This is a genomic window from Streptomyces sp. NBC_01515 (assembly GCF_045040345.1).
Taxonomy (GTDB): Bacteria; Actinomycetota; Actinomycetes; order Streptomycetales; family Streptomycetaceae; genus Streptomyces.
On the sequence record NZ_CP109416.1, the window covers coordinates 1,198,683 to 1,256,353 of the forward strand.

A 57,671-nucleotide genomic window follows, 5' to 3' on the forward strand; every position below is an offset into this window, starting at 1 on the left:
AACTCAACGATCTCGACGAACACTTGGCCCAACTGCGGGACGGCCCGCCGCCCGTGCCGACGACCGTGGAAGCGGCGCCGACCCCGACTGCCGTACCGGAAGCGCCTCGTGACGACTCGCTGCTCAGCCGGGTCGGCAGCGCGGAGTGGAATCTGCTGACGGACGAGGCGAGTTGGTCCGGGGAGCTGTACCAGATCCTCGGCCGTGACCCGTCCGCTCCCCCGCTCACTCTGGACGAACTGCCGTCCCTGATCCTCGACGAGGACCGGCCCGCGCTGACCGCGATGGTCACGGACTGCCTGATCGACGCCAAGCCCATCGACGGCGAGTTCCGCATCGTACGGCCCGACGGTTCCGTACGGACCGTGCACATGATGGGCGAGCCCGTGCTCGACGCCGACGGCGGCACCGCCTCGATGTGGGCCGTGCTGCGGGACGTCAGCGAACTGCGCCGCAGCCAGCGGACGGTGAGCGAGACCCGTGACTCGCTGCAGCTCCACCGGCACCACGCGCAGACCGAGCGCCGGCTCGCGGTCGAGCTGCAGGAGGCCGTGCTGCCGCCGTGGCGCGGCTCCCTGCGGCTCCCGCACCAGGGGCCGGAGACCCTGGACCTGGCCGCCCGCTATCTGCCCTCCTCCACGAGCGCGCTGATCGGCGGCGACTGGTACGACGCGCTCCAACTGTCCGACGGAGCAACGCTGTTGAGCGTCGGCGACCTCACCGGACACGGTGTCGCCGTCACCTCGGGCATGGCGATGCTGCTCGGCGCCCTGCGCGGCATGGCGATGGCGGGCACCGAGCCCGGTCAACTGATGTCCTGGCTCAACCAGTTACTCGACGCCACCGTCCAACCGGCCCTGGGCAGCGCGGTGTGCTGCCGCTACCGGCCCGAGACCCGCACCCTGGCCTGGGCGCAGGCGGGACACCCCGCCCCGCTGCTGTTCCGCGGCGGGACGGGGCGCGTGCTGAGCGCACCGGACGGCGTCCTCCTCGGCGCCACCTCGGGGGCGGCCTACGGACAGGCCGAGGAAACCCTCGAAGCAGGCGACGTGCTCCTGCTGCACACCGACGGACTGGTGCCGGGGCACAGCGGAGAGGCCGCCGTGCGCCAGCTCCTCGACCTGGCCCCGCGGTTCGGCGAGGCGCGCACCGCACAGGACTGCGTGCGGATGGTCGTGGAGGAGTTCGGCGACACCGAGCGCGCGGACGACGCGTGCGTGCTCGTCGCCAGGACGACCTGAGAAAGACAGCACGACCTGGGAAAGAAGCGGCTGTACGAACTCCTTGTGCGGAAGGAGTCGCACAAATCCCCTACGCCTGTGCGCTGTTGCCGCCCTTGGCCCTCGGGCTCCTCGACTGGATCTTCGGCAGGGCGAGTGCGATCTCCTCCCGCAGTTCGTGGATCCTCGGATAGCCGGCGTACTGGGCGGTGAGCCGGTACATCTCGCGCAGCCGGTCCCAGGTGCGGTGGGAGGAGTTCGATCCCATCGACGCCAGGGCCAACCGCGCGTACCTGTCCGCCTGTTCGGGGTCGTCGGCGATGAAACAGGCCGAGGCCATCGACAGGAAGTCGAAGATCTTCGACCGCTGCCGTCCGTCGACCCGCAGCGCCAGGGCCTTCGCCGCGAAGTACTGGGCGTGCACGGCCGCTCCGGGCTCGTGCTCGGCCAGGGTGCGGTAGGCCAGGGCCTGCATGCCGTAGAGATCCTCCTCCTTGAACGTCTGCATCCAGCTCGGGGGCGGTACGTCGCCGCGGTCGGAGACGAAGAGGTCCTCCGCCTGGCCGAGGGTGCGGCGCATGGCCTGTCCCTTGCCCATCGACGCCTGTGCCCAGGCCTCGATGGTGCAGAGCATCGCCTGGGTGCGCGGCAGCACCTCGTCGCCGGAGCCGGTCTTGGCGAGTTTCATGAGATCGAGTGCGTCGTCGGGCCGGCCCAGGTGCACCATCTGGCGAGCCGCCCGTGAGAGCGCCTCCCCGGCGCGGGGCCGGTCGCCGCCCTCACGGGCCGCGTGGGCGGCGATGACGAAGTACTTCTGGGCCGTGGGCTCCAGGCCGACGTCGTGCGACATCCAGCCCGCGAGTACGGCGAGATTGGCGGCGACGCCCCACAGGCGCCGCTGCAGATCGGCGGGGTGCCGGTAGGCGAGCATGCCGCCCACCTCGTTGAGCTGTCCCACCACGGCCTTGCGTTGCAGCCCGCCGCCGCGGGCCGCGTCCCAGGCGCGGAACACCTTGACGGACTCCTCCAGTTCCTCGATCTCCTGCGACCCGATGGGGGCGGCCTCGTAGCGGTCGAACCCAGCGGGGTCGGCGTGCAGGGGATCGTCGAACCGGGGAGCGTCGGTGGAAAGAGTCGGATCGGAGTGCAGCCATGCGTACATGGCGCTGCTGAGTGCGGAGCCTGCGGCGAGCGCGGCGCCCGCGCCCACCAAGCCGCGTCGGTTGAGCATGAGGTCCATTCCCGTGAATTCGGTGAGGACCGCAGCTGTCCGTTCGGGCGCCCACGGCACACCGTCGGGATGTTCCACACTCCCGTCGTCGGGCCGTTTTCCCGTACGCCCGTGCCGGACCAGACCGAGGTCCTCAATGGTCACGACACGGCCGAGACGCTCGGTGAACAGAGCCGCCAGCACCCTCGGCACCGGATCGCGCGGGATCTCTCCCGTGTCGATCCAACGCCGTACCCGCGAGGTGTCGGTCGACAGCTGGGGGTGGCCCATGGCCGCCGCCTGCCGGTTGACCCGCCGCGCGAGCTCGCCCTTGGACCAGCCGGCCAGGCCGAACAGGTCCGAGAGACGGGAGTTGGGTTGTCCGTTCACGTCAAGCCCCCAGGTTCTCGGCTGACTTGAACATAGCCCGGCGCGGGTTGCCGGGCGACTATTCGCCAGGGTTCGCCAGGGTCCGCCAGATGGTGTGCCACTGCGCATCTGGTGTCAGGTAGGAACGCGCCACCCCGACCCGGTCACCGAGGGACATTCCCCAGGGTGATCCCGTGGGACCGGGCCGGGCAGCGCGCTTGTTTGGACAGGCACTGCAGGCACACGAAGGGATCTGTATCTCCCATGTACACAGCATCGTCCTCCGTGTCCGCCCCGCCCCGGTCGCTGCACCCCCGCCCGGGCGCCGGCGGCCCCTACCTCGACCCGGCGCGGCCGGCGGCCGCCCCCGTGCTCGGTGCGGGCAGGCCGCGGCGCGTTCCCGGGCTCGGCCCCCAACCCCTCAGCGGGAGACTCGACTTGTCCGGCCCTCAGGGCGCCCAGCTGCGTACGGCGATCGCGTCGGTGCACCGGATCTGCCCGGAGTTCGCTCCGGTGCAGGTGCTACGCCGCAACGGGCGCTCGGTGCTTCTGGTCGGAACGACCGGACGCAGCACGGCTGTTGCGAAGTGTTTACTGGACCACTCCCCCGCGTGGGCCGAGCGGATCCGGCACGAGATAGCGGCGTACCGCTCGTTCGTCCGGCACCGCCCGCCGGTGCGGGTGCCGCGGCTGATCGCGGCGGACCCGGACAACTGCACGCTGGTCATCGAGCGGATGCCGGGCCGGGTGGCGGCGCTGCACCGGCACCCGGCGGAGGCCCCGCCGCGGGCGGACATCCGGGCGGCGCTCGGCTCCATCTGCCGGCTGAACGCCTGGCGGCCGCCGGCGGGCACGTTCGACGCCCCGCTGGACTACGCGGCCCGTATCTCCCGCTTCCACGAGCTGGGGCTGCTCACCGACCGGGACATGGGAGATCTGCAGAAGCTGCTGCACGGCATCGCGCACTCGGCGGGCCGGGGCGGGATGGGCCAGTTCTGTCACGGTGACGCCCTGCTGTCCAACATCCTTCTCTCACCGGCCGGTCCGGTGCTGGTGGACTGGGAGCACGCCGGCTGGTACCTGCCGGGCTACGACCTGGCCACGCTGTGGGCGGTCCTCGGGGACGCGCCGGTGGCCCGGCGGCAGATCAGTCAGATCGCGCAGTCGGCGGGACCGGCCTCGCGTGACGCCTTCCTGGTGAACCTGATGCTGGTGCTGACCCGCGAGATCCGTACCTACGAGATGGCCGTGCAGCGTTCGATGCACGACTCGACCCCGGCGGCACCGGGAGTGGTGGCCCACCCGGGTGCTGCGCCGTCCGGCGAGGAACAACGGCTGCTGCTGAGGCGGCTGCACGACGACTGCCAGATGGCCCGACGGGCCGTGCGTGCGGCGGTCGGCACTCGCTGACGGGGACGAGGGTCCGGGGTGCGCCCTGCAGCGGCGCACCCCGGACCTTCGTGTGTCCGGCCGACATATGGCCGGCCCCTATGTGTCCGGCCTACACATATCTGCCCGGGCCCCACACTCCCCCATTGGTGTACTCCACTGACGCCCCGCAGGCCCGGGAGTCGCCGCCACGAAACTCCTCGCATCCCCCGTTGACATGGGAAATCGCCTTCCTCTGGGCATGATTGACGGATCGTCGGCCAGCCGGTACCACTGACGCACGCCCGGCCCCGCACGGTTCATGACAATCCCACCGTCCCAGGAGGCTGCATTGCGAGGATCCTCGACCGACCCCACCCGCTCTCCCGGGCACAGACGCGCGCGCCGGTCCGCCGGCGCGCTCGCCACCGCCGCCCTGCTGCTGCCCCTGCTGGGCGCGGCTCCCTCGGCGAGCCCCGCCGACTCCTCCGCCGCCACCCTCCAGCGGGCGTTCGCGTCGGCGTCCGCCGAGTACCACGTGCCGCAGACGGTGCTGCTGGCCGTGTCCTATCTCCAGTCCCGCTGGGACACGCACGGCGGAGCGCCGAGCGTGACCGGCGGCTACGGTCCGATGCACCTCACGGACGCCCGCACCGCCCTCGCCGCGACGGAGCACCTGAGCGAGGGCTCCGAGGACCCCCGCGGCGACAGCGCCCGCACTGCCCTGCACCCGACCGCGCAGATCCCGGCGGACTCCCAACTCCCGGCCCGGCTCAGGACGTTGACGAAGGCTGCCGAGCTGACCGGTCTTCCGGCGACCGACCTCCGTACCGACGAGACCGCCAACGTGGCCGGCGGCGCCGCACTGCTGGCCGACGCCCAGAAGGGCCTCGGCGAGTCGCTGAGCGCGGACCCGGCCGACTGGTACGGCGCGATCGCGCGCTTCTCCGGCGCCGACGACACGGCGACGGCCGCCGCGTATGCCAACGATGTCTACGACGTGATCCACACCGGCGAGGCGCGCACCACGGACGCCGGGCAGCAGGTCGCCCTGGCCGCCCAGCCGGACCTGGCGCCCGACACCGCGCAGCTGAGGGAGACCGGCCTGCGCACCGTCTCCGCCGACGGCACCGAGTGCCCGAAGAAGGTGTCCTGCGAGTGGATCCCGGCGCCGTACTCCCAGTTCGGGAACGACGACTACGGCAACCACGACCTGGGCGACCGGCCCGCGTCGCAGAGCATCAAGTACATCGTCATCCATGACACGGAAGGCCAGTGGGCCGGTGTCCTGAACCTGGTCCAGGACCCCACCTATGTGTCCTGGAACTACACGATCCGCTCCACCGACGGTCTCATCGCCCAGCATGTGAAGGCCAAGGACGTGGCCTGGCACGCGGGCAACTGGTACATCAACGCCAAGTCGATCGGCATCGAGCACGAGGGCTTCCTCGCCTCGCCGGACGCCTGGTACACGGAGGCGATGTACCGCTCGTCGGCACGCCTGGTGACGTACCTGACCAGGAAGTACGGCATCCCGCTGGACCGGCAGCACATCCTCGGCCACGACAACGTGCCGGGGCCGACCACGTCCACGGTCCCCGGGATGCACACGGACCCGGGCCCGTACTGGGACTGGGCGCACTACTTCGACCTGCTGGGCCACCCGGTCAAGCAGACCGCGAAGAAGGGCGGCGGCCTGGTGACCATCCGCCCCGACTACGCCCGCAACCAGCCGGTGTACACGGGCTGCGTCACCGCCGGCCAGCCGTGCGCGGTGCACGGGTCGAGCGAGGTCCGGCTGTACTCCGGACCCGGCGAGACCTACCCCCTGATCAAGGACATCGGCCTCGGAACGACCCCGACCACCGGGGTCAACGACCTCTCCTCACGCGTGTCCACCGGGCAGCAGTACGCGGTGGCCGACCGCTCCGGGGACTGGACCGCGATCTGGTACCTGGGTCAGGAGGCCTGGTTCAAGAACCCGCAGAAGCACCCCACCGCGGTGAAGGCCGCGGGCTTGGTGGTGACGCCGAAGGAGGGTGTGGACAGCGTCCCGGTGTACGGCCGCGCCTACCCGGAGGCCTCGGCCTATCCGGCGGGAGTGCCCGCCCAGGCGATCTCCCCGCTGCCGTACAAGCTGCTCAAGGGCCAGAAGTACGTGGTCGGTGACAAGGTGCCCGGCGAGTACTACTACGCGGTCACCTTCACCACCGACTCGCACAAGGTCGTCGTAGGAAAGGATCTCTACTACGAGATCCAGTACGGCCACCGGGTGGAGTTCGTGCGCGCCGCCGACGTGACGGTGGAGCGGTCCAGCCGGTAGCGGCCGCCTCAGCCCTGCTGGAACAGTTCCGCCGGGAGCGGTTTCAGCAGGGCGTAGAGGTCGTCCGTGATGGGGCGGTCCCAGGCGGCGATGGTCACCAGGACGTTGTCGCTGCGGTCGAACTGGACGCAGGAGATCCGGCTCTCGGAGAGCTTGAGGCGCCGCACGATCAGCAGGTTGTCGCCCTGCATCACCGGCATGTCCTCGACGCCGACGACGGTCACCTCCTCGTCGTTCTCCAGCGCGAGGAGCAGTTGCGCGACCTCGAAGGGGATCTCGTCCTCGGCGACGTCACGGGCCGGGGAGCCCTCCGGCAGATTGCCGATGACCATCGCGGGGCCGCGGCCGCCGAAGAGGTCGTACCGCAGGAACACGCCCTGGCAGGTGCCGTCGGGGGCGGGCAGCAGACCGGCACCGAGGTTGCCGGGCCAGTCGCCCGGGTCCATGGCCAGCACATCGAATTCGGGGCCGGCGGGGGTGGCGCTGCGGCGGCGGAGGAACGACATGAAGCCATGGTACGGGGTGCCGTTCGGCGATGTGGCCGTGGCCGAGTGCGGGTGCGTGGTCGAGTGCGGGCGCATAGGGGCTGAGCGCGCAGTTCCCCGCGCCCCTAGGGGGTTCGGGCCTACGTTGGCTTGAATAGTGCCGTTTCCAGGCCTGTGTGGTCCGTGCCCAGTTTTCGGTAGGCCGCTGACAGGAGGCGTACTGCCGTCTGCTCGTCCGTGTGGAGTTCTACAGCTATCTCGTGGTCGGTGCCGCCTTGGGCCGCCAGGGTTGCGGCGGCGCGTTCCTGGGTCGTGAGGGTGTCGGTCTCGGTGCTGTGGAGGCGGCGGGGGCGTAAGCCTGCTGCCGCCAGTTCGGCGCGGGCCGTGTCCGCGAGGCCGTCGGCGCCGCATTGGATGGCTGCGTCGAGGCCTCGGTAGAGGTGGTCGCCGGCTTCCTTGGACCGGCCTACGCGGCGGAGTTCGGCGCCCAGGCCGACGAGGGCGCAGGCCAACTCGTAGGCGGCCGGGGAGCGTTCGAGGTGGGTGACGGACTCTTCCAGGAGTTTGGCGCGGGCCGAGCCGGTGGCGACCTCGGCGGCGATGCGCAGGGCCTGGCCGATGGCGGACGGGGTGCCGAACTGGCGGGCGCGGGCGACCGCTTCGTGGGCGGTGGCGACGGCGCGCTCGGGGGTGTCGTGGCGTTCGGCGCGGGCAAGGTGGAGCTGCCAGGGGCACCACGCGGGGTTGCGGATACCGCGCGGGTCCAATCGGCGGCCGGCGGCGGCCAGTTCGGCGGCTGCCTCCTTGGCTAGGCCGCGGGCCAGGAGCAGTTCGCCGTACACGGTCTGGGCGTCCGGGAAGACGACGGCGGCCGGGAAGGGTTCCGCGAAGGCGTGGTCCTCGGCGAGTTGTACGGCTTCCTCGACCCGGCCGCGGGCCAGCAGGACCTCGATGAGGATGCCGGTGCCGTACCAGTAGACGGGGGTGCCGGGTCCGACGCGTTCGGCGAGGCGCAGGCCCGCGCGGGCGAAGTCCTCGGCCTCGGCGAGGCGGCCACGCCGGTAGCGGAGGTAGCCGAGGAAGGTGTACCCGAAGGACAGGTGGGCGCCGCGCCAGCCCTGTTGTTCGAAGTCGGCGATGCCGGTGGCGAAGAGTTCCTCCGCGCGGCCCGGCCGGTCGCAGTACATGAAGGTGAGGGCGACCAGCACCGGCACCTCGAAGCCACGGTCGGCCTCGGCCCAGCCGAGACCACCACTCAACGCGCGTTCGGCATGGTGCAGGGCCACATGTGCGGGTTCACCACGGAGCACGGCGTCCCAGGTGCGCAGGCCGATGATGTACCGCTCGGTGAGGTCGCGGCCCTTGAGACGGTCGGCGAGTTTGGTGAGGCGGCGGGAGCGCGAGGGGTGGTCGGGTTCGTCGGCGCGGAAGGCGTCCCACATGAACTGCTCGGAGAGCATGCGGAGTTTGACCCGGGCGTCCTCGGTGACGCGGATCTCGCGGGCGAGGGTGTCGGAGGCCTCGGCGAGGCGGTCGCTGTGGGCGAGGACCTGGGAGAGCCGGTAGACGATGTTCTGCCGCAGGCCGGCGTCGCTGATCGGCTCTTCGAGGGCGGCCCGAAAGTGGTTGACGGTGGTCGCCGGTTCGGTGAGCAGGGAGGCGCTACCCAGTTCGTACAGGACGGCGGCCCGGTCGTCGAAGGGCGGGGGTTCGCGCAGGGCGCGGGCCAGGTAGCTGCGGGCGGTGTCGGGGGCGCCCGCGCGCAGGGTCTCGCCGGCTGCCGCGCGGAGTTGCTGCACCACCCAGTTGTCGCCGTCGGGGTGGGTCTCCATGAGGTGGCGGGCGGCGGCGGAGGGGCCCTGGCCCTCGTTGATGACGCACCAGGCGGCCTGGCCGTGCAGGGCCACGCGGACGCCTGCCGGGATGGCCCGGTAGACGGCGGTGGCGATGAGCGGGTGCACGAATTCGAGGGCGCCCGCGGCGGTCAACGTGCCGGTGAGGATGCGGGCGCCGCGCAGTGCGTCGACGGCGTCGGCGGCCTCCTCGTGGCCGAGTCCGGCGACGGCGGCGGCGAGCATCGGATGGGGCTCGGTGCCGAGGACCGAGCAGGCCCAGGCGAAGCGGACGGTCGAGGTGCCGAGGCGTTCGAGGCGGGTGGTGAGACCGCTGCCCTTGACGGCGGCGGCGAGGTCGCGCAGTTGGTAGGCCCCGGCCTCGGTGGGGTTCAGGCCGCGGTCGTGGATCTTGGCGGTGAGTTCGACGGTCTCGAAGGGGTTCCCGGCGGTGACGGCCCAGCACTCGTGGCAGAACGCGTCGTCCGCGTGCTCGCCGAGCGTCTCCCGCACCAGGTCGGCTACGGCGGCGACGCTGAGCGGTTCGAGGTCGAGGGGGCGTCCGCCGGCCCGGCCGGGCAGTCCCCTGAACGACTCGGCGTGGTCGGGGAGTTCGTCCGGGCGGTACGCGACGACGACCAGCAAAGGGAGTTGCTCGGCCCGAGGCGCGAACGCGGCCAGCCAGCCCAGGGATTCGGGATCGGCCCAGTGCGCGTCGTCGAGGACGAGGACCATCGGGGCGCGCTGCACCGCGAGGTGGGTGACCACCCAGTCGAGACCGTCGCGCAGACCCTGCTGGTCGGGCGGTGAGCCTTCCGTGGGTGCGCACAGGCCGAGGGCGGGGCCGACGATGTCGTACCAACTCCCCAGCGAGGAGCGGAGATCGGCGTCGGCCGAGCCGGCGAACTGCGGTTGCAGTAACTGTCGGGCGACGTGGAAGGCGACGCGCTGTTCCTGGTCGCCGCCTCGCGCGGAGAGCACGGTGCAGCCCTGGGCGGCGGCGCGACGGCGCACTTCGGTGAGGAGGGTCGTCTTGCCGATACCGGCCCGCCCCGCGAAGGCGAGCAGCGCACCGCGCGGCCGGTCACCCGGTTCGCCGCCGTCCGTGCGCAGACCGGTGAGTTCCCCCAACGCCTCGTCCACGGCGGCGAGTTCACTCTCCCGTTCGAAGAGTGTCCTCCTGCTGCGCGCACTCCGCTGCCCCATGCCATACCCCCTGCCACGGTGGTGCGCCCGCGCGGGGAGCGAACGCGCACCGTGAGCTACAGGGACCTCAGCGTACGCTTCCCGAGGGTCGCGCGACCCGGTAGTCGGCGAAGGCGTACCGGCCGGTTTTCCTGTGCCACCAGGGACGGCGGAGGCACGGTCCCCGCTTGATCAAGTCCCGTCCGAGACGGACGATGGGATCATTGATCTCCCCCTCAGGCTCGGAGGCGAACGTCAATGGACGATCTACGTCAACTCCTGCGCGAACTGGAGGTCTTCGGGGGCGAACTGCCCACCTTCGATCCCTTGGCCGCGCCGGACACCCCGTCCGAGTTGTTCACGGAGTGGCTGCTGGGAGCGCTGGAGGCCGGCGTGCGCGAGCCGCACGCGATGACGGTCTCGACAGCCGGCGCCGACGGGAACCCGACGGCAAGGACCTTGATCCTCAAGGGCGTTGGCCCCGACGGCTGGCGTTTCGCGTCGGACGGCGGCAGCGTCAAGGCCCGCGATCTCGCCCAACGTCCTTTCGCCGCCCTGACGTTCTACTGGTCACCGCTCGCCCGCCAGATCCGCGTACGCGGTCCCGTCGTGGCGGCGGGCAAGGCGGACAGTGCGGCGGACTTCCTGGCCCGCAGCACCGGCGCCCGCGCGGAAGCACTGGTCGGCCGCCAGTCGCAGCCACTGGCGGACCTCGCGGAACGGGACGCGGCGGTCAAGGAGTCCCTGGAACACCTTGAGGACGAGCCCGACCTCGTGGCCCCTGGCTGGACGTTGCACACCGTGCGCCCGGAGTCGGTCGAGTTCTGGCAGGGCGACAAGGAGCGTCGGCATACGCGGCTTGTGTATGTCCGCGAAGGCGAGGGGTGGCGCAGGCAGTTGCTGTGGCCGTGACCGCCGACCTGCCTGCCTGCCTGCCTGCCTGCCTGTGCGGCATACACGACGTGACACTGTCGAGCAAGTCGCCGTACACACAAGGAACTTGCTCACTCCTCCAACGCCGTCGGCGGCACCACCGCCACCGGACTCGCCGCGTGCAGCAGCACCGCCTGGGTGACCGAGCCGAGCAACCGGGCCGGGGACAGCAGGCGGCGGCGATGGCGGCCCACGACGACGAGGTCGGCGTCCTTGGAGGCGGCGACGAGGTGGCCGGCCGCGTCGCCCGGGGCGACGTACGGCTCGGTGGGGACGTCCGGGTGGTGTTCGCGGTGCGGGGCGAGGAGGGCCTCGGTGAGGGTGCGGGTCTCGTTCTCGATGGCGTCCTGGTCGATGACCGGCGGGAGGAGTTCGCCGGGGGACGCCCAGGCCTGCGGCGGCCACGCGTACGCGGCGACGACCTGGAGGCGGGCTCCGCGCAGGGCGGCCTCGGCGAAGGCGAAGGAGAGGGTGGCCTCGTCGGGGCTGTCCACATGCAGCCCGACGACCACGCGGGGTCCGGGTCCGGCCGGAATCGCGCCGTGCACCTCGCGTCCCGGCCTGGGCACCACGACGACGGGGCAGTCCGCGTCGCGGGCGGCGGCCATGCCGTTGGAGCCGAGCAGCAGGCTGGCGAAGCCGCCGCGGCCACGCGAGCCGAGCACCAACAGCTGTGCGGCGGAACCGAGTTCGGGCAGTACGGCGCCCGGTGCGCCCTGCAACCGGAGGTACTCCATGACCGGCCGGTCGGCACGCCCTTCGACGTATGTACGCACCTGGTCGAGCACCTCGTCCTCGTCCGGGTCCGGCGGCCCGGCGACCAGGACGCCGGGCGGTGTCCAGGCGGCGGCGTACTGCCAGACATGGACGACCCGCAACGGCGCCCCGCGTCCACGGGCCGTGTCGAGGGCCCAGTCCAGGGCGCGCAGGCTGTCGTCCGAACCGTCGACCGCCGCGATGACCGGCAGGGTGCTCATGGGTTCCTCTCCTCCGGAGTAACGGGACCTTCCCCCTCCGGGGCCAGCCTGGCTCAGGCACCGGCTCCAGAAGGGTTCTCAAGGTCGCGTGTCCGGAAAATCAGGTCCGACACCCCCATGTACTCACTGCGTGCCGATCACGCGTCGACGGTGACGGCGATGGCGACGAGTCGGCGTTCGCGGCCCAGGACTCGGTCGAGGAGGTGCACCAGGCGGTACACGAAGAAGCGTCGCCTCATCATCTCCTGGACGCGGCTGGTCTCCGCGGGATCCAGGAGCCGGGCGGTCGCCCGCACAGCGGGTGCCTCGGCGGGGACCGTGCCTCTCATGTTGCAGGGGGCGATGGTCACTTGGGGGTTGTTGCGGATCCGCTTGACCTTCCCGGTCTCCGGCGGTGTCAGGACGTAGAGGGTGCCGTCCTGCACGAGGCCGCCGACGGGGGTGGGGACGGCCTGGCCGCTGCGGCGGAAGGTGGTCAGGCTGACGTGGCTGCCCTTGCCTATGCGGTCGAGAGCCTGGTCGAAGTCGCTGCGCGGGGTGGTCATGCGGGTCTCCAGGACTAGCGGGTGTGACGGGGGCGGCTAGCCGGTTTTCCGGCCGGCGAGGGCGCGGGCCGTGCGGGCGGCCTGCTGCTCGACGGAGGACCAGGTGTTCCAGGGGCCGGGCAGCATGTCCTGCTGCTGGAACAGGGCCAGACCGTGGGCTGCCGCGGCGACCTGGACGAGCAGTTCGAACGCCTCGTCCGGGTCGGGGGCGACGCGGCTGGTGACGGGCATCAGGTCGTCGTGCAGGGCACCGCCCGCCGCGGCCAGCTCGGGGTGCCGGTTCTTGTCGAGGCCGGCCAGGAAGGTGATGTCGAAGAGGGCGCGCTCCTCGGCGGCGAACCGTACATAGGCGGTCGCGAAGGCCGCCAGCTGCTCGACCGGATCCGAGTGCGCGGCCAGCGCGGTGCGGTAGCGGCGACGCTGCTCCTCGTAGCCCTTCAGAGCCAGCGAGGCCAGCAGTGCCTCCCGGTCGCTGAAGTGCTTGTAGGGGGCCGACACGCTCACCCCGGCCCTCCGGCACGCCTCGGCGAGGGTGAACCCGTGCGGGCCACGCTCGCCGACCAGCGCGAGGGCCGCCTCCTCCAGCGCGTTGCGCAGATCTCCGTGGTGGGTGCCGGTGGGGCGCCGTTTGACTGCCATGCCTCCGAGGTTAACACTATTAACCATAGGTGAATGGCATTCACCTTCGACGAGCGAGCGAGCGAGCAAACGAACGGGCAGGCAGGCAGGCAGGCAGGCAGGCAGGCAGGCCACGGTTGCCCCCTCGTGACCGCCTAGTCCCCGTACGACTTCTGGAGGAACCCGTGACCGGATCGAAGCCCGCGCACTGGACAGCCCGGGACATCCCCGACCAGCACGGCCGCACCGCCGTGATCACAGGTGCCAACACCGGCATCGGCTTCGAGACGGCCAAGGCCCTCGCCCTGCGCGGAGCGGAAGTGGTCCTGGCGGTACGGGACACCGACAAGGGCAAGCATGCGGCGGCGGAGATCGCTCTCGTCGCGCCGACGGCACGGGTGCACGTCCAGCGGCTCGACCTGAGTTCGCTCGCCTCGGTCCGCGACGCGGCCGGGGAGCTGAGAGACACCTACGCCCGGATCGACCTGCTGATCAACAACGCGGGCGTGATGTACACCCCGTACCGGACGACCTCGGACGGCTACGAGCTCCAGTTCGGAACCAACCACCTGGGTCACTTCGCCCTGACCGGGCTGCTGTTGGACCTGCTGCCGCCCTCGCCCGCCTCCCGCGTCGTCACGGTCGGCAGCGCGGGCCACCGCATGGGCGGCCCGATCGATCTCGACGACCTCGACTGGCGCGGACGCCCCTACGACCGGACGGCCGCGTACGGGCACTCCAAGCTGGCCAACCTGCTGTTCACCTACGAGCTCGACCGCAGACTGCCCGCCGATGGGCCGCTGGCCGTCGCCGCGCATCCCGGCGGCGCCGACACCACCGGTTCCCGGAGCGCGATGTCGCACTCCTCCGCCCTCACCCGCACGGCCTTCGCGGCGATCCGGCCGCTGCTCCTGCAGTCCCCCGAGAGGGGAGCACTGCCCGTGCTGCGTGCCGCGACCGCCCCGGACGTACGGGGCGGTGAGTACTACGGCCCCCGCGGATTCCAGCAGAGCAAGGGGTTCCCCAAGGTGGTCCGCTCCAGCCCGCAGTCGTACGACACGTCGCTGCAACGCCGCCTGTGGGCACTCTCGGAGGACATGACCAACATCGAGTTTCCGTCAGGCGCCCAGCCCGGCCGCCACCTTCATGAGTGAGGGCCGGGCTGACGATGCCTGTGCGCACTTCCCCCGAGGCTTCGCCGGGGAACCGTCACCTTCAGGTGAGGTCGAACTCCCCTTCCCGCGCCCCCGACACGAACGCGCCCCATTCCGCGGGCGTGAAGATCAAGGAAGGGCTTTCCGGGCGGCCGCTGTTGCGCATCGCGATGAATCCCTCGACAAAAGCGATCTGGACATCCCCCAGTCCACGGCTGCCTGAGTGCCAATCGGCGTCACTGAGGTCCAGCTCCGGCTTGTCCCAGCCCGCAAGCGGGTGCTGCTGGATGGTGCTCTCGGCCACGTCCGTGCTCCTCCCGATTCGTCGTCCGCGGCCAGCCTAGCGATCGGCTTCAGATGCCAACAGGCCACGTGAGGGGGACCTTTCAGGAGGCGGGGGGTTCGCTGCCCACGAGCCACATGGAGAAGAACTGGGATCCGCCGCCGTAGGCGTGCCCGAGAACCCGTCGAGCGCCCTCCACCTGGTGTTCTCCGGCCTGGCCCCGCACCTGAAGGGCGGCCTCCGCGAAGCGGATCATGCCCGAGGCGCCGATCGGATTGGTGGAAAGCACCCCCCCTGACATGTTCACGGGAAGGTCGCCGTCCAGCTCGGTCACGCCCGATTCGGTGAGCTTCCAGCCCTCCCCCTCCTCGGCGAATCCGAGGTTCTCCAGCCACATGGGCTCGTACCAGGAGAACGGCACGTACATCTCCACGGCGTCGATGTCCCGGCGCGGGTCGGCGATCCCGGCCTGCTGGTACACGTCGGCGGCGCAGTCCTTGCCGGCCTGTGGCGACACACAGTCCTTTCCGGCGAACAGTGTGGGTTCGCTCCGCATGGCGCCCCCATGCATCCAGGCCGCCGGACGTGGTGCGCGAGCCGCGCCCGCCCGGTCGGTGAGCACCATCGCGCAGGCACCGTCCGAGGACGGGCAGGTCTCCGAGTACCGGATCGGGTCCCACAGCATCGGCGAGGCCTGCACCTTCTCCAGCGTGATGTCGTGCTCGTGGAGATGCGCGTACGGGTTCTTCAGCGCGTTACGCCGGTCCTTGTACGCCACCAGGGAGCCGACCGTGTCGGGCGCCCCGGTACGCCGCATATAGGCGCGCACGTGCGGCGCGAAGAACCCGCCCGCGCCGGCAAGCAGCGGCTGCTGAAAGGGAATTGGCAGAGACAGCCCCCACATGGCGTTCGACTCGGACTGCTTCTCGAAGGCCAGCGTGAGGACAGTGCCGTGCACGCGGGCGGCGACGAGATTCGCGGCGACGAGCGCGGTGGACCCGCCCACCGACCCGGCGGTGTGCACCCGCAGCATGGGCTTTCCCACGGCGCCCAGCGCGTCGGCGAGATACAGCTCGGGCATCATGACGCCCTCGAAGAAGTCGGGCGCCTTCCCGATGACCACGGCGTCGATGTCGGCCCACGTCAACTCGGCGTCGTCCAGCGCCCGTTGGGCCGCCTCCCGCACCAGCCCCGCGATCGACACGTCCCGCCGCGCGGCGACATGCTTGGTCTGGCCGATCCCTACGACGGCCACGGGCTCCTTGCTCATCGCGGATCCCCTTCGAGTACGGCGACCAGGTTCTGTTGCAGACAGGGGCCGGAGGTCGCGTGAGCGAGGGCCCGGTCGGACTCGCCCCGGTGGATACGGGCGGCGGCCTCGCCGATGCGGATGAGCCCCGCGGCCATGACGGGGTTGGCGGCGAGGGCGCCCCCGGACGGGTTGACGCGCACGTCGTCACCGAGGCGCAGCGCCTTGCGCAGGACGACCTCCTGCGCGGTGAACGGCGCGTGCAACTCGGCCGTGTCGACGGGCCGTTCGAAGACACCGGCCTTCTCGGCGGCGAGCCGCGTCGACGGCGAGTCGGTCAACTCCCGTACGCCCAGCCCGTGCGCCTCGATGCGATGGTCGATCCCCCTGATCCAGGCGGGCCGCTCGCACAGCTCGCGGGCCCGGTCTCCGGCCGCGAGGATCACGGCGGCGGCACCGTCACCGACCGGCGGACAGTCGCCGGTGCGCAGCGGTCGTACGACATAGTCGCCCTGCGGCACCGAACCCCGCACCTGCGCATGGGAGTTGGCGCTCGCGTCGGTCCGGCTGCGGGCCGCGACGGCGGCGAGTGCGGGCTCGTCGGTGTCGCCCGCGTCGATGAGGGCCTGGGCCTGGAGGGCGGCCAGGGCGACGGAGTCCGGCCACAACGGGGCGACGTAGTACGGGTCGAGCTGTCGGGTCAGGACGTCGCGTACCGAGCCCGGGGACGACTTGCCGTACGAGTAGACGAGCGCGGTGTCCGCGTCGCCGGTGAGCAGCTTGGTCCATGCCTCGTAGAGGGCCCAGGCGCCGTCCATCTCGACGTGTGACTCGGAGATCGGTGGCCAGGCGCCGACGCCGTCGAGGGCGAGGGTGAAGGAGAAGGCGCGGCCGGCGAGGTAGTCGCTGGAGCCGGAGCAGGTGAAGTCGATGTCGGCGGTCTTGAGTCCGGTCTGTTCGAGGACGCCGTGCAGGACCGGCATCAGCATCTCCACCTCGGAGAGCTCGTCGGTGGTGCGCCGGTGGTCGGTCTGCGCGAAGGCGACGACGGCGATCTCCCGCATCGCTGCAGCTCCTTGCATCACAGCAGCTCCTTGTAGACGTCGTAGTCCGCGTCGGGCTCGCCGGTCGGCCGGTAGTGGTCCGGATAACGGCCGCCCTCGCTCCACACCGCCTCGACGCGCAGCCCCATGCGCACCTGGTCGTACGGAATCCCGCCGATGCGCCCGTGCAACGCGAGGTCGGCACCGTCCAGGGCGATGTGCGCGTAGACGTACGGCACCTCGATGTCGAGGTTCCTCGCCTTGATGTTGACGATGCAGAACGTGGTTACTGTGCCGCGCGGCCCCACTTCGACATGTTCCGATGTGGCCACACCACATGTGGGACACGCTCCCCTGGGCGGGACGTACACCTTCCGGCAGGAGGGGCAGCGTTCGCCGACGGTCCGCTGCTCGGAGAGCCCGCGGATGTAGTCGGTCTGGGCACGGCCGGGCGAGTAGACGTAGTCGAGCCGAGCCGGGGCCACGATGCCGGTGACCATGTCCTCGAACTCGCCGCTGTGGGCGGCGGGTTGGCGTCCCTCGTCGCCATCGCTCTCGCCTTCGTACGGCTCGAAGCAGGCGATGTCCGTGATGGTGCCGGTGCGTTCCTCGGCCCAGCGGACGCGCACGCGCATGCCGGTGCGAACGGCGTCGGGGCCGGGCGCGTCCAGGGCATGCAGGAGGGCGGTGTCGGCTCCGTCGAGCCGGACGAGAACCCAGGCGAAGGGCGTGTCGAGCGGCTGACCGCGCCGGGGTTCGTGGTTCCAGGCCCAGGTGGTGACCGTGCCGGTCGCGGCGACTTCGACGAGATCGCGGATCTCCTCGGCGGTGACGGGGTCGTACTCGACGGGAGGGACAAGGGTCCGCCCGTCACCGGTCTTCACCCCGAGGACGACACGTTCGCGGAGGCCAGTGAGGAACGCGCTCTGGACGGGCCCAAGGGAGCGGGTAAAGGGAAATTCGAGGACGAGGGGAGCTTTGAGCACTTCGGGCACGGCATTCTCCTAACTGAACAGTTGGGGCCGAGCACTCCCGCCCAGGGGCGCGGGGAACTGCGCGACCAGCCACAACGAACCCGCGGACAAAAACGGACCGACCAGCACAGCACCTAGGCCCGCTTATAAACAGGCGCCCGCTTCTCCGCAAAGGCACGAGCCCCTTCCTTCGCATCAGCGGTGTCGAAGATCGGCCAGCCGCGCTTGAGTTCGGCCGCAAGCCCCTCCGCCTCGGTCAGCTCCGCCGTCTCATACACGGACGCCTTCACCGCCTCAACCGCCAACGGCCCACACCCATTGACGAGTTCGGCAATCTCCAACGCCTTGGCAAGCGCCGATCCGTCCGCCACGACATGCCCGACGAGACCGACGCTCGCCGCCTCCCGCGCGCTGTACGGCCGCCCGGTCAGCAACATCTCCAGCGCATGCGTACGCGGAATCTGCCGCTGGAGCCGGACAGTTGAGCCCCCGATCGGGAACAACCCACGCTTGACCTCGAACAACCCGAAGGTCGCAGACTCCCCCGCGACCCGGATATCCGTGCCCTGAAGAATCTCCGTACCGCCGGCCACGCAGTACCCCTCGACGGCGGCGATCACCGGCTTGCGGGGCCGGTGGTGGCGCAGCATCGCCTTCCAGTGCAGATCCGGGTCGGCCGTGAGCCGATCCCGGTACTGCTGCCCCTCCATGCCTTTGCCGGCCAGGGCCTTGAGATCCATCCCCGCGCAGAACGCACCCCCCGCCCCGGTCAGCACGATCGACCGGATCGCGTCGTCCGCGTCGGCCTCGACCCAGCCGTCGTACAGCCCGACCAGCATCGGCAACGAGAGCGCGTTCTTGGCCTCGGGCCTGTTGAGCGTGAGCACCAGTGTGGCGCCCTCGCGCCGCACGGTCAGGTGTTCCGTACCGCTCATGGTCGTCCTCCCGTCGCCGTACCGCCTCCGGAACGAGAACAGGTTGCAGGAGGCGCCCTGCCAGTACAAGGGGTTTCTGACACTCAGTCAGATTTCTTCTGCGCGGACCCTTCACAGTTGCCGCGCCCTTTGCTCTGATGACCGGCGAACCGATGTCAGGAGGAGTGGTGGAGTACAACATTGCCGACCTGTTCGAGTCGGTCGTCGACGTGGTCCCGGACCGCGAGGCGCTCGTGTACATCGACCACCCGGGCACAGGCGCGGAACGCCGCCTGACCTACGCGGAGTTGGATGCTGCCGCGAACCGGATCGCCCATCACCTGATCGACACCGGGATACGCCCGGGTGAGCATCTCGGGCTCCATCTCTACAACGGCGTCGAGTACTTGCAGACGGTGCTGGGCTGCCTCAAGGCGCGGGTCGTGCCGGTCAACGTCAACTACCGGTACGTAGAAGAGGAGTTGGTGTACCTCTACCGGGACGCCGACCTCGTGGCGCTGGTCTTCGACACGGAGTTCACCGAGCGGGTGGCGGCCGCGCTGCCGCGTGCGGAGCAACTGCGGCACCTGGTACGGGTGGGGGCTCCTCAGGCGGACGGACCGGACGTGCCCGCCGTGGCCTTCACGGACGCGGAGGCCACCGGGTCTCCCGGGCGCGGGTTCCCGGCGCGGTCTGCGGACGACCAGTTCATCATCTACACCGGCGGTACGACCGGGATGCCCAAGGGCGTGATGTGGCGCCAGGAGGACCTGTTCTTCTCGGGGCTCGGCGGGGGCGCGCCGACCGGTGAACCCGTCAAGAAACCCGAGGAGTTGGCCGAGCGGGTCGCGGCCGGCGGGGCGGGGATCACGTTCTTCCCCACTCCCCCGCTGATGCACGGCACCTCCACGCTCACCGCGTTCATCGGCTTCAACTTCGGCCAACGCATCGTGATCCACCGCAAGTTCGTGCCGGAGGAGGTGCTGCGGACCGTGGAGAAGGAGAAGGTCTCCAGCATGTCCCTGGTCGGCGACGCGATGCTGCGTCCGCTGATCGACGCCCTCAACGGGCCCATGAAAGGCACGGATTGCTCGTCGATGTTCAGCGTGTCGTCCTCGGGCGCGATCATGTCGGAGACGGTGCGCAGGCAGTTCCAGGAGCTGCTCCCGAACACGATGCTGCTGAACAACTACGGTTCGTCCGAGTCCGGCTTCAACGGCACCGCGACGGCCGACTCCGGGGCCGGGAAGTCGTTCCGCATCCGCGTCAACTCCCGTACGCAGGTGGTCGATCCGGCTACGTACGAACCGGTCGCGGTCGGTGAGATCGGCCGGGTCGCCCAGTGCGGTCACGTACCGCTCGGCTACTACAACGACCCGAGGAAGACCGCCGAGACCTTCTTCGAGAAGGGCGGTCAGCGGTGGGTCCTGCTCGGTGACATGGCGACCGTGGACGCGGAAGGCGTCGTCACGGTCCTCGGGCGCGGCTCGCAGTGCATCAACACCGGTGGGGAGAAGGTGTATCCGGAGGAGGTCGAGCAGGCGCTCAAGTCCCATCCGGACGTCTACGACGCGTTGGTGGCCGGGGTGCCGGACGTGCGATGGGGCAACCATGTGGCCGCCGTCGTAGAACTGCGGGCGGGTGCGGAGCGGCCCTCGCTGGACGAGATCCAGACGCACTGCCGGACGCATCTCGCCGGGTACAAGATCCCGCGCCAGTTGGTGATCGCGGACTCCATCCAACGGTCGCCGAGCGGCAAGGCGGACTACCGGTGGGCGCGGGAGGTGGCAGTCTCCGCAGATCAGTGAGTCAACAGTGGGTCAATGAGCAGGCCGGATTGAACTGACGGTAGCGTGCGGCCGTACCGATGGTGACGAATCTGGTGGCCCGGGCCAGGTCCGCCGTGCCGTCACCGGGCTCAGCACGGAAGGACGTTCGGGTGCCGCTCTTCACTCGCTCTCACCCACTGCCGGATCAGAAGGCCTCTGGGGAGACCGACCCGACAGCGGCGCCGGAGGCCGCCGCACCGCCCGAACCACAGGACCCACCCGAGCCACGCGCCTCAGCGGACGCGGCCGAGGGCCACGGCCCAGTGGACGCGACCGAGGCACGAGAATCCGCCGACGCGAACAAGCCGCCGGAATCGGCCAACACGGCTGATTCGACCGCTGCGACCGACGCGGCTGGCTCTGCCGACGAGGATGAATCCTCCGACGCTCCCGAGTCGACCAAGTCCGCCGGGCTTGCCGAATCCGCCGCACCCGCAGGGTCCGACGAGCCCGCTGAACCCGCGCGGTCCGCCGACACCACCGACCCCGCCGAGCAATCCCCCCAACTCCCCCTCCGCGCAGGCTGGTTCGGCTGGCGTCACCGCTACCCACGCACCTCACGTGCCGTAGGTGTGGGCACAAGCGTGCTGGCCGGTGTGCTGCTGCTCGTTGCGCTGGTCGTGCCCGACCGGCTCGATCGGATGACGTTTCAGTCGTTTCTCCGGCTGCCCGTGGAGCTGATCGTCCTCGCGGTCGTGCTGCTCGCGCTGCCGTCGCGGGCCCGGCGGGTCACCGCCGTCGTGCTGGGTGCGTTCGTCGGGTTGTCCACCGTGCTGAAGTGCCTCGACATGGGGTTCTACGAGACCCTGGCGCGGCCGTTCGACCTGGTCTTCGACTGGGTGCTGCTGAGCGACGCGGCAGACTGGATGAAGGACTCGTTCGGTCGCTCGGGCGAGGTGCTCTCGATCGTCGGTGTGATCGTGCTGCTGATCGCCGTGCTCGCGGGCAGCGCGCTCGCGATGGTGCGGCTGGCGGACGTGATGGCCAGGCACCGCCCCACGGCCGTACGCACCACGCTTGTCCTCGGTGTCGCGTGGATCATGTGCTTCACCCTGAGCGTGCAGGTCGGCGGAGTCACCCTCGCCACCAAGGGCTACAGCCAGTTCCTCAGCAACCGGGTGAAGTACGTGCGCGAAGGCCTGGGCGACGCCGACGTCTTCAAGAAGCAGCTCACCGTCGACGCCTTCGCGAAGACCCCGCCCAACCAGCTGCTCACCGGGCTGCGCGGCAAGGACGTGCTGTTCACCTTCATCGAGAGCTACGGCCGGGTCGCCCTCGACGACCCGACGATGGCACCGGAGATGGACAAGACGCTCACGGCGGGCGACGCCCGGCTGAAGGCGGCCGGTTTCTCCTCGCGCAGCGCGTGGCTCAGGTCGCCCGTGACCGGCGCCGGCAGCTGGCTCGCCCACTCGACGTTCTTGTCCGGCCTGTGGATCAAGAACCAGCAGCGGTACCGGACCGTCACGACCAGCACCCGCGCGACCCTCACCAGCTACTTCCAGAAGACCGGCGCCTGGCGCACGGTCGGCATCGTCCCCGGCGTCCGCAAGGCCTGGCCCGAGGGCAAGTACTTCGGCCTCGACAACATCTACGACTCCACCCATCTCGGCTACAACGGCCCGTACTTCAGCTGGACGCCGGTGCCGGACCAGTTCAGCCTGGAGTCGTTCGAGAAGCTGGAGTACGGCAAGAAGAACCGCGACCCGATCATGGCGGAGATCATCCTGGCGTCCAGCCACAACCCCTGGTCGCCGATCGCCCACACGATCCCCTGGAACCAGCTCGGCGACGGCACGATCTTCAACCAGATCAAGAAGGAGGGCACGAACCCGACGGAGGTCTGGAAGAGCGCGAAGCGCGTGCGGACCGAGTACCGCAAGGCCATCCAGTACTCCGTGGACAGCCTGACCCAGTGGGTCCAGCGCTACGGCAACAAGAACACCGTCCTCGTCTTCCTCGGCGACCACCAGCCCGTCCCGACGGTCACCGGTGGCACCACCGACCGGGACGTGCCGATCACCATCGTCGCCCACGACCCGAAGGTGCTGGACAAGATCTCCAGCTGGGGCTGGACGGACGGCCTCAAGCCGGCCGACAGCGCACCGGTGCTGGGCATGGACAAGTTCCGGGACCGCTTCATGACGGCCTACGCGAAGTGACCTGTTCCCCCACCAGGAACGCCTCCACGACGGCGAGGAACTCCTCCGGCCGGTTCGGCGAGCACGGCCACCCGGTCCTGAGGAACCCCACTGGTGGGACCACCCGCAATCACCAACGTGGGCATGGTGATCCGCCTCCCGTCGAGGAACGCGGTGACGCGGCGCACGAACCACTCCGGGTCGTCGAGCCACGGGTAGTGCCCGGCACCCGGCTGGACCGCCGACTCGGCGTCGCGGAAGGCCTCGGCGGCGCGGCGGGCGAGGTCGGGCCGGGGGCCGCCGTCCAGCTCACCCGCGAGGACCAGGACGGGTGCGGACAGGTCCGCGAGGGCGGCCCGGGTGGCGGGCGGGTCAAAGGCGCCCTCGGAGAAATAGGCGTCGGCGGCCTCCTCGCTGCACTGTTCGTCGGCGAGCGAGGAGTGCTTCTCGGCTGCGGCATCCCAACTGCCGTAGAAGAAGGGCTCGAAGACCGGGTCGAAGTCCCCCGTCCCCGCGAGCCATGCCTCGAACGCCGGGTACGCGGCCTCGAACCACGGCTCGCCCTTCCGTAGCCTCGCGGCGGCGAGCCTGTCCTCGGGTGTGGCCGGCATGTCCAGTGCCCACGGGGTGGCCGTGATGAGGAGCAGCCTTGCGACTCGCTCGGGATACCGGGCCGCGTAGAGCATCGCGAGGCTGCCGCCCGCCGAGTGGGCGAGCAGGTCCATGTGGTCCAACCCCATGTGGGCGCGCAACACTTCGACGTCGTCGACGAGCCGGTCGCAGCGGTACGACGTCCGGTCGGCCGGCACCGCGGAGTCGCCGGTGCCCCGCAGATCGAGCAGGATCAGCCGCCGATGTGCGGCCAGTCCACCCAGGTCGCCGAGGTACGTGGAGGCGCGCATGGGCCCTCCGGGCAGGACGACCAGCGGCTCGCCCTCACCCCTGACGTGGTAGGCGAGTTCGGTGCCGTCGGTGGCGGTGAAGTTCGGCATGCGGCCGATCCTCACCGTCAACCGGACCTCGCCGCAAGGCAGTTCCTCAGGTCCTCGTTTCCTCAGAGGACGTTGGAGCGATGGGCCGATGGGGCGATGGGCCAGCGCCGCGTCGACGATCTGCTCGGCGGAGGGCTCCCCGAGATCGGACGGCGGATGGAAGATCAGGTCCGAGGCCGCCGGATGCGTCACGTTCGTTGTGAAGAGCCGGAGGTAATACTCGGCGTCCGTATCCCCGGCCAGGATCCTGCGGACGACTTCGACGAGGGTCTCGATCCGGTCGATCTCGCGGCTGAGTTCCTCAACTCGCGCCAGCGGCACGGACGGTGGCAGGCGTTCCGGACGTAGATCCACGCGGGCATTCTGCCGGGCGACGCGTCGAGAAAGTGGGGGCAGACCTCTTGCCTCGGTGGGCGGTGGGCTGGATTACTGATCCCACACATGTCGACCGAATGATCGGTCGCCCGAAATGGCATGATTGATGGAAGTGTGCACCGGTGGCGGACGCTGCGGAGTTGCTCGACTCGGGGGAACGGCTCGACCAACACGCGCTCAGGACACTGCAGTTGGAGCGGCTACGGGCCTCCCTCCGGCACGCCTACGCGAACGTGCCCTTCTACCGCCGGTCCTTCGACTCGGCCGGAATCCACCCGGACGACTGCCGCGCGCTCTCCGACCTCGCCCTCTTCCCGTTCACCACCAAGCTGGACCTGCGCGACAACTACCCGTACGGAATGTTCGCCGTCCCCGAGGACCGCATCCGCCGTATCCACGCGTCGAGCGGTACCACCGGACGCCCCACAGTGGTCGGCTACACAGAGAACGATATTTCCATGTGGGCGGACGTCGTGGCCCGTTCCATCCGCGCCGCGGGCGGACGGCCCGGCGACAAGGTCCATGTGGCGTACGGCTATGGGCTGTTCACCGGTGGCCTGGGCGCTCACTACGGTGCCGAACGACTGGGTTGTACGGTCATCCCCGCGTCCGGCGGTATGACGGCCCGCCAGGTGCAGATCATCCAGGACTTCAAGCCCGAGATCATCATGGTGACCCCGTCCTACATGCTCACGCTCCTCGACGAGTTCGAGCGGCAAGGGGTCGATCCACGCGGGACCTCTCTGCGGGTCGGTATCTTCGGGGCGGAGCCCTGGACCGAGCAGATGCGGCGGGAGATCGAGGAGCGGTTCGCGATCGACGCGGTCGACATCTACGGGCTGTCCGAGGTGATCGGTCCGGGTGTCGCGCAGGAGTGTGTGGAGACGAAGGACGGGCTGCACATCTGGGAGGACCACTTCTTCCCGGAGGTCGTCGATCCGATCACCGGTGAAGTCCTGCCCGAGGGCCAGAAGGGCGAGTTGGTGTTCACCTCGCTCACCAAGGAGGCCATGCCGGTGATCCGATACCGCACCCGGCACCTGACCCGCCTGCTCCCCGGCACCGCCCGGCCTGCCTTCCGGCGCATGGAGAAGGTCACCGGCCGCAGTGACGACATGGTGATCCTGCGCGGGGTGAATCTCTTCCCCACCCAGATCGAGGAGATCGTCCTGCGCACCCCGGGCGTCGCACCCCACTTCCAGCTCCGACTCACCCGCGAGGGCCGCCTCGACGCCCTCACCGTGCGGGCCGAGGCCCGCCCCGGCGCCGGCCCCGAGACCCGGGACGCGGCGGCCCGCGCCATCGCCGCAGCGGTGAAGGACGGCATCGGTGTCTCCGTCACGGTCGAGATCGTGGAGCCCGAGTCGCTGGAGCGGAGTGTGGGCAAGATCCGGCGGATCGTGGATCTGCGGACGCCCTGAGCCGACTCCGTCAGCCGAACGCCCCGCCCGATACGGAGAGTTGCCCCAGCCCCAGCAGTTCCGCCAGGTTCCCGCCCAGCACCCGGTCACGCACCTCGCCCGGAGACGTGACCCGTTCCACCGTCGTGCGCGCGACGACCGGGTCTCCGTAGGGAGCGTCCGAGCCGAAGAACGTGCGGGTGGGGAGTTCGTGGACGGCGAGGCGGACGGCGAAGACGATGTTCGCGGTGGAGAGGTCGAGGTGGAGGTTGGGGGTGGCGCGGGCCAGTTCGATGGCCAACATCCAGTGGGATCCGGCCAGCTGGCTGATGACCACCGGCACCTTCGGGTGGCGGGCGGCCAGTTGGGCGAGTGTGCGCAGGTCCTCGGCGGTGGTGGGCGCGGAGCCGTGGACGACAACCGGGAGTCCGGCATGGTCGTCGGCCGCACGGAGCACCGGCTCGACCAGGGCTGCCCGGTTCGGGGGCGGGGTGAGTTCCCCGATGCCGTACAGCCCGAGGCCGGTCACGTCGCGCTCCACCCGGGCCGCGGTCTCGGCGTCGGGGCGGCCGAGGGGGACGGAGCCGAAGCCGAGGAAGCGGTCGGGGTGTGCGGCGAGGGCCTCGTCCAACTCCCGTAGCGCCAGGGCGAATCCGCCGTCACCGGAACCGCCCGCCAACGCCCTTCCCAGGGCGCCCATTTCCTCGTGGAGGGAGTCCAGGCCGGTGGCCCGTTCCGGGTGCGCGCGGGTGGGGAACAGGACCGTACGGTGCACACCCGCGTCGTCGAGCGCCGACAGGTGGGCGTCCAGCGGGTCGTGGACATGGCTGTGGGCGTCGAGAATCATGCGCGTCTCCCTGGGCGGGCCGGCCGCCCGGCGGAATGCCGGCGGCGGGAGCCAGTGTTGATCCCTGACACCGTTGGAAGGTCAAGTCGGAGAGGGGTGCGCGCCCGTGTTGATCGGAGAGCTGGCCGAGCGGACGGGAACCAGCGAGCGACTGCTGCGCTACTACGAACGGGCGGAGCTGCTACGACCCGCGCGACTGCCCAACGGCTATAGGGAGTACGCCGATTCGGACACCGCCGCCGTACTCCGCATCCGCGCACTCCTTGCCGCCGGGCTGCCCACCCGGGTCATCCGGCACGTACTGCCCTGCACCACGGACGGGGCCGTGCAGCCCTGCCCGGGTGTACTCGACGCCCTGCGCGCCCAGTTGAGCGACCTCGACCGCCGGGCCGCCGAACTCGCGTCGGCGCGTGAGGTGTTGCGGGACACGATCGCGAACGCGGAGTCGCGTACGGCCTCAACTCCCGCTTGACAACCCGACAGCACTCAGTCGGCGAGCCGCTCCCGCAACTCCCGCTTGAGGATCTTCCCGCTGGCGTTGCGCGGCAGCTCGTCCACGAACACGACCCGCTTCGGTGCCTTGAAGTGGGGGAGCTTCTCCCGGGCGTGGTCGATGAGTTGGGCCTCGGTGACCTCTCCGCGCGGCACGACGACCGCGGTGACGGCCTCGATCCAGCGGTCGTCGGGGAGGCCGATCACGGCGACCTCGGCGACGCCCTCGTGGGTGTAGAGCACGTCCTCGACCTGGCGTGAAGCGACCAGTACGCCACCGGAGTTGATGACATCCTTCACCCGGTCGACGACGGTGAAGAAGCCATGAACGTCCCGTACCGCGAGATCGCCGGAGTGGAACCAGCCGTCACGGAAGGCGGCGGCGGTCTCCTCGGGCTTGTCCCAGTAGCCCTCGCACAACTGCGGTGAGCGGTAGACGATTTCACCCGAGGTGCCGTCGGGAACGTCCTTGCCGTCCTCGTCGACCACGCGTGCGTCCACGAACAGGACGGGACGGCCGCAGGAGTCCAGTCGCCCCTTGTGCTCGTCGGGACCCAGGACGGTGGCCAGCGGGCCGATCTCGCTCTGCCCGAAGCAGTTGTAGAAGGCCAGCTTGGGGAGCCGCTCGCGCAACCGCTCCAGGACGGGCACCGGCATGATCGACGCGCCGTAGTACGCCTTGCGCAGGCCGCTCAGGTCTCGGGTCGCGAAGTCGGGGCGGTTCGCCAGGCCGATCCACACGGTGGGCGGGGCGAACAGGCTGTCCACGCGCCCGGCTTCGATGAGGTCGAAGAGCCGGTCGCCGTCGGGCGCGTCGAGGATGATGTTGGTCGCCCCGACCGCCAGGTAGGGCAGCAGGAACACGTGCAGCTGCGCCGAGTGGTACAGCGGCAGCGAGTGCACCGGCCGGTCCCCCGCGCTCAGGTCCAGGGCGGTGATCGCGCTCAAGTACTCGTGCACCAGGGCCCGGTGGGTCATCATCGCGCCCTTGGGCAGCGCGGTCGTACCCGAGGTGTAGAGCAGCTGCACCAGGTCGTCGGTACGCGGCTCGGGCCCGTCGTACGACGACGCCGACGCCAGCCGGTCGAGCAGCGAGCCGTCCGCGTCCCGCAGCGGCAACGTCCGTACGCCGTCGGGGAGTCGACCGGCGAGGTCCGGGTCGGTGAGCACCAGCGTGCTGCCGGACTGGCCGACGATGTACGCGAGGTCGTCGCCGGTGAGGTTCTGGTTGACCGGCACGTGCACGAGGCCCGCGCGGGCGCAGGCGAGGAAGCCGATCAGGTAGGCGTCGGAGTTGTGGCCGTAGGAGCCGACCCGGTCGCCCGGCGCGAGGCCCTGGTCGAGCAGCACGGTCGCCGCGCGGGAGACGGCGTCGTCGAGTTCCTCGTACGTCCAGGAGCGCTCGCCGTAGTCCACCGCCACGCGTGCGGGAGTGCGCCGGGCACTGCGTCGCAGTACCCCGTCAACCGTGCTGCCGTGTCCGGGCGTCATGACACATGATCCTCGGGCCGCCACCCGGGCAGGTCAAGCGGGCTGGTCGGGGTGGGCGGGCCCGCCCCACATGGGCCGAGACCACATGGCTCGGAACCACATGAGTCGGAACCACATGGGTCCGGACCACACCCTGACCGCTCCAAGTGCCTACGGCACTCACACAGGCCGCGTACGCCCCTCCCAGTACGGGTCCCGCAGCCGCCGCTTGTACAGCTTGCCGTTGGGGTCGCGGGGCATCTCGGTGATGAAGTCGATGCTCTTGGGCCGTTTGTAGCCGGCGAGTTGCTCGGCGCAGTGGTCGAGGAGGGCGGCGGCGAGGGCCGGTCCCGGCTCGTGGCCGGGGGACGGTTCGACGACGGCCTTGACCTCCTCGCCCCACTCGTCGTGCGGGATGCCGAAGGCGGCGGCGTCGGCGACGGCGGGGTGGGCGAGGAGCGCGGACTCGATCTCGGCCGGGTAGATGTTCACGCCGCCGGAGATGATCATGTCGATCTTGCGGTCGCGGAGGAAGAGATAGCCGTCCTCGTCGAGAATGCCCAGGTCGCCGACGGTGAAGAAGTCGCCGATGCGGTTCTTCTTCGTCTTGGCCTCGTCCTTGTGGTAGGCGAAGCCGCCGGTGCTCATCTTCATGTACACGGTGCCGAGTTCACCGGGCGGGAGCCGGTTGCCGTCGTCGTCGAAAACCGCGAGTTCACTGATGGGCCAGGCCTTGCCGACCGTGCCGGGCTTCTTCAGCCAGTCCTCGGCGGTCGCGAAGGCACCGCCCCCCTCGCTGGCCGCGTAGTACTCCTCCACGCTGTGGCCCCACCAGTCGATCATCGCCCGCTTCACATGGTCGGGGCAGGGCGCTGCGCCGTGGATGGCGTGCCGCATGGAGGAGACGTCGTAGCGCGCCCGTACGTCCTCGGGGAGGGCGAGGAGGCGGTGGAACTGGGTGGGGACCATGTGGGTGTGAGTGCATTTCTCACGGTCGATGAGGCGGAGCATCTCCTCCGGGGTCCACTTGTCCATCAGGACCAGGCGGTGCCCTATGTGCAGGCTGGCGCCCGCGAACTGGAGGACGGCCGTGTGGTAGAGCGGTGAGCAGACCAGGTGGACGTTGTCGTCGAACGGTTTGATGCCGAAGATGCCGAGGAACCCGCCGAGGTACGCGGACTCGGGCGGCCTGCCCGGGAGCGGTCGGCGGATGCCGCGGGGGCGGCCGGTGGTGCCGGAGGTGTAGTTCATGACCCAGCCGAGTGTGCGGTCCGTGGGCGCCGACTCCGGTTGTCCGTCGAGGAGTTCGGCGTACGGCCGGAAGCCCTCGACCGTGCCGACCGCGTACCGGTGGGTGGCGGGCAGGCCGGCCTCGTCGGCGGCCTGGCGGGCGGGCTCGGCGAACCGTTCGTGCGCGATGAGCACCTTGGCGCCGGAGTCGGCGACGATCCACGCGATCTCCGGTGCGACGAAGTGGTGGTTGACGGGGACGAGGTAGAACCCGGCCTGGGTGGCGGCCAGATGGGCCGTGAAGAACTCGACACCGTTGGGCAGCACGACCGCGAAGGCGTCGCCGCGTTCGAGCCCGGCGGCGCGCAGACCGTGCACGAGTTGGTTGGCGGCGGCGTGCAGTCGTCCGGCCGTCCACACCTCGCCGTCGGGCGCGACGAGGACCTCCCGGTCGGGGTCCTGGGCCGCCTGGGCCCAGAAGCCGGCGGGGGGTGTGCTCACAGCCTGTGTGGTCTCACCCTGGGTGCTCACTGGCCGCTCCTTCCGGCGATGCGGTTGATGCGGTCGACGGCGTGCTCGAAGCCGCGGGTGAGGTCGTCGAAGACGGCCTGGACACTGCGTTCGCTGTTCATGCGGCCGACGATCTGGCCGACGGGGGTGCCGAGCAGCGGGTCGATCTCGTACTTCTGGATGCGTGAGACGGCCTCGGCGACCAGCAGTCCCTGGAGGGGCATGGGGAGGGTGCCCGGGCCGTCCGTGTCGTCCCAGGCGTCGGTCCACTCGGTGCGCAGTTGGCGGGCCGGTTTCCCGGTCAGGGCGCGGGAGCGGACGGTGTCGCCGGACCCGGCGGCGAGCAGTTTCCGGGTCAGGGCGGGTGAATGCATATCGGCCTCTGTGGTGGTCAGCCATACGGAGCCCAGCCACACACCTTGGGCGCCGAGACTGAGCGCGGCGGCCACCTGCTGCCCGCTGCCGATGCCGCCCGCGGCGAGCACCGGCAGCGGGGCGACGGCCTCGACAACCTCGGGCGTGAGCACCATGGAGGCGATCTCGCCGGTGTGGCCGCCCGCCTCGTAGCCCTGGGCCACGACGATGTCGATGCCCCCCTCCGCGTGCTTGCGGGCGTGCCGTGCGCTGCCCGCGAGCGCGGCGACGAGCACGTTGTGGTCATGGGCGCGGGCGACGACGTCGGCGGGCGGCGAGCCGAGGGCGTTGGCGAGCAGCTTGATCGGGTAGTCGAAGGCGACGTCGAGCTGGTTGCGGGCGACCTGTTCCATCCACCCGGTGATGCGCCAGCCGGACACCTCGCCCTCGGCGAGTTCGGGGACGCCGTACTTGGCCAGGGTCTCGGTGACGAACTGCCGGTGCCCTTCCGGGATCATCGCCTCGACCTCGGCCTCGGTGACGCCCTCGACCTTCTTCGCGGGCATGACGACGTCGAGGCCGTACGGCATCCCGTCGACGTGCGCCTCCAGCCAGTCGAGGTCGTGCTTGAGGTCGTCGGGGGCGGTGTAGCGGACCGCGCCGAGCACTCCGAAACCGCCGGCCCGGCTGATGGCCGCGGCGACGGCGGGGAACGGCGTGAAGCCGAAGATGGCGTGCTCGATTCCCAGTTTCTTGCTCAACTCCGTCTGCATGGGCGCAGAATGCCGCAGTCCTCCGGACGACGGAAGGCCTTTTCTGATGCTCCGTCAGATTTTCCTGGAGCCGCGGGCCTACCGAACCCGCCGAGCCGTGAGCACCGGCTGGTAGAAGCCGCTGTCCCCCGGGTCGTGCCAACTGACCTCCGCGAAGCCCGCGTCGGCCACGGCGGCGCTCAACTCACCGCGAGTCAAAGCCCAGTACGCGGTACGCCGTACCCGCACCTCCCAGCCACCGCCCTCCCCCGGCACGAGCTGGAAGTGCTCCAGGTCGTAGCGCGCGCCGTCCTCGTGCCAGTGCCACAACTGGAAGGTGACCACCCGGCCTCGGGCGGTCGTCGACACCTGCGGGGGCGCGGACGGGGGACGGGCGGCGCGGATCTCGTCGTAGTCACGGATGCTCAGCACAAGGAGCCCGTCGTCGCGCAGGACCCGGCGCATGCCGACCAGGGCCGTGCGCACGTCGTCGGCGGTGAGCAGATGCGGCAGCGAGTTGTCGGCGCAGACGACGATGTCGAAGGCGCCCGCCCGGAACGGCAGCGCCCGCATGTCCGCCACGGTCACCGGAAAGCGGACGCCCCGGGCCTCGGCCTCGACAGCGGCCCGCGCGACAGCGGCCGGGCTCAGATCGCTCCCGGTCACCCGATGTCCGACCCTGGCCAGCCCGATCGCCTGTGTGCCGATCCCACATGAACAGTCCAGCACCTGGTGTGGCCCCGCACCCAACCGATCCCGGACGACGCCGTCCAGCGCCGCCGCCTGGCGGGCCATGCTGGCGTCCCAGTCCGGGAAGACCAGGTGGTAGTCGGCGGCAAGCGCGTCGTAGAACTCCCGGACGGAGGACGTCACTCCCCCGCCTCCCCCGCCTCCAGCACTGCCATCGCCGCGTTGTGCCCCGGAACGCCGCTCACGCCGCCGCCCCGCACGGCGCCAGCCCCGCACAGCAGGACGTTCGCATGCCGGGTTTCTACGCCCCAGCGGCCGGTGTCGTCCTGGGCGTAGGGCCAGGTCAGTTCGCGGTGGAAGATGTTGCCGCCGGGGAGTCTGAGGTCGCGTTCGAGGTCGAGCGGGGTCTTCGCCTCGATGCAGGGGCGGCCGTCCGCGTCGGTGGCCAGACAGTCCGCGAGGGGTTCGGCGAGGTGGTGGTCCAACTGGGCCAGCGTCGCCTTCAACAACTCATCACGTACGGCGTCGTTGTCCCGTCCGAACAGCCGCGCCGGGGTGTGCAGGCCGAAGAGGGTGAGGGTCTGGTAGCCGTCCTCGACGAGGTCCCGCCCGAGGATGCTCGGGTCGGTGAGTGAGTGGCAGTAGATCTCCGAGGGCGGCGCGGCGGGCAGCGAACCCGACGCGGCCTGGGCATGTGCGGCGGCCAGTTGGTCGTAGCCCTCGGCGATGTGGAAGGTGCCGGCGAAGGCCTCGCGCGGATCGACCGAGGTGTCGCGGAGCCTGGGCAGCCGCTTGAGCAGCATGTTGACCTTGAGCTGGGCGCCCTCGGCGGGGGCGGGCGGCTCGTCGCCGGTGAGGGCGGCCAGTTGCTGCGGCGAGGCGCCGACGAGGACGTGCCGGGCGGCTACGGTCCCCTCCCCCTCGGCCGTGCGGTAGGTGATCTCGGCGGCGCGTCCGTCCGTGTCGATCCGTACGGCCTCGTGCCCGGTGGCGAGGACGGCGCCGGCGGTGCGTGCGGCGGTGGCCAGGGCGTCGGTGAGGGCGCCCATGCCTCCGACGGGCACGTCCCAGGCGCCGGTTCCGCCGCCGATGACGTGGTAGAGGAAGCAGCGGTTCTGGGCGAGCGTGGGGTCGTGGGCGTCGGCGAAGGTGCCGATGAGGGCGTCGGTGAGGACGACGCCCCGGACCAGGTCGTCGGTGAAGTTCTCCTCGACCGCGACACCGATCGGCTCCTCGAAGAGCATCCGCCAGGCGTCCTCGTCGTCGACGCGGCGGCGCAGTTCGTCGCGAGTGGGCAGTGGTTCGGTGAGCGTGGGGAAGACCCGCTGGGCGAGGCGGCCGGTCATGCCGTAGAGCCGCTGCCAGGCCGCGTACTCGCGGTCGCCGCCGGTCAGCCGGGCGAAGGCGTCGCGGGTGCGGCGCTCGCCGCCGCCGACGAGGAGGCCGGTGGGGCGTCCGTCGCGTTCGACGGGGGTGTACGACGAGATGGTGCGGCCGCGGATGCGGAAGTCGAGGCCGAGGTCCCGCACGATCTTCTTGGGCAGCAGGCTGACCAGGTACGAGTACCGGGACAGCCGTGCGTCGACCCCGGCGAACGGGCGCGTCGACACGGCGGCGCCGCCGGTGCCGTCGAGGCGTTCCAGGACGAGCACGGAGCGCCCGGCCCGGGCCAGGTAGGCGGCGGCGACCAGGCCGTTGTGACCACCGCCGACGATGACGGCGTCGTACGTCCGGTGTCCGGGTCCCTCGTGTGCAGGCATGGTTCTTCGTAACACGAGGTGATCTAGGTCGGCCAGGGGTGGGCGGCGGGTCGTGCTCGGTGGCCGCGGGCGGATGTGTACAGGGTCGGGGGCAGGTGTGGGCGGGCTTGGGCTTGCGGGTGCCCGCGCCCACCGCCGGAGGGGCCGGCGGTAGTGGGCGCTGACGAGCGGACGCGAACCGGGCATGAGGCAGGCGCGGCCGTCCCATCTGGGGGCGGACGGGGTCGCGGTCGTCCGCGAACACGGCCGGAGGGGGGAGGCGGGCGGTACCGGGCCCCTGCGCGCGAACGCGGACAGGACCGCAGGCAGACGCGGCCGTTCCGGTCGGCAGCCTGGGTTGTCCGTGTCCACGGCCGGAGTTGGCGGCGTGGCTCTCAGTGTCGGCCGGCCGCCCGCCCCTGCCTGAGTGCCGCCACCCGGCGGTACAGCTCGACCGCCTCGGCGTTGCGGCCGAGCTGTTCCAGGCAGTGGGCCTCGTCGTTGCGGCTGGCGAGGGTGTCGGGGTGGTCCGGGCCGAGGACGCGCTCGCGGGCGGCGGCCACCCGGCGGTATTCGGTGAGGGCGTCGGCCCAGCGGCCCAGCCAGCCGAGCCCCACGGCGACCTCGCGGCGGCTGACCAGGGTGTCGGTGTGGTCGGCGCCGAGGACGCGCTCGCGGATGGCGCACACGTCGCGGGACTCGGCGAGGGCCTCCTCCCAGCGGCCGAGGCGACCGAGGTTGACGCCGAGGCCGTGGCGGGCGCGGAGGGTCTCGGGGTGGGCGGGGCCGTGGACGCGGGTGCGGTCGTCGATCAGGTCGCGGTAGAGCTTGAGGGCGTCGGCGCTGCGGCCGAGCCGCCCGAGGCTGATGCCGATCTCGTAGCGCGCGGCGAGCGTGTCGGCGTGGTCGGGGCCGAGTGCTTGCGCGCGGGCCTCGGCCACCTCGCCGTAAGTCTGCAGGGCCTCGGGCCAACGCCCCAACTGGCCGAGCGCGTAGGCGACTTCGTAACGGGTGACCAGCGTGTCGGGGTGGCCAGGACCCAGCACGCGGGCGCGGGCGGCGGCGACCTCGCAGGCCATGCGGTACGAGTCCTCCAGGCGGCCGAGCCGGCTGAGGTTGAAGGCGAGGTTGTGGCGGCAGCGCAGGGTGTCCGGGTGGTCGGGGCCCATCGTGCGTTCCCGGGCGGCGAGTACGGACGTGTACACCTGGTGTGCGTCGAAGTGACGGCCCAACTGGCCCAGGACGTACGCCATTTCCTGCCGGGCGGCGAGCGTGTCGGCGTGGTCGGCGCCCAACGCCCGTTCCCTGGCGCGGGCGACGTGGGTGTACTCGTGCAGGGCGTCGGCGGCGCGGCCGGTACGGCTGAGGGTGAAGCCGAGTTCGTAGCGGCTGGCGAGGGTGTCGGGGTGGTCCGGGCCCAGCAGGTGCTGCCGTTCGGCGGCGACCGCGCGGTGCACCTCTCCGGCCTCCGCCCAGCGGCCGAGCCGCCCCAGGCTCAGGCCCGCGTTGTGGCGTCCGGCAAGGGAGTTGAGGGTCTCCAGGGACGGCGCGGACGGCGACTCCGGTGCGGGTTCCTCGGCATGGCCGGTGGTCGGGCGGGCGATCCACTCACCGGTGAGTCCGGCTCCGGCGTCCGGCGGGGTGGTGCGCAGTCCGGCGCCGGTCGCCTTGTGCCCGGTGGTCATCCCGCGTGTCCAGGACGGCAGGCGGGCTTCGTGGGAGACCGGCTCGGACACGGACACGGGCTCGGACACGGCTTCGGACGGGCGCAGTTGGGGCTGCGGGGTCACAACGGTCGGTACGTACAAGGGTGTCGTACGGCCCATGGTGATCCGGCGGCCCAACTCGCGGGCGTCATGCGGACGTTGCTCCGGGAGCTTGGCGAGCAGGTCGAGGATGACCTTCTCCAGGTACTCGGGCACTTCGGCACGCTCGGCGCGCGGCGGACGGGGCGCGGTGTCGCGGTGGCCGATGAGGATCGCCCAGGCGTCGCCGAGGTCGAACGGCGGTGCCCCGGTGGTGAGTTCGTAGAGCACGCAGCCGAAGGAGTAGAGGTCGCTGCGCTGGTCGACCTCGGTGCCGCTGATCTGTTCCGGCGACATGTAGTGCGGGGTGCCCATCGCGATGCCGGTGCCGGTCAGCCGGGAGGTGAAACCGATGTCGGCGCCGAGACGGGCGATGCCGAAGTCGCAGATCTTCACCGTGCCGTCGGTCAGCCGCATGATGTTCGCGGGCTTCAAGTCCCGGTGCACGATGCCCTGTTGGTGGGTGTAGGCGAGGGCGGAGGCGACCTGTTCCGCGATGTCGACGACGTCACCGACGGGCAACGGCCGCTGCTCGTTGTCCTCCAGGAGCTGACAGAGGTTCCGGCCGTCGAGCAGTTCCATCACCAGATAGAGGACTCCGTCCGCCTCACCGAAGTCATGGACGACGGTCACCCCGCGGTGCTGCAACGCGGCGGCCACCCGGGCCTCCCGCCGGAACCGCTCACGCAGGACCCGGGTGAACGACTGGTCGTGGTGCGGGTTCAGCGGCTTGAGGCACTTCACGGCGACCTGCCGCCCCAGCGACTCGTCCCGCGCACGCCACACCTCGCCCATGCCACCGCGCCCGATCAGATCGAGCAGGCGGTAGCGACCCTGGATCAGTCTGCTGTCCCCCATCTCCCGCGTTCGCCCCCGTCGGTGTTCGTCCCGCCCTCCCCTGGCTCGTCCAGTATGGCGAGCGATCGTCCGACTTTGTACGGGGGCGTGCCCGAGCCGACCCGAGCCGTGACACGGCACACAGGATGCGCGTGGGCGGGTGGTGCCGGAGCACATGTGCGGGTACGCAGTGCAACAGGGTGCCTGTGGTGGGCAGTTGCCGGGGGAAGGTGGCGGGCCCGAGGGTCGGTCGGCCGTAGAGCTGATGGGCGTACGACGCAGGGAGGCTTACGGCAAAGTGCGTCACGCGCCGTCGGAGCACCTCGCGCGCCGGGAAGAGGAGGGGCAGCGGGGGCGGAGCGTCGTACCACCTGCGGATCCGCTGAGACCGAAGGCACATTCCAGGCGAAGAAGCCCATCGGGTCCTACTTCCGTGTCCGCATCCAGGAGGCGGCGGGGCCTGCGAATGTAAAGCATTTCGATCCCCCTCGAAGTGATTGACGTTTCCGGACGTCTCGGCAAATGGTTTCTCTTCAGGTGGAATCGAAATCGTGGGGAGAATCTTGTGACCGAGTGGATATTGGCATTCGACGCCGACTGTCGATTCTGCGAGGAAGTGGTGGATCGGGTTCGCGTGTCCGCCGACGGCACGTTGACCACCGCGGGCCTCACGGAACCCCGTATTCGCGACCTTCGCGTGCGCGCCCTGGGGGAGGGGGCCGAGTGGGCCCCGACCCTGTTGGCGGTCGACGGCGACCACGTGCGGGCCTGGACCGGAACCGCGCTGTCCCTCCGCCTGGCGCGGCTGCTGGGGCCCTCGGACTCGCTGCGGGTGGTGCGTGCGCTCCGCGACCTCGATGTGCTGCGGCCTCCGAGCCGTCGAGGAATCCTCAAGGCCGTCCCGGGGCTGGCCCTGGGAACGTTTCTGGTCACCGGCGGCCTGGCGGCCTCGCCGGCGCAGGCGGTGACCCGCGCCAAGGGCAGTAAGGCGTCGCGGTGGGTGAAGGCAAACTCCGACCGACTGCCCTCCGGCTACTCCGAGTTCGCCTCCTACCCCGCGGACTATCGGCGCGCCATTTACGGCGCGCTGCCCGCTTCCGCTCGCAGTGATCTGTGGGTGGCGCACTTCGCGGACTACCGCAAGACGCACCCCGGTCTGTCGGCCGAGCAGTCCGCCGTGCTGGACGACGCGACGCGGTCGGCACCCCAGATCATCGCGGGGCGCCGGCAAGAAACCGCCGCCGAAGGGCTGGAGACGGCGGTTGTGGCGGCGTTCGGCGAGACCGAGGCGCGGGCGATTCTCATGACGCTGGGCCCAGCCGACACCCAAGGTGCCGACACACAAGGTGTGGCGCCTCGGAGCGATCAGAGCGTCCAGGTCCTCGACTGCAATTCCCAGTGCGCGGGGAGCGGAAGCTGCGACACCGTGTGCTACGCCTCACCGTTCTATTGCAACTGGACCAATCACGGCTGCGGCCCGCTGTGGCTGGGACCGTGCAGCGGGTTCTGCATTTAAAGCCACCCCTGGAAGGCGCTCGCGCCTTCCTGCGGCAGGGCTGTTTCAAAGTCCGGTTGGTCAGGTGAAGTTGCTGGTCACGGCGTGGTGACGATGTTCGCGAAGGCCGATACGAACGGATCGAGGCTCCTGTTGTGGACGGATGACCTTGCCAGTCACCGTTCAGAACCGGAGCCTCGATGTGTCGTCAGTCCGCCACCGTCTGCCTCGTCAAGTCGCCTGCGCTGGCGGGGTGTTCGGGGTTGTCGCTGGCGGAGCGGCTGGTCAGGCTGCCGGACCCGCGCCATCGCCGGGGCGTACGTCACCCGTTCGTGGCGGTGCTGCTGATCGCCGCCTCGGCCGTGGTGGCGGGAGCGCGTTCGTATGCGGCGATCGGGCAGTGGGCCCGCAATGCTCCGCAGCCGGCTCTGGCACGGCTCGGTGCCCGCCTGCTGACCGCGCTGAACGTGCACGTCGCGCCCTCTGCGGCGACGATCCGCCGGATCATCGTCTCTGTCTGTCCGGGCGGGCTGGCCGACCTGACGGGCGAGAGCCCGGAAGAGGCGGAGTCGGTGGCCGCAGACGGCAAGAGCGCCCGCGGCTCGCGTCACGACGATGTGCCGGCCGCGCACCTGCTCGCCGCGATGACCGGTGACGGCCGCACCCTCACCCAGCTGCGGGTCCCGGACAAGACAAATGAAATCACCTGCTTCGCCGCGCTGTTGGAACCGTTCGACCTGACCGGGATCGTGGTCACGGCCGATGCCCTGCACACCCGGCGCGGCCACGCCGTCTTCCTGGCCGAGACGAAGAAGGCGCACTACGCATTCACTGTGAAGAAGAACCGGCCCTCGTTGTACGAGCGCCTGCGCACGCTGTCCTGGGAGCGGGCCACGGCGACGTTCTACGACCGCATCGAGGGCCACGGCCGCAAGGAGACACGGGTGGTTCAGGTGCTGACCGTCGAGGATCTGGACTTCCCGCATGCAGCGCAGGTCGCGAAGATCACCCGGCACCGCACCAGCCTCAAGACCGGGAAGCGAACCCGCGAGACGGTCTACGTGATCACTGATCTGCCCAGCCGGGACGCGTCACCGGAAAGGATCGCGCGGCTCATCAGGGCGCAGTGGGTGATCGAGAACCGGCTGCACTTCGTCCGTGATGTCACCTTCGACGAGGACCGCTCCCAAGTCCGTACCGGCCACGGCCCGGAGAACATGGCCACCCTGCGCAATCTCGCGATCAACAGGCTCCGCGAGCACGGCCACACCAACATCGCTGCCGGCCTCAGGGAGATGTCCTACCAGCCCTTCACCCGACCACTCGGCCTCCTGGGCGTGCCCCCCCCCTGACCAGCAACTACGCCACGATCAAAGGACTTTGAAACAACCCTGGGGACCAGATGCCCTCGACCGGGTTGAGGCCCGGTGCGCCGGACGGCAATGGGTAGACGGTCAGCCAGCCCTGTCCGGCGATGAACTGCCTTACCCCGTAGGCCAGATGGACATTCAAGTTGTCCCGGACGAGCACGATCGAGAGCTTGCCGGATCCAGCCGGGGAGCTGGATCCGGCAAAGAACAAGGTGGCCTCCGCCTGCCTCAAGTACTGTAACTCGGCGTGATCGAATCCGAGATGGAGATCAGCGAGGATCTGGTCCGCGACCTGCTTCGGGAACAGCATCCGGACCTGGCCGAGCTGCCCATCCGCGAAGTGGCGGGCGGCTGGGGCAACCAGATGTGGCGCCTCGGGAACGAGTTGGCCGTCCGGATGCAGCGGATGGACACGGGCCCCGATCCGCAGCTCAAGGAGCGCCGCTGGCTGCCGACTCTCGCTTCGCGCCTGCCACTGCCGATTCCTGTCCCCCTACGGGACGGTGTGCCGTCCGAGCGCTTTCCCAAGATCTGGACCGTCATGACATGGGTCGAGGGCACACCGCTGGACCACGGCTCGATCACTCGCGGCGACCACGCGGCCGAGACACTGGCGGGCTTCCTCAGGGCGCTCCACGTGGAGGCACCCGCCGACGCACCGACCTCTTCGGACTTCGGCGCTCACCCCAAGGACTGCACGGACGGCTTCGAGCACTTCTTCCAGGACGTTGCCCCTGCCGACCTCGCCGACGAGATCCGTGAAGTCTGGGGTGAAGCGGTGGCGGCCCCGGGGTGGGAGGGCCCACCGGTGTGGGTGCACGGCGACCTGCATCCCGCGAACGTCGTCGTCGCGGACGGGACACTGACGGGTGTCGTCGACTTCGGCGCGCTGGTCGCCGGCGACCCGGCGTGGGACCTCGCGGCCGCCTGGCTGCTACTCCCCGCGGGCGGCGCCGCACGGTTTTTCAACAGCTACGCGCAGGCGGACGAGGCGGCGGTACGACGGGCGCGCGGACTGGCCGCGATGAGGAGCCTGTTCCTGATGGCGATGGGCCAAGCCGGGGATCGTGGCCTGCCTGGCGGCAAGTCGAACTGGGGGCCCGTAGGCCGGTCCGCACTTGATCGTGTCCTGAAGTGCCCTTGACGTCGGCATGGATCGACCGGGCCTCCCTGGCGGCCGAGTACTCGCTGACAGGGGTCGGTGCAGTCCCGGCCGTCCATGGGAACCCTCCAGACCGGGCCCTGCTCGATCCCGGTTCGCCAACGGGCTGAGTCGGGCGGACCTGCTCGCGCCGCGGACGACGCTCGTTGGTGATGAGGAGGAATGAGGGATGCACCGGCAGCGGACAGCCTGGGCGGACAGCTGGTCCATTGCGGGTGAGTCGCCTGAGCATGATGCCGATCATCACCCAGCGGATCATGGTCTCCGAGTGAGCGGGGCTGGTCTCGTGGTCCCGCGCCAGACGCCAGTGTGCGGTCAGCCGCAATACCAGTGACGCGCCCCTTCGCAGCTCACGCCAGATCGCCTCACATGCATCCCCGCAGCCCGTTGCGAGCCGCTGAAGATGACATGCAAAGGAGGCTCCCCGCACCTGACACGGGGAGCCTCCTGGCCGGCGAAGTACCTGAGGTCAGGCCGGGAGCACCCTGACCGGGGTGGTCATGGTGCGGGTGCTGTCGACAATGCGCTCGTCTCCTTGCAGGGTCACCTGGACGGGAATACCGCGGTCGCCCGCCGACCGGGCGACGGTGAGCGTGAGGTCGCCGGGTTCGACGCGTCGGCGAAGGTCTCTCCCGGTGAAGGCGGCCATGTCCGTGTGGACCTCGAACTCGACGACACGGGTCTCACCGGCGGCGAGGTCGACGCGGGTGAACGCGATGAGCTGGCGGACCGGGCGGGTGACCGAGGCGACCGGGTCGGTGAGGTAGAGCTGGGGGACGCAAGTGCCCGCGCGCTCACCGGTGTTGGAGACTCTGGCCCGCAACGTGATCGTCGCGTCGACGGATGCTACGGCTTCGTCGACGGACGCGCTCTCGATCTCGAAGGTCGTATACGACAGGCCGTGCCCGAACGGGAACGCGGGTGTGGGGTCGATATTGCTCACGCCATCGCTCTTGAGGGCGAGCGGAGGTGCCAGGTAGGTGCCCGGCTGGCCTGCCTCGTAGCCCGGGATCTGGACCGGAAGGCGCCCGGAGGGGTTGATCCGGCCCGAGAGGACACCGGTGATCGCCGCCGCCCCTTCCTCGCCGGGGAAGAACGCCTGGACGGTGGCGCCGGCCCGCCGGGCGTGCCGGCCGATGGCGTACGGACGGCCCGAGAGGACGACGAGGACGGCTTGGTTCGCGGCGTCGAGGACGGCCTCCACCAGTTCGTCCTGGACTCCGGGGAGTGTCAGCACGCTGACGTCGCAGCCCTCGCCGGAGGAACCGTGTCCGAACATCCCGGAGCGGTCACCGACGACGAGGACCGTCACGTCGGCCGCGGCGGCGGCAGCCACCGCGGCGGCGATGCCGCTGCGGTCGTCCCCGATGACCTGGCAACCGGTCTCGTGGCGGACCTCGGCGTCGGGGAACTCGCGCCGGAAGGCGTCGAGCACCGTGGGCGCCTCGACGCCCAGGGGGGTGTCGGGGTGATGGGGCAGTACGTGGTTGGGGAACGAGTAGCAGCCGAACAGGCACCGGACGTCGTCGGCCGTGGGACCGATGACGGCGACGGAGCGCGCGCCGGCGAGCGGCAGGAGGTCCGAGGAGTTGTCGAGCAGGACTACGGACTCCTCGGCCAACTCGCCGGCGACGGAGCGGTTTCGGGCCGAGTCGAAGTCCGCCGGACCGGTGTACTGACCGGGATTCCAGTCGGGATCGAGCAGGCCGAGTTCGGCCTTCTGGGTCAGGACCCGCAGTACGGCGCGGTCGACGAGTTCCGCCGATATGCCGTCGTCCAGGAGCGGCTCCCCGTATGCGGTGGTGTGGGGCAGTTCGACGTCGATCCCGGCCCGGAGCGCGGCACGTGCTGCGCCCGGGATGTCGGCCGCCACGTGGTGCAGGGAGGCGAGGAACGCGATCGCCCAGTAGTCGGACACCACCGTGCCCTCGAACCCCCAACTCTCGCGCAGCAGCCGGGTCAGGAGTTCCTCGCTGGCGCCACAGGGCACGCCGTCTATGTCGTTGTAGGCGTTCATGACCGAGCCGACCCGGCCCTTCACCACGGCCTTCTCGAACGGCACGAGGATCAGGTCGGCGAGTTCGCGGGGACCGACGGCGGCGGGGGCGTGGTTGCGGGCGGCCCTCGATGCGGAGTAGCCGGCGAAGTGCTTCAGCGTGGCGACGACGCCGGCCGACTGCAGCCCCTGCACGTAGGACAGGCCGAGTTCGGACACGAGGTAGGGGTCCTCGCCGAGGGTCTCCTCCACTCGGCCCCAGCGGTAGTCGCGTACGACGTCCACGACGGGTGACAGTCCCTGGTGGATGCCGACGGCAGCCATGTCCGAGCCGATGGCCGCGGCCATACAGTGGACGAGGGCGGGGTTGAAGGTGGCCGCCCAGGCGAGCGGTGTGGGGTAGACCGTGGCCTGCCAGGCGGTGAACCCGGTGAGGCACTCCTCGTGGGCGATGGCCGGGATCCCGAAGCGGTTGGCCGCCATCACCCGTTCCTGGAACTCCGCGAGGCGCTTGCGGCCCGCCTCCGGGTCGACCGGCGCCGTACCGAACACCCGGGTCAGATGACCGAGACCGTCGACGATCGCTTCGTCGAAGCTCTCGGCGCCGCGGAAGGTGTCCTGCATCGGGGCCACGTCGCCGGACTCGTCGTGGCCGGGCCAGGTGCTGCCCAGTTGTGCGACCTTCTCGGCCCTGGTCATGGTGTCGATGAGGGCCCGCGCGCGAACGGACGCCGGCAGGGCGGGATCGTTCCACAGCCCGGTCGTCGGGCGCTCGTCGCTGATCGTCAAGGTCTTATCCATTCTGTTGCGGGGGGGGGCGCGAGAGCGCGCGAATGGTCCAAGGGGGCGAGGAGGCACCGCCGACCGGGAAGGGAGTGGGCCCGGGCGCCGGTCCGACGGTCATGGGGAGGCAGACACGCCGGACTGCGTCGCACGGGGGGAGTCGGCGCCTTTCGGCGTCCGGGCCCCGAACAGGGTGGCGTCCCGCTTCGGCGAATCCGGCGGGACGCGGCACCGTTACTTGCCGCCGGCTCCCATCAGACCCGCGACGAGGGCGCGGCGGGCGAAGAGGTAGACGACGAGGATGGGGACCGCGGACATCAGCACCGCGGCCAGCAGGGCCGGCACGTTCGACCCGTACTCGGAGACGAAGTTGTACAGGCCCAGCGTCACCACCTTGTTGTCGTTCGACTGGGTCATGATCAGCGGGAACAGGAAGCCGTTCCACGCCTGGAGGGCCGTGAAGACGCACGTGGTCGCGATGGCCGACTTCGACATCGGGACGACCAGCGTCAGCAGGGTCCGTGCCGGACTCGCGCCGTCCAGGGCCATCGCCTCGTACAGCTCGTTGGAGATGTCCCGCATCCCGCCGCTGAGGACCAGCACGCTCACCGGCAGCGCGAACGCGGCGGTGGGCAGGATGATGCCCCACAGCGTGTCGTAGAAGCCGAGATTGTTGATGATCAGGAAGAGCGGGATGATCACCGCCTGCGAGGGGATCGCCAGGCCCAGCAGGAACAGGCGGAACACGCCCTTGGTCAGCCAGCCCCGCCCGCGCACCACGGCGTAGCTGATCGGGACCGCGAGCGCCAGCACGATGGCGACCGTGGCCACCGCGACGACGACGGTGTTCCAGATGTACTGCAGGAAGCCGCTGTCCAGAACCGTGCGGAAGTTGTCCAGGGTCACGGTGTCGGGGATCGAGACCGGACCCTTGTCGGTGTACGTCGTCTGCGGCTGTACCGCCGTGTTCACCAGCGCGTACAGCGGGACGCCGATGATCAACAGCCAGACCAGGGTGGCAGCGCCGGCGAGGTAGTTCGGGCGCGTCCTCACAGCCCCTCCATCGTGCTCGTCATTTTGTCGTACCCACTGAGCTTCGTGAGGAGGACCGAGGCGGCGGTGGCGAGCAGCAGCAGGAAGCTGGCGATGGCGCTCGCATAGCCGTAGTCGTAGGTCCGGAAGGCCGTCTGGTACATGGAGAACGGCAGGATCGAGGTGTCCGTGCCGGGTCCGCCGTTGGTCAGCAGCAGCACGATGTCGAAGGCCGTGAGACCGCCGACGACCATGAAGATGGTCGAGGTGATCATCGTGTTGCGCAGCTGCGGCAGGGTGATGTGGACGAACTGCCGGACCCGCCCCGCGCCGTCGATCGCCGCCGCCTGGTAGAGCGTGTGCGGGATGGCCCGGGCGGCGCCCTGGTAGAGCAGGCTGTGGAAGGGGACGAACTGCCAGGTGGTCACGAGGACCAGGCAGGCGATCGCACCCTGCTGGGTACCCATCGGATCGGAACCGAAGAGCCATTCGAACTTGGACGGCAGACCGAAGTTCGGGTCCAGCAGCTGGCGCCACATGACGGCCGTTGCCGCTGTGGACAGCAGCAGCGGCAGGAAGAACAGCGCCGACAGGACCGCCCGGTTGCGCTGGGGACCGGCCGCCCAGACGCCCAACAGGATGCTGACCGGCGCCTGCACCACGATGTTCCCGATCAGCAGGACCCCCGTGACCGAGGTGGACTGCCAGACCTGGCTGTCGCCGAAGAACCGCGACCAGTTCTCCATGCCGGTGAACTGCGGTGGGTTCAGGCCGTCCCAGTGCGTGAAGGAGAGGTACAGCACGCCCACCATCGGCGCGACGGCGAAGACGAGGAAGAACAGCAGCCCGGGAACCGCCCAGGCCACGCCGGGCCGCTCCAGGGTGGGCGGAGCGGCCCGGTCACGAACCCGTTGCTGAGGCACGGGACGCGAAGTCGTTGCGGAGACCACGTGGACGCGCCTTCCTACTTCTTGATCGCCAGAACCGCGCTGACGAACTGCTCCGGCGAACTCTGCCCGTTGAACAGCTTCTGGATCTCCGTCAGCAGCGGCGTGCCGAGGGTGAGACCGAGCGCCTGGTCCCAGGACTGGGTGAAGGAGGGCGCCTTCTGCACCAGGTCGTACTGGAACTTGGCGTACGCCGGGTCGGCCGCCTTGGTGAGGTACTGCGCGGCGTTGGAGGTGACCGGCACCTCACCCTTCTCGACCAGCCCCTGCACGTAGCTGTCGCTGTAGGTGGTCTGCAGGAAGTCCGTCGCGGTCTGCTTGGCGGCGGAAGTGGTCACCGAAAGGTAGTTCGTGGGGTTTCCGACCACGTTGCCGGCATCGCCCTTGCCCCCCTCCACAGAAGGGAAGGCCACGTATCCCAGGCCGTTCTTCGCGAAGTCGGGGGCCTCGGCAAGCTGGGTCGCGTACTCCCACGAGCCCATCAGCACCATGGCCGCCTTGCCCTTGTTGAGCAGCGTGGAGGTGCCGCCGGCGCCGTAGTTGACCGATCCGAACTTCTTGCCGAACGCGCCGCTGTCCACCAGCTCCTTGATCATCTGCGCGGTCTTGAGGATGGCGGGGTCCTTCCACTGCGACCAGTCGCCACCCTGGATCTTGTCGAACAGCTTCGGCCCCGCGAGGCGGTCGACGAGGTACTCGACCCACATCAGCTCGGTCCACGAGGAGCTGGCGTTGCCGGCGAGCGCGAAGGGCGTGATCCCCTTGCCCTTGAAGACCTTGACCAGGTTCTGCAGCTCGGCGTAGGTCGTCGGCGGCTGAACGCCGGCGTCGGCGAAGAGCTTCTTGTTGTAGAAGAGGAACACCGGCTGGGTGCCCCGGCAGGGGATGCCGACCAGCTTGCCGCCGACCTTGCCCGCGGCCAGGGCCGACGGCAGGAAGTGCGACTCCAGGGCCGTGTCCAGCGTGACCAGCTTCCCGGCCGTGACGTAGTCGTTCAGGCTGCCGCCGCCCCAGCTGAAGAACACCCCGGGCATCTTGGCCGAGCCCATCGCGGTCCGCAGCTTGTCCTTGTACCCGTCGGTGGCGATCACGGTCATGCTGACCTTGCCCTTGCCGGCGGAGTTGAAGGTGTCCACCGCCGCCTTCTGGACCGAGTTGGTCGGGTCCTGCAGCGTCCAGAAGTCGACGTTGCCCGTGGGCGAGGACGTGGAGCTGCCGGACGAGCCGCAGCCGGCCACGGTGACGCTCAGCGTGGTCGCCGTCGTAGCGGTGAGGAACCATCTCCGGGACACACTGTTCATCGTTGAACACCTTTCGAGTCGGCAGGATCCCCTTCGCGGGTGCACTGCACCCGGCAGGCCGTCCCGGGCCTGCCCGCACTGAGGGATCTGGGTCGATGGCCATGACCGTCAGGCGCTGTTGCGCAAGTGTTGCGGTTCCGTTGCTCCTGCGGTTGAGCTGGCGTCGGTCACGTTAAGCGGCGCAATTCGGCCGCGGCAATATCGGAGCGAAATCACTTCCGAAAGACTTTCGCAGTCCGAGGGCTTGCGAAACCGGCTCAGGTTCGTCCCTATTTCCCGGTTTCGGGCGGCGCCGTGGACATGCGCACGACCAGTTCGGTCGCGAGTTCCCTGCGCGTCGTCGCGGGAGGCCTGCCGTCGGCGAGGTTCAGCAGAACACGCGTGGCCTCCTGCCCCAGTTCCCTGAACGGCTGCCTCACCGCACTCAGCGGCGGCGAGGCCATGCCGGCCACGAGGGTGTCGTCGAACGACATCACCGACAGCCGGCGCGGTACGGCGATGCCCAGTTGCCGGGCGGCTTCCATTGCGCCGAGTGCCTGGACGTCACTCGCGGCGAAGAGAGCGGTCGGTCTCTCGCCCCGCTCCAGGACACTGCGGGCGGCGCGCAGTGCCTCGCCGTAGTCGAAGTCCGTCGAGCGCACGAGCGTGGCGTCGTAAGGGATCCCGGCCTCCGTCAGGGCGGCCCGGTAGCCGTGCAGGCGCGCGGACCCGGTCAGCGAGTGCGACCGGCCGGCCAGCATGCCGATGCGGCGGTGGCCAAGGTCGATCAGGTGCTGGACAGCGGTCGTCGCACCGTGCCAGTTCGCCACCCCGACACTGGGGATGTCCCCGGACGGCGCGTTCAGGGGATCGACGAGCACCACCGGAATCCGCTGCTCCAGGATCCGCCGCTCGTCCCGCTCGACGAGAGTGGAGATGACGATGACGACCCCGAGGGCGTCCAGCTTCTGACACTCCTCCAACCACTGTGCGATGGAGCGCCGACTCGTCGTGCCGACGGTCGTGTGGACACCGATCTCGGCCGCCGACTCCACGATGCCGCGGACCACTTCGAGGGTGTACGGTCCCGCCAGGTCCCGGAACACCGCGAGGATCTGGCGTCGCCGACGAGCATCGGCCTCCCACGTACGGACAAACCCACGTTCGGCCAGCAGCGCCTCGATTCGAGCGCGTGTCGTCTGGGACACGTCACGCCGCCTGTGGACGACCTTGGACACGGTCGCCGGCGAGACGCCGACCTCGTCGGCTATCGAGGCGAGAAGCCCGTACTGGGCGTTCCGGTGGGAGCTGGTTGGGCCCGTCACTGCGGTGTGGACCTCCCCCCGTACCCCGTCCGTTGGCCTGTTCTGATCGCGTGCGGAGTGAACGTACACGCCGACTCGATCACGGCAGGCCGGGCCGGAGCGCCCAAAACGCCGTACACCTGCGGAAACGCGGGAGCTCAAGGGTCGCGAAAGTCTTTCGCGACCCGATCGGCCACCTCTTGTAGGCTCCCCCGCAGCCTGTTCGAGCCGCGCAGGCACGTTACTTCCGGGAGGCCGGGAATGCCGGTGCGCAGCATCCACGACACACAACCCGCCGACCGCTGGGAGGACGCTTTCCTCTCCGGCAACGGCGAGTACGGAATCATGGTGTTCGGGCACCCCCACCGGGAACGGATCGTTCACAACCACCACCGTTACGTGCTGCCCAACGAGTCCCTCGGGATGCGGCCGCCGGCCGTCGCCGACCGTCTTGAACAGGTTCGCGACCTGGCCCTCGCCGGGGAACGGGAGCGGGCACAGCGCGAGTTCTCCGACGGCAGGGCGATGGCCTGGACCCAGGCCTTCCACCCGGGGCACATGCTCCATGTGGACACGACCACCGGGGACGGCCCCGTCGAGCACTACCGCCGAGTCACCGACTTCGCCACGGGCGAGGTGAGGGTCACCTGGTCCGACGGGGAACGGGAGTGGGTACGGCGTGCGTTCGTGTCGCGCACCGACGCCGTCGCGGTCGTCGAGATCACCGGTCCGCGGCTCGACCTGGCCATACGACTGTCCGGAGAGCTGTCGGGCCGCCCCGCCGAGGTCACCTTCACGACGTCCGCCGAGGTCACCGGGGACGGCGAGGCGTCACTCGCCGTCGTGGGCGAGTATCCGCCCGGTCCCGGCGCGGCGGGTTTCACCGGCGTGACCCGGGCCGTCGTCACGGGCGGCCGGGTCGCGGCGGAAGGGGACACGGTCCGTGTCGAAGGAGCGACGCGCGTCGTTCTGCTGACCCGGATGGACCGGTCGGCGCCCCTCCCCCGCATCGACGCGCTCCGCACGGGCCTGGCCGAACTGCCCGCCGAATACGACGAGTTGCTCTCCCGGCACGCGCCCGTCCACGGCGAACTCTACGGCCGCGCCGAACTCGACCTGGGTGTGCCCGACAGCGACCGCGGCCTCCCCGTCGGCGAGCTGATCGCCCGTGCCGACACCAAGACGCTGGACGGCGCGCTGATCGAGGCGCTCTTCCACTCCGGCCGCTACCTGCTGCTCAGCTCCAGCGGAGTACTGCCGCCCCGGCTGACCGGCCTGTGGCTCGGCGAATGGGGCGCCGCCTGGTCCGGCGACTACACCACCGACGCCAACATCAACCTCCAGCTGGCCGGGGCGGTCCTCACCGGCATGCCCGAACTCATCGCGCCGTACGCCGACTTGATCGACGGTCAGATCGACGACTGGCGCACCAACGCCCGCACGATCTACGGCACCCGCGGGATCCTGGCCCCCAGCCGGACGGACGGCGAGCACGGGCTGCTCTTCCACCTGGACGACGACTGGCCCTGGACCATGTGGCTGGCCGGCGCGGACTGGCTGCTGTTCCCGCTGTACGAGTACTGGCAGGCGACCGGCGACGACGGCTTCCTCGCCCGCACCCTCGCCCCCTGGCTAGTCGAGGCCGCCGTCTTCTTCGAGGACTTCCTCACCCGCGAGGACGAAGACGGACACGTCGTCCTGGTCCCCTCCTACTCCCCCGAGGTCGGCCCTCGCGACGGGCGGGGCATGTCCGGGGTGAACGCCACCATGGACCTGGCCGCGGCCCGGCACGCCCTCACCACCGCCGCCGACGTCTGCACCCACCTCGGCATCGAGCAGACCGCGGTCGGCCGCTGGCGCGCGCTGGCGGAGCGGCTGCCGCCCTACCGCGTCGACGGACAGGGGGCGCTCGCCGAGTGGGCGTGGCCGGGACTGGAGACCGCCGACGCGCACCGGCACATCAGCCACCTCTACCCGGTGTGGCCGCTGCACGACATCACCCCGGACGACACCCCCGACCTGGCCGCCGCGGCTCGCGAAGCCCTGCTGCGACGGGGTGACGAGAACCTCACCGCGCACGGCAGCCTGCACCGCGCCCTGGTCGCCGCACGCCTGAAGGACAGCGGGACAGCGAAGGAGAACGTCCTCAAGATCGTCGGCCGGAACATGGTCTTCCGGTCGCTGATGACCTCGCACAACCCTGATCTGGAGATCTACAACGCGGACGCCGCCCACTGTCTGCCGGCCGTGGTCGTGGAGATGCTGCTCGACTCCCGGCCCGGGATCGTGGAACTCCTGCCGGCCCGGCCCCCGGAGTGGCGGTCCGGCAGCCTGCGCGGCCTCGCCACGCGCGCCGGGGTCGGCGTCGACGAGCTGACGTGGGACGTGTCCGAGGGCCTCGCGAAGGTGGTGCTCACATCGCCAGTCGAGCGGGACATCGTCCTCGTGTGCCGTGACGGCTCGGACCGGCGGCAGACCGTACATCTGCTGCCGAACGTCCCCACCACGGTGACCGTCCCGCTCGCCTGAGGCGTCAGGGGCGGGCAGCCGCGGGACGCCCGCCCTCGGGGCAACCGAAACGGTGCGAGGTGTGCGCCCGGCAATCGCTCACTGCGTGTCGACTCGCCTGCGCACCGACGTCGAGGTGCGCAGCACGAGCTCCGTCGCCAACTCGATCCGGGACGACGCGGGCGGTCGGCCCTCCGCCAGTTGCACGAGCACCCTGGTGGCCTCGGCGCCCAGCTCCTCGAACGGCTGGCGCACGGCACTCAGCGGCGGACAGGCCATGGCCGCCACGAGGGTGTCGTCGAAGGACATGACCGCCAGGTCCTCGGGAACGCTGAACCCGTGCTGACGGGCCGCTTCCAGGACACCGAGCGCCTGCGCGTCACTCGCCGCGAAAACGGCGGTGGGTGGATTCCCGGAGCGCAGGATCTGCAGGCTGGCGAGCAGCCCTTCTTCGAAGTCGAAGTCGGTCGAGCGCACGATCGCCGGGTCGTACGCGATCCCCGCCTCCTCCAGAGCGGCCCGGTAGCCGTGCAGCCGAGCCGCCCCGGCCAGCGAGTGCGAACGGCCCGCGACCATGCCGATCCGGGTGTGCCCGAGGCCCAACAGGTGTTGCACCGCTTCCCTGGCCCCGCTCCAGTTCGTCACGCCGATGCTCGGAATGTCGTGCGTCGGTGCGCTCAGCGGGTCGATCAGCACCACGGGAAGCCGCCGCTCGACGATCCGGCGCTGGTCTTCCTCGGCCAGCATGGAGATCACGATGATCAGGCCCGCCGCGTCGAGTGCCACGCACTCCTCAAGCCACTGGGAGATCGAACGGTGACCGGTCGTCCCGGTCACCACGTCCAGGCCCAGTTCGTCCGCCGCGTCCACGATCCCGCGGACGACTTCCAGCGTGTACGGCCCCGACAGGTCACGGAACACCGCGATGATCTGACGCGACGCCGCGGGATCGGGTTCTCCCGGGCGGACAAACCCGTGGCGTGCCAGCAGGTCCTCGACCCGGGCCCGGGTCGCCGCTCCGACGTCGGCACGCCGGTGCACGACCTTCGACACGGTGCTGAGCGACACTCCCGCCTCGCCGGCGATGCTGGTCAGCAAGCCGTACTGCGCATCCCCGCGCGCGCTGCCCCGAACTGTCACTCGTACGCCTCGCCTTTGTGCTGCCACTCGAAACTCCGCCGCAAGCCAACAGGACGAAAGGCCCGGTGACAAGGCTGCTGCGTCGGATGACCCCGACCGCACCTGTCCGCGCGACCTCTACGCGCCGTCGTCCGGGAGCAGCCAGCGGTGCGCCGGTGGCACGTCCCCGCGAGTGAGCCTGAGTACAGGCCCGGACCGGTACCGCTCCGGCCACTCCCCTCTCGCTCGGCGACGGGAGGGCGGCAACGGTGAGCGACGGCCGGGACGGCCGACCAGTGATCAGCCGGCCGGCCATGGAGCGGCGGTGCGGAGGTGGCGGGGCTACGCCGTCGTCAGGGGCAGCGCGGCGAAGGTGTGGTGTTCCCAGAGCCGGCGGGCGGCCTCCTCCGGGTACGCGGTCACCGTCGGTTCGGTGTCGAGGAGTTGGACGAGGCGGCGCTCGGGATCGTACGCGGGCCAGCCCGGGTCACCCGTGGTCGCGAAGGAGGTCCAGGCGGAGCGGAAGCGGGCGGAGAGCGCCTCGGTCTCCGGCGAGGGGACGGGACCGGTCAGCATGGCGCCGAGACCGCCGTAGACGCCGAACGTCAACGGCACGTCGAGTCCGTGACAGGCGCCCAGGGCGCCGCCGTTGGCGGGCGCGGCCCAGGTGAGTTCGTACACGTGCGCCCGGCCGCCGCCTGCCACCTGCGCCTCCGCCAGATGCAGCGACGGCATCCGGAACAGCCAGTCCGACTGCACCAGTTCGAACAGATACTCCGCCGAAGCGTCCGGAAACGCGCCGCGGTAGGCCGCCTCGCTCTCCGGCCCAGGTCCGAACAAGCCCAACGCCATCGAGGCCAGCCCCTCGTCCACCTGGCCAAGCAGCCCGCCCAGCATCAGGAAGAGGCGGTATTCGTCCCGGTTGTGCCCGGCGATCAGCTCCACGTCCCGCGCGGCGCCGCTCGCGAGGGCCTGCCACGGGGAGGAGGGCAGGACATCGCCGTCGACGACGGGCGAGAACGGGGTCGGAGTCAGAGCGACCGGCCCCCAGCGCTCCACGTACCCGCGCATCCGGCCGGTCAGTTCGGCTCCCGCCTCGGGCAGCTTGCGCGGATCCACGCCGGACAGATCGGCGACCGTCGGACGCAGGCCCAACCCACTGGCCAGCACCTCGGCGATGTCCCCGGCCAACGCGGAGGAGAAGAACGTGCCAGGCACACTCTGGGTGATCGCCCGCCGGAACAGACCCCGCGCCCGCGGCATGGCCATCAGCGCGGCGATGGACCCGGCACCCGCGGACTCACCGAAGACGGTGACCTGCTCGGGGTCGCCACCGAAAGCGGTGATGTTCTCGCGCACCCACTCCAGGGCCGCGACCTGGTCGAGCAGACCGCGGTTCGCGGGCGCGCCCTCGATCAGGGCGAACCCCTCGATGCCGACTCGGTAGTTGAGGGTGACCACGACCAACTCGCCGTCACGCGAGAGGCGACTGCCGTCATAGGCCGGGTCGTCGGCGGAGCCGAACTTGTACGCGCCGCCGTAGATCCACACCATCACCGGCCGCCGCGCGGCCGGGTCCGTCTCGGGCGTCCACACGTTGACCGTCAGCCAGTCGTCACCGACCGGAAGACCGGCGGGAGCCCCGGGCTCGGGACCCGCCTGCTCCTGCGGAGGAGGCGGACCGAACGCGAACGCCTCCCGCACACCGTCCCAGCCGTCCACGGGTCGCGGCGCCGCGAAGCGCGCCGCACCCACCGGCGGCTGCGCGAACGGGATACCCCGGAAGACCTCCAGGCCACCCTCACGACGACCGCGGACTGCGCCCGCCACCGTCCTGGCCTCGGGAAACTCGCTACTGCTCATCGACGACTCCTCAAAGGACCGGCCACCGGGCAGACGGTCCGCACGCGGGATTCAAGCGGATCACCAAACGGGATACGTGGCCGGCCGCCTCAGATTTTCGTGAATTATATTTCACTAGACGAACTCATTTGTCGACGAGTTCACACCTCGAAGCCCCCCGTGGAGACTGTCGCAGGCAGGCCGACTCCGAAGCCTGACCGCCAAAGCCGACCAAGACATCGATTCGATGTAGATATCGTTTCGATGGCACATGTGAGAAAATGACCGCATGCTGGAACTCGCCATACTGGGCTTCCTGGCCGAGAGCCCCCTGCCGGGTCATGAGCTGCGCCGACGCGTTTCGGACCTGACCGGCTACACCCGGCCGGTCAGTGACGGCACCCTCTACCCGGCCATCAACCGCCTCGCGAAGGCGGGCCTGCTGGAACGGCGGGCCGATCCGCGCGCGGGTGCAGGCCGCTACATGCTCAGCCTGACCGAGGCCGGCCGCGCCGACATGCTGGAGCGCCTGCGCAAGCCGGCCGACCACGAGATCACCGACTTCACCCGCTTCCACATGGTGCTGTCCTTCCTCTCGCACCTCCCTGACATCGCCGAACAGCACGCGGTACTGCGTCGACGCCTGGCGTTCCTGGAGGAGCCGGTGAGCTTCTTCTACGACGGTGACCGGCCCCTGCGCGCCGAGGAGGTCGCCGACCCCTACCGGCGTGGCCTGCTCCTCACCGCCCGCGCGACCAGCCGCGCCGAACGCGCCTGGCTCCGCGAGGTCCTGGGCGAACAACCGCCTGAAAACCCCTGAAAGACCCCGGAGGTACCTCCATGCTCGCGTCCTGGTACGACCAGCAGGGCTCCGCCGCCGACGTGTTGCGCGTCGGTGAACTGCCCGACCCCCACCCCGGCCCCGGTGAAGTGCGGGTCCGTGTAACCGTCTCGGGCGTCAATCCCGGCGACACCAAGAAGCGGCGTGGCTGGCTGGGCTCCTCGATGCCGTATCCGAGGGTCGTCCCGCACAGCGACGCCGCCGGCGTCATCGACGAAGTGGGCGACGGCATCGACGCCCACCGCGTGGGAGAGCGGGTGTGGGTGCACGGCGCGCAGTCCTACCGGCCCTTCGGCACCGCCGCCCAGTACACCGTCGTGCCGGAACAGCAAGCCGTACGTCTCCCCGACCACCTCACCGACGAGCTCGGCGCGAGTCTGGGCATCCCCGGCATCACCGCTCACCGCGCCGTTTTCGCGGACGGCCCGGTCGACGGCCGGATCGTCCTCGTCCACGGTGTGCTCGGCGGCGTCGGCTCCCTGGCCGCCCAGCTCGCGCGCTGGGGCGGCGCCACCGTCATCGGCACCGTCCGCCGCGGCGACGATCTCGCCCGTGTCGACGCGACCGCCGTCTCCCACGCCGTCGCCCTGGATTCGGCCGACCCAGCGGCAGCGATCCGCTCGTACGCGCCGGGCGGTGTCCACCGCGTCGTCGAGGTGTCCCTGTCGGCCAACGCCGACCTCGACAACGCGGTCACCGCGCTCGACGCCGTCATCGCCGCCTACGGCACCCATGACGACCGTACCGAACTCCCCTTCTGGCCCCTGCTGTTCAACAACGTCACCCTGCGGCTGCTCGGCAGTGACGACTTCCCCGCCATGGCGAAGCGGCAGGCCGCCCGGGATCTGACCGCGGCCGCCGCGGTCGGCGCCCTCACCGTCGACGTCGCGGACCGCTACCCGCTGGAGGACATCGCCAAGGCCCACGAACAGGTCGACGCGGGCGGGCGGGGCAGGGTGGTGGTCACCGTTCCCGGCTGACCGAAGCGCGGCCGGTGGCCGTGTTTTCAGGAGAGGGGCATTAGTCCCGCGGTACTAATCGCGGCCCGTCTTTTCGATGCCACAGGGGGCAGGAAGCGCGGAAACCCGCACCTAGCTTGAGATCAAGGGTCGATCAGGCCCTGCTCACGTAATGATCTCTTCTCCTGGTGGGAGTACCCCGTGGCCACCTTCCTCTATCGACTGGGACGGCTAGCCTTCCGGCGACGACGCCTGTTCCTGATGTTGTGGATCGCCGTCCTGGCCGCCGTAGGCATCGGCGCCATGAGTTCCACCGGCTCCACCTCGGACAGCTTCACGCTGCCCGGCACGCAGTCCCAGAAGGCCATCGACCTGCTGCAGAAGGAGTTCCCGCAGGCCTCCGCCTCCGGCGCCACCGCCCGGGTCGTCTTCGAGGCCCCTTCCGGCCAGAAGCTCACCTCCACCGCCAACAAGGCGGAAATCACCTCGCTGGTGGCCGAGTTGAAGGCGTCGCCCCAGGTGGCGAGCGTCTCCGACCCGTTCACCAGTGGTCTGGTCAGCAAGTCGGGCTCCATCGCCTACACGCAGGTGTCCTACAAGGTCGCCAAGTCCGACGTCAGCAGCGCCGCGCACGAGGTCCTGAACAAGGTCGCCGCGGAGGGCGAGAAGGCCGGACTGACGGTCAGCATGGGCGGTGACGCGGTCGAGGACAAGGCGGCCAGCAAGGCTGCCGAACTGATCGGTCTCGCGGTCGCCGCGGTCGTTCTGGTGATCACCTTCGGCTCGCTGATCGCGGCAGGACTCCCGCTGCTGACCGCGATCCTCGGCGTGGGCGTGGCCGTCATGTGCATCACCATCGCCACCTCGTTCGTGGACATGGCCTCGGCCGCCTCGACACTGGCGCTGATGCTGGGTCTGGCAGTCGCCATCGACTACGCCTTGTTCATCGTCTCCCGCTATCGCAACGAGATCCGCGACGGCCATGATCCGGAAGAAGCCGCCGGGCGGGCCCTGGGCACCGCCGGATCCGCCGTCGTCTTCGCCGGTCTCACCGTGATCATCGCGCTGGCGGGTCTGAGTGTCATCGGCATCAAGATGCTCTCCTCGATGGGCCTGGCCTCCGCCTTCGCGGTCGCTGTCGCCGTGGTCATCGCGCTGACCCTGCTGCCCGCGATGCTGGGCTTCGCCGGGACGCGGATCATGAAGGCCAAGCTCCTCAGCCGCCGCATGCACGCCCTGGAAGAACGCGGCGAGGGCGAGGCCCTGGGCGTGCGCTGGGCGCGCTTCGTCACCCGCAACCCGGTCAAGGTCCTCGCGGTCGCGGTGATCGGCCTGGGCCTGCTGACCATCCCTGCCATGTCCCTACGCCTTGCCCTGCCCGACGACTCCATGAAGTCCCCCGACAGCACCCAGCGCGTCGCCTACGACACCCTCAGCAAGGGCTTCGGCCCCGGCTTCAACGGTCCCCTGACCGTGGTGGTCGACGCCCGTGACAGCAAGGACCCGAAGGCAGCCGCCGCGGACGCGGTGGCGCGGATCAAGAAGCTGCCCGACGTGGCCACGGTGCGCGACGCCGCGTTCAACGAGTCCGGCGACGTGGCCCTGATCGGTGCCATCCCGAAGAGCGCGCCGAGCAGCCAGGCCACCAAGGACCTGGTCAAGGACATCCGCGCCCAGAGCGGCACGTTGCACAAGGACACGGGTGCCGACCTGATGGTCACCGGCACCACCGCCGTCAACATCGACGTCTCCACCAAGCTCGGCCAGGCCCTCATCCCCTACCTGGCGATCGTGGTCGGCCTCGCGCTGATCCTGCTCCTGCTGGTCTTCCGCTCGATCCTGGTCCCGCTCAAGGCAGCCCTCGGCTTCCTCCTCAGCGTGGGCGCCACGCTCGGCGTCGTGGTCGCCGTCTTCCAGTGGGGCTGGCTGAAGGACCTCTTCGGCATCCAGGAAACCGCGCCCATCGTGAGCGTCCTGCCCATCCTGCTGATCGGCGTGGTCTTCGGACTCGCCATGGACTACGAGGTCTTCCTCGTCACCCGGATGCGGGAGGAGTACGTCCACGGAGCCGAACCCACGCAGGCGATCGTCCAGGGCTTCAAGCACAGTGCCCGCGTGGTCACCGCGGCGGCGATCATCATGATCTCGGTGTTCTCCGGCTTCCTCCTCGACGACGTGGCACTCATCAAGTCCATCGGCCTCGGCCTCGGCTCCGCCGTGTTCTTCGATGCCTTCGTGGTCCGTATGACCATCGTCCCGGCGGTCATGACCCTGCTCGGGCGCCGTGCCTGGGCCCTGCCCAAGTGGCTGGACCGGGTCATGCCCGACGTGGACGTCGAGGGTGAGAAGCTCCGCCAGGCCCTGGCCGCCGAGAAGACGAGCACCGCCCCCGAACCCGTGTTCGCCGGCGTACCCGCGGGTGGCCACCAGGGCTCGGACCACCACCCTGCCCCGTCAGCCCTCACCAGCGGCTCCGGCACCGACGCCCCGGACACGCCTGGCTTCGCGTCACCGCTTGCCCGGCACCACCGTGGAAGGATCCCGGGACTGCCCGGCCTCGGACAGCGCCGCGCGAACGAAGGCGACGCGGCCCCGTCGGCCGACACAGCCGAGCCGAAAGCAACGCCGACGAGGGGGCTGCGGAACAAACTGTTCCGTAAGAGCTAAGAGCTGACGGAGACGCGTCGCAACAGCGACCACTGCCGGCCGCTGTTCGACCACCGACCGGATCGGCCACCTCCCACCGGCCGATTCCTCAGCCCCGCCCGCCGGTCCAGTCCCCCCGGAACCGGCGGGCGGCCTCCCGACCCGTGAAGGACCCCCGTGACCACACCGAGCGCCCCCGCGGCCCCCGGCCCGGACAACCGCCGGCTCCTGGAGACCCTGAC

The 57,671-nt window shown here is 70.2% G+C and carries 42 protein-coding genes and 2 pseudogenes (2 of these 44 cut by a window edge); 17 read left to right on the plus strand and 27 right to left on the minus strand.

Annotated features, from left to right (window positions below; genetic code table 11):
• Positions 1-1,241: the 3' portion of a PP2C family protein-serine/threonine phosphatase gene (locus OG407_RS05025; protein ID WP_405855372.1), read on the plus strand. Its footprint begins 187 nt before the window's first position; the window shows 1,241 of its 1,428 coding nt (coding positions 188-1,428); its start codon lies beyond the left edge, outside the window; it ends in the stop codon at positions 1,239-1,241.
• 70 nt (positions 1,242-1,311) lie between these two features.
• Here OG407_RS05025 and OG407_RS05030 read toward each other — a convergent pair whose 3' ends face one another.
• Complete coding sequence (locus tag OG407_RS05030; protein WP_405855374.1) at positions 1,312-2,820, minus strand: hypothetical protein; 1,509 nt, start codon at positions 2,818-2,820, stop codon at positions 1,312-1,314.
• Between the two features lie 243 nt (positions 2,821-3,063).
• Here OG407_RS05030 and OG407_RS05035 point away from each other — a divergent pair, with 243 nt between their 5' ends.
• Both OG407_RS05035 and OG407_RS05040 read left to right on the plus strand, forming a co-directional pair.
• Positions 3,064-4,209: an aminoglycoside phosphotransferase family protein gene (locus OG407_RS05035; protein ID WP_365306182.1), complete on the plus strand. Its 1,146-nt coding sequence runs from the start codon at positions 3,064-3,066 to the stop codon at positions 4,207-4,209.
• 310 nt (positions 4,210-4,519) lie between these two features.
• Positions 4,520-6,490 (plus strand): N-acetylmuramoyl-L-alanine amidase, encoded by a 1,971-nt coding sequence (locus tag OG407_RS05040; RefSeq protein ID WP_405855376.1) that lies wholly within the window; start codon positions 4,520-4,522, stop codon positions 6,488-6,490.
• Between the two features lie 8 nt (positions 6,491-6,498).
• Here OG407_RS05040 and OG407_RS05045 read toward each other — a convergent pair whose 3' ends face one another.
• A complete protein-coding gene (locus OG407_RS05045) occupies positions 6,499-6,996 on the minus strand; it encodes a hypothetical protein (protein WP_033280692.1) in 498 nt (165 codons plus the stop codon).
• Between the two features lie 119 nt (positions 6,997-7,115).
• The gene (locus OG407_RS05050) at positions 7,116-10,013 is read right to left on the minus strand and encodes an ATP-binding protein (RefSeq protein ID WP_405855378.1); all 2,898 of its coding nucleotides are present in this window, start codon (positions 10,011-10,013) and stop codon (positions 7,116-7,118) included.
• A 237-nt stretch (positions 10,014-10,250) separates the two neighbouring features.
• Between OG407_RS05050 and OG407_RS05055 the strand changes: the two genes are divergently transcribed.
• A complete protein-coding gene (locus OG407_RS05055; RefSeq protein WP_405855380.1) occupies positions 10,251-10,904 on the plus strand; it encodes a pyridoxal 5'-phosphate synthase in 654 nt (217 codons plus the stop codon).
• A gap of 92 nt (positions 10,905-10,996) precedes the next feature.
• Here the strand turns inward: OG407_RS05055 and OG407_RS05060 are convergent, their stop codons facing one another.
• From OG407_RS05060 to OG407_RS05070, 3 genes are all read right to left on the minus strand, one after another.
• Positions 10,997-11,902 (minus strand): universal stress protein, encoded by a 906-nt coding sequence (locus OG407_RS05060; RefSeq protein WP_405855382.1) that lies wholly within the window; start codon positions 11,900-11,902, stop codon positions 10,997-10,999.
• A 137-nt stretch (positions 11,903-12,039) separates the two neighbouring features.
• Entirely contained in the window at positions 12,040-12,447 is a 408-nt protein-coding gene (locus OG407_RS05065) for a PPOX class F420-dependent oxidoreductase (RefSeq protein ID WP_405855383.1), read from the minus strand.
• A gap of 36 nt (positions 12,448-12,483) precedes the next feature.
• Entirely contained in the window at positions 12,484-13,086 is a 603-nt protein-coding gene (locus OG407_RS05070) for a TetR/AcrR family transcriptional regulator (protein ID WP_405855385.1), read from the minus strand.
• 164 nt (positions 13,087-13,250) lie between these two features.
• Here OG407_RS05070 and OG407_RS05075 point away from each other — a divergent pair, with 164 nt between their 5' ends.
• Entirely contained in the window at positions 13,251-14,219 is a 969-nt protein-coding gene (locus OG407_RS05075; protein WP_405855387.1) for an oxidoreductase, read from the plus strand.
• A 61-nt stretch (positions 14,220-14,280) separates the two neighbouring features.
• On the opposite strand, the gene OG407_RS05080 is transcribed toward OG407_RS05075, so the two are convergent.
• From OG407_RS05080 to OG407_RS05100, 5 genes are all read right to left on the minus strand, one after another.
• The gene (locus OG407_RS05080; RefSeq protein WP_019057879.1) at positions 14,281-14,523 is read right to left on the minus strand and encodes a DUF397 domain-containing protein; all 243 of its coding nucleotides are present in this window, start codon (positions 14,521-14,523) and stop codon (positions 14,281-14,283) included.
• A gap of 82 nt (positions 14,524-14,605) precedes the next feature.
• Positions 14,606-15,772 carry a thiolase domain-containing protein gene (locus OG407_RS05085; RefSeq protein ID WP_405855389.1) on the minus strand — a complete coding sequence of 389 codons (1,167 nt, stop codon included), beginning with the start codon at positions 15,770-15,772 and terminating at the stop codon, positions 14,606-14,608.
• Complete coding sequence (locus tag OG407_RS05090) at positions 15,769-16,833, minus strand: thiolase domain-containing protein (RefSeq protein ID WP_403594314.1); 1,065 nt, start codon at positions 16,831-16,833, stop codon at positions 15,769-15,771. Before OG407_RS05090 ends, OG407_RS05085 begins: the two co-directional genes overlap by 4 nt.
• Entirely contained in the window at positions 16,833-17,789 is a 957-nt protein-coding gene (locus tag OG407_RS05095) for a Zn-ribbon domain-containing OB-fold protein (protein ID WP_405855391.1), read from the minus strand. The genes OG407_RS05090 and OG407_RS05095 overlap by 1 nt, the downstream gene beginning before the upstream one ends.
• A 113-nt stretch (positions 17,790-17,902) precedes the next feature.
• Complete coding sequence (locus OG407_RS05100) at positions 17,903-18,703, minus strand: crotonase/enoyl-CoA hydratase family protein (protein ID WP_405855393.1); 801 nt, start codon at positions 18,701-18,703, stop codon at positions 17,903-17,905.
• A 167-nt stretch (positions 18,704-18,870) separates the two neighbouring features.
• Between OG407_RS05100 and OG407_RS05105 the strand changes: the two genes are divergently transcribed.
• Complete coding sequence (locus OG407_RS05105) at positions 18,871-20,490, plus strand: acyl-CoA synthetase (RefSeq protein WP_405855395.1); 1,620 nt, start codon at positions 18,871-18,873, stop codon at positions 20,488-20,490.
• 284 nt (positions 20,491-20,774) lie between these two features.
• The gene (locus tag OG407_RS05110; RefSeq protein ID WP_405855397.1) at positions 20,775-22,673 is read left to right on the plus strand and encodes a sulfatase; all 1,899 of its coding nucleotides are present in this window, start codon (positions 20,775-20,777) and stop codon (positions 22,671-22,673) included.
• A 131-nt stretch (positions 22,674-22,804) separates the two neighbouring features.
• Here OG407_RS05110 and OG407_RS05115 read toward each other — a convergent pair.
• Positions 22,805-23,644 (minus strand): annotated as a pseudogene (locus tag OG407_RS05115) (alpha/beta fold hydrolase); the annotation flags it as partial.
• Positions 23,645-24,141: 497 nt separating this feature from the next.
• On the opposite strand from OG407_RS05115, the gene paaK reads away from it, so the two are divergent.
• Positions 24,142-25,440, plus strand: a complete 1,299-nt coding sequence (gene paaK, locus OG407_RS05120; protein ID WP_405855399.1) for a phenylacetate--CoA ligase PaaK — start codon at positions 24,142-24,144, stop codon at positions 25,438-25,440.
• A 10-nt stretch (positions 25,441-25,450) separates the two neighbouring features.
• Here the strand turns inward: paaK and OG407_RS05125 are convergent, their stop codons facing one another.
• Positions 25,451-26,266, minus strand: coding sequence for an amidohydrolase family protein (locus tag OG407_RS05125; RefSeq protein ID WP_405855401.1), 816 nt, complete (start codon positions 26,264-26,266; stop codon positions 25,451-25,453).
• A gap of 106 nt (positions 26,267-26,372) precedes the next feature.
• Between OG407_RS05125 and OG407_RS05130 the strand changes: the two genes are divergently transcribed.
• Positions 26,373-26,738, plus strand: a complete 366-nt coding sequence (locus OG407_RS05130) for a MerR family transcriptional regulator (RefSeq protein WP_405855403.1) — start codon at positions 26,373-26,375, stop codon at positions 26,736-26,738.
• A 14-nt stretch (positions 26,739-26,752) separates the two neighbouring features.
• On the opposite strand, the gene OG407_RS05135 is transcribed toward OG407_RS05130, so the two are convergent.
• From OG407_RS05135 to OG407_RS05160, 6 genes are all read right to left on the minus strand, one after another.
• Positions 26,753-28,249, minus strand: a complete 1,497-nt coding sequence (locus OG407_RS05135) for an acyl-CoA synthetase (protein WP_405855405.1) — start codon at positions 28,247-28,249, stop codon at positions 26,753-26,755.
• A gap of 159 nt (positions 28,250-28,408) precedes the next feature.
• Complete coding sequence (locus OG407_RS05140) at positions 28,409-29,959, minus strand: acyl-CoA synthetase (protein ID WP_405868289.1); 1,551 nt, start codon at positions 29,957-29,959, stop codon at positions 28,409-28,411.
• Between the two features lie 26 nt (positions 29,960-29,985).
• Complete coding sequence (locus tag OG407_RS05145; RefSeq protein WP_405855407.1) at positions 29,986-31,095, minus strand: nitronate monooxygenase; 1,110 nt, start codon at positions 31,093-31,095, stop codon at positions 29,986-29,988.
• 78 nt (positions 31,096-31,173) lie between these two features.
• Positions 31,174-31,947 carry a class I SAM-dependent methyltransferase gene (locus OG407_RS05150; protein WP_405855409.1) on the minus strand — a complete coding sequence of 258 codons (774 nt, stop codon included), beginning with the start codon at positions 31,945-31,947 and terminating at the stop codon, positions 31,174-31,176.
• Positions 31,944-33,524, minus strand: a complete 1,581-nt coding sequence (locus tag OG407_RS05155; RefSeq protein ID WP_405855411.1) for a phytoene desaturase family protein — start codon at positions 33,522-33,524, stop codon at positions 31,944-31,946. Before OG407_RS05155 ends, OG407_RS05150 begins: the two co-directional genes overlap by 4 nt.
• 374 nt (positions 33,525-33,898) lie before the next feature.
• Positions 33,899-36,166, minus strand: a complete 2,268-nt coding sequence (locus OG407_RS05160) for a tetratricopeptide repeat protein (RefSeq protein WP_405855413.1) — start codon at positions 36,164-36,166, stop codon at positions 33,899-33,901.
• Between the two features lie 544 nt (positions 36,167-36,710).
• On the opposite strand from OG407_RS05160, the gene OG407_RS05165 reads away from it, so the two are divergent.
• Together OG407_RS05165 and OG407_RS05170 are read left to right on the plus strand one after the other, a co-directional pair.
• The gene (locus OG407_RS05165; RefSeq protein ID WP_405855415.1) at positions 36,711-37,661 is read left to right on the plus strand and encodes a bacteriocin fulvocin C-related protein; all 951 of its coding nucleotides are present in this window, start codon (positions 36,711-36,713) and stop codon (positions 37,659-37,661) included.
• A 179-nt stretch (positions 37,662-37,840) separates the two neighbouring features.
• Complete coding sequence (locus OG407_RS05170) at positions 37,841-38,992, plus strand: ISAs1 family transposase (RefSeq protein ID WP_405855417.1); 1,152 nt, start codon at positions 37,841-37,843, stop codon at positions 38,990-38,992.
• Positions 38,993-39,035: 43 nt separating this feature from the next.
• On the opposite strand, the pseudogene OG407_RS05175 reads toward OG407_RS05170, so the two are convergent.
• Positions 39,036-39,320, minus strand: a pseudogene (locus tag OG407_RS05175) (transposase); the annotation flags it as partial.
• On the opposite strand from OG407_RS05175, the gene OG407_RS05180 reads away from it, so the two are divergent.
• Positions 39,273-40,154: an aminoglycoside phosphotransferase family protein gene (locus tag OG407_RS05180; protein WP_405855419.1), complete on the plus strand. Its 882-nt coding sequence runs from the start codon at positions 39,273-39,275 to the stop codon at positions 40,152-40,154. The pseudogene OG407_RS05175 and the gene OG407_RS05180 overlap by 48 nt on opposite strands.
• A gap of 487 nt (positions 40,155-40,641) precedes the next feature.
• Here OG407_RS05180 and OG407_RS05185 read toward each other — a convergent pair whose 3' ends face one another.
• The 5 genes from OG407_RS05185 to OG407_RS05205 form a co-directional block, all read right to left on the minus strand.
• Positions 40,642-42,969: a beta-glucosidase gene (locus OG407_RS05185; protein WP_405855421.1), complete on the minus strand. Its 2,328-nt coding sequence runs from the start codon at positions 42,967-42,969 to the stop codon at positions 40,642-40,644.
• Positions 42,970-43,185: 216 nt separating this feature from the next.
• Positions 43,186-44,004, minus strand: a complete 819-nt coding sequence (locus tag OG407_RS05190) for a carbohydrate ABC transporter permease (RefSeq protein WP_405855423.1) — start codon at positions 44,002-44,004, stop codon at positions 43,186-43,188.
• A complete protein-coding gene (locus tag OG407_RS05195; RefSeq protein WP_405855425.1) occupies positions 44,001-44,906 on the minus strand; it encodes a carbohydrate ABC transporter permease in 906 nt (301 codons plus the stop codon). Before OG407_RS05195 ends, OG407_RS05190 begins: the two co-directional genes overlap by 4 nt.
• 41 nt (positions 44,907-44,947) lie before the next feature.
• Positions 44,948-46,231, minus strand: coding sequence for an extracellular solute-binding protein (locus tag OG407_RS05200; RefSeq protein ID WP_405855427.1), 1,284 nt, complete (start codon positions 46,229-46,231; stop codon positions 44,948-44,950).
• A 269-nt stretch (positions 46,232-46,500) separates the two neighbouring features.
• The gene (locus OG407_RS05205) at positions 46,501-47,535 is read right to left on the minus strand and encodes a LacI family DNA-binding transcriptional regulator (protein ID WP_405855429.1); all 1,035 of its coding nucleotides are present in this window, start codon (positions 47,533-47,535) and stop codon (positions 46,501-46,503) included.
• Between the two features lie 240 nt (positions 47,536-47,775).
• On the opposite strand from OG407_RS05205, the gene OG407_RS05210 reads away from it, so the two are divergent.
• Positions 47,776-50,043 carry a glycosyl hydrolase family 95 catalytic domain-containing protein gene (locus tag OG407_RS05210; RefSeq protein WP_405855431.1) on the plus strand — a complete coding sequence of 756 codons (2,268 nt, stop codon included), beginning with the start codon at positions 47,776-47,778 and terminating at the stop codon, positions 50,041-50,043.
• A 78-nt stretch (positions 50,044-50,121) separates the two neighbouring features.
• Here the strand turns inward: OG407_RS05210 and OG407_RS05215 are convergent, their stop codons facing one another.
• Together OG407_RS05215 and OG407_RS05220 are read right to left on the minus strand one after the other, a co-directional pair.
• A complete protein-coding gene (locus OG407_RS05215; RefSeq protein WP_405855433.1) occupies positions 50,122-51,120 on the minus strand; it encodes a LacI family DNA-binding transcriptional regulator in 999 nt (332 codons plus the stop codon).
• A gap of 363 nt (positions 51,121-51,483) precedes the next feature.
• Complete coding sequence (locus OG407_RS05220; protein WP_405855435.1) at positions 51,484-53,004, minus strand: carboxylesterase/lipase family protein; 1,521 nt, start codon at positions 53,002-53,004, stop codon at positions 51,484-51,486.
• Between the two features lie 268 nt (positions 53,005-53,272).
• Between OG407_RS05220 and OG407_RS05225 the strand changes: the two genes are divergently transcribed.
• From OG407_RS05225 to OG407_RS05240, 4 genes are all read left to right on the plus strand, one after another.
• Positions 53,273-53,803 (plus strand): PadR family transcriptional regulator, encoded by a 531-nt coding sequence (locus OG407_RS05225; protein WP_405855436.1) that lies wholly within the window; start codon positions 53,273-53,275, stop codon positions 53,801-53,803.
• Positions 53,804-53,823: 20 nt separating this feature from the next.
• Positions 53,824-54,804, plus strand: a complete 981-nt coding sequence (locus OG407_RS05230; RefSeq protein WP_405855438.1) for an NADPH:quinone reductase — start codon at positions 53,824-53,826, stop codon at positions 54,802-54,804.
• 180 nt (positions 54,805-54,984) lie between these two features.
• Positions 54,985-57,450 (plus strand): MMPL family transporter, encoded by a 2,466-nt coding sequence (locus tag OG407_RS05235; protein WP_405855440.1) that lies wholly within the window; start codon positions 54,985-54,987, stop codon positions 57,448-57,450.
• A gap of 156 nt (positions 57,451-57,606) precedes the next feature.
• On the plus strand, positions 57,607-57,671 hold the beginning of the coding sequence (locus tag OG407_RS05240) for a sensor histidine kinase (protein ID WP_405855442.1). It continues 1,240 nt past the right edge of the window; 65 of the gene's 1,305 nt are visible here — the first part of the coding sequence; the start codon lies at positions 57,607-57,609; its stop codon lies beyond the right edge, outside the window.

Excerpts from the sequence above, each read along its gene's own strand:
- OG407_RS05230 (WP_405855438.1), top strand. The coding sequence starts at position 53,824 with ATGCTCGCGTCCTGGTACGACCAGCAGGGCTCCGCCGCCGACGTGTTG.
- OG407_RS05090 (WP_403594314.1), bottom strand. The coding sequence starts at position 16,833 with ATGCAAGGAGCTGCAGCGATGCGGGAGATCGCCGTCGTCGCCTTCGCG.
- OG407_RS05210 (WP_405855431.1), top strand. The coding sequence starts at position 47,776 with ATGCCGGTGCGCAGCATCCACGACACACAACCCGCCGACCGCTGGGAG.
- OG407_RS05145 (WP_405855407.1), bottom strand. The coding sequence starts at position 31,095 with ATGCAGACGGAGTTGAGCAAGAAACTGGGAATCGAGCACGCCATCTTC.
- OG407_RS05085 (WP_405855389.1), bottom strand. The coding sequence starts at position 15,772 with ATGAGCAAGGAGCCCGTGGCCGTCGTAGGGATCGGCCAGACCAAGCAT.
- OG407_RS05055 (WP_405855380.1), top strand. The coding sequence starts at position 10,251 with ATGGACGATCTACGTCAACTCCTGCGCGAACTGGAGGTCTTCGGGGGC.
- OG407_RS05200 (WP_405855427.1), bottom strand. The coding sequence starts at position 46,231 with ATGAACAGTGTGTCCCGGAGATGGTTCCTCACCGCTACGACGGCGACC.
- OG407_RS05180 (WP_405855419.1), top strand. The coding sequence starts at position 39,273 with ATGGAGATCAGCGAGGATCTGGTCCGCGACCTGCTTCGGGAACAGCAT.
- OG407_RS05035 (WP_365306182.1), top strand. The coding sequence starts at position 3,064 with ATGTACACAGCATCGTCCTCCGTGTCCGCCCCGCCCCGGTCGCTGCAC.
- OG407_RS05225 (WP_405855436.1), top strand. The coding sequence starts at position 53,273 with ATGCTGGAACTCGCCATACTGGGCTTCCTGGCCGAGAGCCCCCTGCCG.
- OG407_RS05050 (WP_405855378.1), bottom strand. The coding sequence starts at position 10,013 with ATGGGGCAGCGGAGTGCGCGCAGCAGGAGGACACTCTTCGAACGGGAG.
- OG407_RS05220 (WP_405855435.1), bottom strand. The coding sequence starts at position 53,004 with ATGAGCAGTAGCGAGTTTCCCGAGGCCAGGACGGTGGCGGGCGCAGTC.
- OG407_RS05155 (WP_405855411.1), bottom strand. The coding sequence starts at position 33,524 with ATGCCTGCACACGAGGGACCCGGACACCGGACGTACGACGCCGTCATC.
- OG407_RS05100 (WP_405855393.1), bottom strand. The coding sequence starts at position 18,703 with ATGAGCGGTACGGAACACCTGACCGTGCGGCGCGAGGGCGCCACACTG.
- OG407_RS05135 (WP_405855405.1), bottom strand. The coding sequence starts at position 28,249 with ATGACGCCCGGACACGGCAGCACGGTTGACGGGGTACTGCGACGCAGT.
- OG407_RS05125 (WP_405855401.1), bottom strand. The coding sequence starts at position 26,266 with ATGATTCTCGACGCCCACAGCCATGTCCACGACCCGCTGGACGCCCAC.
- OG407_RS05070 (WP_405855385.1), bottom strand. The coding sequence starts at position 13,086 with ATGGCAGTCAAACGGCGCCCCACCGGCACCCACCACGGAGATCTGCGC.
- OG407_RS05045 (WP_033280692.1), bottom strand. The coding sequence starts at position 6,996 with ATGTCGTTCCTCCGCCGCCGCAGCGCCACCCCCGCCGGCCCCGAATTC.
- OG407_RS05065 (WP_405855383.1), bottom strand. The coding sequence starts at position 12,447 with ATGACCACCCCGCGCAGCGACTTCGACCAGGCTCTCGACCGCATAGGC.
- OG407_RS05170 (WP_405855417.1), top strand. The coding sequence starts at position 37,841 with ATGTGTCGTCAGTCCGCCACCGTCTGCCTCGTCAAGTCGCCTGCGCTG.
- OG407_RS05185 (WP_405855421.1), bottom strand. The coding sequence starts at position 42,969 with ATGGATAAGACCTTGACGATCAGCGACGAGCGCCCGACGACCGGGCTG.
- OG407_RS05160 (WP_405855413.1), bottom strand. The coding sequence starts at position 36,166 with ATGGGGGACAGCAGACTGATCCAGGGTCGCTACCGCCTGCTCGATCTG.
- OG407_RS05060 (WP_405855382.1), bottom strand. The coding sequence starts at position 11,902 with ATGAGCACCCTGCCGGTCATCGCGGCGGTCGACGGTTCGGACGACAGC.